Here is a 57,671-nt window from a genome sequence, read left to right on the forward strand (position 1 = left end):
CTCAGTGGCTTTGGCTTTATAACAACGAACGGCCTAACACGGCCATCGGAGGCATTCCGCCCAAACAATTAACGCAAGCGGTTCATTAATTCTACGAATAACTGCTGCTTAAAATGGGGGGATTACAATAAATTAGAGAACTGCCTCTAACTCATTTAGAAGAAACGAGCCAAAGTCATCAGCTACTTTCTCAATTATGTCGCCAGAAGGTGAAATCAATACAACCGGGTTTTCATTCTCTCCATTGGTTTCATCCATTTTTAACGCAATATAATTACCATCGCCAGTTGAAGAAACTAACATCAAATTGCTTGGTAATCCTGACTTCCTTTCGTCTAAAGTTAGCCAAATTGCATCAGGTACTGATGATTCCTCAAAGTTCTCATTGATAAGCCCATAAAATTCGAGACCTTCTACATCACCACACCCAAGAGTTAACAGAAACTCTTTGTATGTTGGGGGGAACCCAAAACCTAGAGCTTTTTCAGCTTTGGATATTAATGAAGCTGATTTCTCACCATCAAAATCACCACCTAACTCTTCTATCAAATCAAATGCTTTATGTAATTTAGTTAAACTCACGTTTGCAACCCCTTAAAAATCATTGGCTCTATTCTTCCAGTAATCAGTGCGCCATTTGTTAAATTCGCTTCGATTTATCCCTGAAGGGATACTGGATGGAGTGATGTGAATCGTTTTGTGATTACCCTTGTGAAACGATTGAGTCATCTCAGCAATGGCCCCTTGCTGCCTTTGAGTCATGTGATGCAAGTTCATCGATTTACCGTCAGGACCAATTGGAGCTAAACCTTTCTGCATACGCTGAAGATTGCTTCTACCTCTTGAGTCTACACGTTTGGGGTCGATTAAATCGCTTCTTTGATAAACCTTATTACCTTGGAATGTAGTAGAGCTAGTCCAGAATTCTCTGGCTGCGTCATCACCTTTACGCATAGAGGCAATGCCATCGATGGCAGCATCCGCACCACTAACACCCTTTCGAGCCTCACTAACAAACGGTATTAGTCCAGCCCAGCGCCAAATTCCAGAAACTTCTTCATCTGTAAAGAAGTCCTCACCGGTCGCAGCTGTGTATATATCGGCAGCTATGCCAGCAGGTGTGAATCCAACTCCGATGGAAGCAGCATCATCAACACCAAAACCTGAACTGTCTTGATTGGCACCAACCTCCCCAGGCGCACCCAGTTCCTCAGCCTCAACATCGCTATCAGAGCCATCGCTCGATGGCGCGCTGCCATTACTCGCAGCTGCGCCGCTAAAGTCGTTTTTGGTTGGCGTACCGCCGTTGAGAACTGTGGCGCATGCAGCCATGCTCTCAATACAATCAATGGAGCCTTGTACAAGCGCATACCCACTCGGGTCGGTGCCCGCCAGCGGGTTATTCATAATGTACGAGTACGGGTTCAGCGACTGGCTATTGCCGGGAGCCTGAACAAACGGGTCGATGCTTAAAAAGCGGCCAAGGTTGTAATCGTACACCCGACCGTTCATATGAATCAATTGCGCTTGGTCAATGTGTTCATGGTCGGTGAAGCCGCGTAGCGTGAACGGTGTGCCGCCAGCCACATCAAACAACGTTGCGGCGCTGCTTGGCAGCATGGTGCCGTAGCGCGGTTTGCCGAATGGGTCGTAGCTGCGGTGCTCAAGAATGTTGTTGTTGTGGTCGGTGAGTGTGACCACCGAGCCTAGACGGTCGCGCAGTGTGTAGGTGATTTCATGGCTGGCAAGCGACAAACCCGCATACTTCGTGCGTTTGACGATGGCGACATCGTCAATGAAGGTGCGGGTGATGGTGGTGTCATCGACCTGCTCAACCTCCACCGAATCATCAATGTAATACACCGTGCGGTTGCCGCTTACCGTCTTTTTAAAGCGCTGCCAGTTGGCGTCGTAGGCAAAGTTAACTGTGCTGCCGCCGGCGGTGATTTGTGTCGGCTTGTTCAGTGCATTGTAGCTTATCGTCTTGCCAGCTCCGCTGATAAGATTACCGTTATTGTCGTAACTAAAGCTGGTGCTGCCACCGCCCACCAAGGTCGCACTTAACACCGCGTTAGGTCCCGCGTTGCCAGTGTTACTTTTACCGCTCGAGCCATAGGTCATACTGCTCGCGTAGTCACTTTTTTGCGTTAAGTTCCCTGTCGCATCGTAACTGTAACTAATACTGCCACCTGAGCTTAAGCTACTACCCGTAAGACGATGCAAATCGTCGTAACTGTACGACTCTGTCACGCTCATCGCACCGTTGTTGCTTTCCATCGTCTGGCTGTCGAGGTTACCAAAGCGACCGTAATAGTACGCCAGATAATGCAGCTCATTGCCCACCGCGCTCGCCGCGCTCACCTGCTTCAACTGTCCCGAAACTTGGTCGTAGGTTCGGCTCTCAAACAAGGTGCCGTTGTTTTTCTCGGCATAGGTAATATTTTGCAATGCATCCGACAGTACATTTTCCTGGTAGACAAACCCAGAGCCGGCGTTTTTCACCTTAAGTATATTGCCGTAAGGGTCATACTCATACGCCACCTTAATGCCGCTAGCATGCTCTATGGCCTTCACGCGACCGTAATTGCTGTCGAACTCGGTGCGTGATGTGTAGGTTGTGCCAGCAATCGTCGTCTCTTTTTGCACCATACGGCTCAAGCTGTCGTAATAAAATGCAGCTTGTTGCCCGCCGCCACTGTGGCTGCTCGGCAAGCCAATGCCGCCGCTACGCGTGTCGTAGGTATACGACGCCTGCACAGCACCACTAACCTTACGGGTCACAACTCGCCCTAGTCCATCATAAATTGTCTGGGTCACGACACCCTCAGCATCGGTTTCAAACTCAACCTCACCAAAGGTATTGTAGCTAAACATCCGAGTGTCCATGTTCGGGTCGCGCACTTCGGTTTTATGGCCGAAGCCATTGTAAATAGCATAAATTGACGCGTTTTTGGCATCTTGTAAGGTAATTGGGTTACCTGCACTGTCGTACGCATAACGCGTCGTTCCATTGCGCGCATCAACGGTTTGGACGAGCTTTCCATCACCCCCATAGGTACGGCTCATGTAAAGCGTCGTGCCGTCCGTCGCCTCAATCGAGGTTTGGTGACCATTATACGTATAACGGGTTGTGATCCAGCCGTTTTCCCCACGGTCGGTTTCCTTAAGCGTCACTCGCCCCAAAGCGTCAAACGCCAAAAAGCTGGTGCCATCGCTGCTATTAGTACTGTAGGAAGGCAACGATTCAAAGGTCTTATCACCTCGAGCATTGTAATCTATACGCGTATAAACCGTCGTTCCACCGAAGCCAGTGACCGACGTCATACGCTCCCTGTTTAGCAAGTCAAAAAAGACTTTTTGCAAGGGACTGCCTTCTTGCTGGGTGAATTGATAATAGCTCGCCGCCGAGCTCTCACAGCCATAGCAACGAATTAAACCCGTTTCAATGGGTGCACCACCAGGTACTGTTTGCCCAGTTTTGCGGCCAAACGGATCGTAGGTATAGTTTATCGTTATACCATTAGCATCGGTTTCACTTAAGGGTTTGCCGTGAGCTGCAGATACAACCTGCGATTGTTGATGCCCCTTATCATTCGTCGCACTGCTCACAAAATAACCGTCTGAACTATAGCTAAAACTATTCACTCGGGTTAAATCACTGGTGCTGCCACTACCGGTTTCCTGCGTGCTTGTCGGTAGCCCATACTGATTGAAAACATGGCTTACTTGATGAGATATGGAGGTACCACTCGCTGTGGTTGTTACGCTCGTCGGCTTACGATGAGTTGTACCACCATTCCCATAACCATAACTCACTGTAGTCGTTTGCACTGTATCAGCTTCAGGTAAGACGGGTGCAGAGCTTGCCGCGCGCCATAAGGTCTCGGTGCTTTTCGTGCGGGCACTTAATTTGTGTGGCCACCAGCTGCTGCTCGTGGTGTAGCTGCTATCAAACGTCGACGTGATCGTCGTTTTCACTTCATGGAATCCGTTGTCGGTTATCACCGTCATTTCCGCGACGTTACCGTAGGCATCGACGTCCGCATCTGCGACAGTCGTTACTTTTTCATTCAGTACGGTTCCACGATTATTCAGTGCATACTCACGCTCTTGTTGAACCGTGGGATACACCCAAACGCTGCCACCTGCCGTTGTTATCGTGTTGTCATAGCTGTATGTTTTTTCACTTAAAGGTTGCGTGCACAGGTCATTATCACTGATCAAACACGTGTATAGCGACTCAACTTTGCCGGTCAGTGGAAAGATCTGATGGAAGTCAGTGACCGCACGGCGCCCGGTCGCTTTCGTATCGACAATTATCTGACGAAAACCTTGGAACCCTCTGCCCGCTGCGTTGTAGACCGCCTCACGATAGTTGTACTCGGTCTCATTTAGGCCACCGACACCATTTGACTCTAGAGTGTCGCTGACAACATACATCGACGAGGTGAAGTAAAAGTGCTCTTGTGCTTCGTCATTGGTGACGTAACGTTCATCGTTTATCCCGAATCCCGGAACTTGATAAAAAGCGCCGCCCGCACGATTTCCAAGGGGGCGTGACAGGGGGTGGTAAGCCCATTCATAGGTGTGTCCAAGACCATTGACCACTTGCGTATTCGTATCGACAAGTTTTCCGCTATTGACACCGATGGTGGCGTCGTTCAATTGCTCATAATACCCCTCTGCAACCGAAGGGCTCGCGTCTGTATGGCTCACATTTAAGGTAGCCATGTAATAAGGTGTACCGGCGACAGTTATGTGCTCGCCTTGCGAGGCGCCTTGTGCATAGCTGGCCATCACCGAGTATGAAAAATCATCGAAACCGTCGTTATTAACGTCCTTGATCGCCAGCCCCGAGGTATAATTGCCGTTGATATCCACAAACGACACCATTGGCGCACTAACAACGTCGGACAGCACTCGGCCTACAGCCAAACCTGAGGGCGCTTGTGCAACATCGATCACACTCCAGTTAAAACGCCGGATATCGTAGCGCCCGAAGTCAATATCGATCTCTGAGCCTGGGTGGCTATAAAGCTCAGCCTTGCGCTCATGCATATCGTCATTGCAGACCATGAGTCCATAGGGCTCAAAACTCCCACTGGAGTTGGGATTGCCAGTAAACTCGACACATACGTCGTCGCTACTGTCCGTCGCGACGAGGAGTTCAGCCGCTCCATCACTGTCGATATCAGCAACACGAAGTCCTCGCCCCCAAAGCGGCTGCACACGAAGATAATAGTTCCCTGCTAAGTCGACTGCGATGTGTTCATGGATCCCCAACGCAGTTCCTAAAAGGCGTTCACTGTCAAAGGTTCTATCACCTCTGTTTTCACGCACCGCCCAGTCAAAGCCGCCCGCAACCTTCACCGGTCGTATAAAGTCATCGAGACCATCACCGTTGACATCCGCAAACGTGTGCTCGTTATAGAAAGTGTTTGTCGGAAGTCCCAGTTGCGATGCGTCCAAAGGACTTGAAACTTGATATGCCCCTGCGCTGGTGACGGTGCCAAAGGCAACCTCGAGAACCTGACTTGAAACGCCGTTTTGCCACGTTAACAGAATGTCCTGCACACCATCACCATCGATATCAGTGAAGCGCGGTTTTTGGCGCTGCGTGCCATTAAAATAAAACGTATCAAGCGTAGTGATAGCGTAGGGTCCGGTAAACTCAGGGGCGCCATTGATAACACCCATGTTTTGAAAGTAATAGAGTACATCATCGCTATCCACATAGGCGATATCTTGGTGCCCGTCACCCGTGATGTCTACTATTTGCATGGTTTGACCGACATACGCAGGTGCATCAACGAACGACTGCGGAACCATTAAGTTTGTACTGATGAGAGGAAGTTGTTGCAAGTTGTCGTCAAACTGATAAAGCGAGACGTTGCGATTGCTATCTACAATGAAAAAGTCAGTGATCCCATCGCGGTTCAAGTCACCACTATCATAATGATAAATACCGTTACCGATCGCCGTGCCATCATCGAGGCCATCGTAGGCAAGAGAATAATCACCGGTAACCGGATCTTGATAATACACTTGGACATTAAAGCCGATGAGCTGGTCATTGCTGTCAAATTGTGCGTGCATGTAAATTGCTTCAGGCACGCCGTCACCATTAAGATCCTTTTGCTTAACCCTATCGAGCCCAGCGGTCACTCCGGACGGTGTCAGCGCTCGATTCGCTGCGCTACTGGAATCCGAGGCCTGCCAGTTCATTGCTGGGGCATGCGTGTAGAGCTGTGTCGCAGGAAGACAATAACCACCAGCACACTCTGTTACCGAACGCAAAAGCGAGCGCTGGGTGAAAGCACTACTTTCATAGGTAAGCGTATACTCACGAACGGGGGCTTGGTTTACTTCCGTCGCAACCGCGCGTAGTCGGTGAGTACTCACACGAAGACCGCCACCTTGCCAGCGGCGAGACGTGTCAGGTCGGGGTTCGTAAAGGAAAGTGACTTTGCGCGTTCCAGGTGTCGCATTAAACCCCGTGTAAAGTATTTCACTGAGTAAATGTTCACCTTCTACGGGTTCTGTATAGTAGTAATCGATCGTATTCCCCGAGGCGTCCTGCTCTCTTGCGAGCGACCAACTCGCAGTGACAGTGCTTCCGATAACACTTCGGCGTGAGTCAGTTGTGGTACCAAAGTAGCCAATCCGATTGTTCGGGTAGCGTACAGTAAAGGAAGATGAACCATTTAAACTTCCCGACTGAATGACAAGCAAAAATTGATCTTGCTCCGTTCGATAGGTGGCGCCAGACTGGCCATAACTACCGCTAACAACCATCAAGCGATTGCCGTTCAAGCAGAGCTTGTCGGTCGCCTTTAAAGTCGGTGCTAGACGATTGCCATCTTGCGCTGGCGTTGCCGCACAGCGCTGAATACTGCCACCGGCAGTAATGTTCCAACCGACACCTGCGACCCCGTTTCCGGCTCGAGATGAATAACTCAGGGCTACAGACGGTGTCATTCCATTGCGACCCGGCGGCACCGCAATCGGCAGTCGGTAAGTTGCAGCACCTCCCGAAACCCCTGGCTCTGCTTGAACAGCGCCAACTTCTGGATCGTGAGAGAGACTGAAGAGTGCCCCTGAGAGATCATCTGAAACCGTGCCACCTGCTTGCGCCCATGGGGCGGGCAACTGCACATTTACAGTATTTGAAAGGGTCGCTGAAGCACTACACTTAGCTGAACCATCGGGTAACACATTGCAGGCGACGACTTTATGGGTCCAGTTGCCGCTTTGATCAACTGTAGCATTGCCCGAGGTTCCTGTTGCATTCGACCACGCACTCCAGTTACCTGATTCATGGCGACTCGCAAACTGATAACGGTCAACATAGGACGAGGTACTTGCATCCCAACTGATAGCATAAGTCGCTAGCGAAGTTTCAACCGGTGCCGTAACCTGACTTGGGGCTGCTGGCGTTGGATGGGCGACAGTTACAGTACTGGACGATGCGTACGGACTACACCCAGAAGCATTACAAGCGCGCACCCGATAACTCCAACTACCATCGAGACGCCCAGAAAATGCTTTCGAGGTCGCGGTAGATACCGACACCCATGAACTAAAGTTCGAGCTTTCGGCGTACTCATACCGTGTTACTTGACCTACCGACCCTGACCAACTGAGCGTGTAGCTACCATTTGCGCTAGATGAGGGAATCGAAACATTCGTTGGCGCTGAAGGCTTTTTAAGCACGGTGATTTTAGGGGAAATGACCTTATAATCACTGCATAGCGAACTACCACACGCACGAACACGGTAGTCCCACTCACCATCTGCGCGACTTGCGCGTGACTTTGATAATGCGCTACCTGAATAAACGGACACCCAATTTTGGTAGCTACTCGCTCCATAGGGCTTAAATCGTTCTTGTAGTTCATACGTAACTGACGACGTCGCTGAAGCGCCCCACGAAATGGTAAAAGCTCCGTCGGTATCGGTTGAGGTCGGTCCGGAAATGGAGCTAGGCATGCTCACAACAAGATTGACCGTGACCGTATTACTTGCGCTACTTGTGGAGCCACAAAGCGGTACACCTAAGCTTTGATTACACCCTCTCACCGTATAATAGTAGGAGCCGTTTGATTTATCAGAGAAACTGTGACTTGTTGCTGTAGGAGATAAATTAAATGTTTGTGTCAGGCTGCCATTTTTGTATTCGTTGAGTTGATAGCCCCACGAATTAAAGCCACTTGTTTCCATATTTGAAGCAGCCGACCATGACACGGTGAAATTACCGTCATTGCTTGTTGTCGGAGAAGCTGATATCGAGCTAACTGGACCTGGTCTCGCCACCTCATCCTCACACCCAAAACTAGATGTTTGCATTGACTCAGTGGTCGACATGGCCATCGGCTCAAAACACCCTTGCGCAGCGACCGAGTCTGATGTCAGAACTGAAAATAACAACAATAACGCAACGGCGAGTAGACGTCCCTGTACCAAAATCATATTACATTCCTGCTAATTTTTTATTCAAAATAATGTAATACGATAAACATATCAACAAATTTGTTAATTATCTTTATGATTATTGAGCTATAGCTTCGTCTATCTTTTTAATGAAAATCACGCGAACGCTTACCTTCCATTTCAAGTTGCGCCAGCAATGGCGCTCCGTCTTCTAAACGGCCGGCAATCACATGAATCACCTCGCCATGAATTTCAACTGTACCAACGACCTTTAAGAGTTTGGCGGTGAGGTACTCTTGTCGCTGGGCGCGGGCCGTGGCTTGCCACACCACCACGTTCACCATGCCGGTTTCATCTTCTAAGGTAATAAAGGTAACGCCGCCCGCCGTGCCGGGGCGTTGCCGACAAGTGACCAAACCGGCTACTTGCACGATTTGCTGATGCCGACAGCTGACAAGTTCGGCAGCTGTGCGCACGCCGCGTAAGAGCTTTTTTTCACGCAATAAAGCGAGTGGATGACGTCGAATGGATGCGCCGAGCACGCGGTAGTCGGCGGCAAGGTCTTTGACTTCCGATGGCGGTGCCAGTGTTATTGAGGCTTGTGGTGTTGTCGCTATGCTGTTCTCGACAGTCGCAAATAAGGGCAACTGCTCCGCTTGCTCTGCCAGTGTTTGCCACTGACTTTGATAGCGGTGTCCCGTGATTTTCTTCAATGCATCAGCGGCGGCGAGCCGCTGCAAGAGTGCCGGGCTGGCACCCGCCTGCCGCAACGCACTTAACGAAGCAAAGCCGTTTGCAGGGCGTTGCGCCAGCAGTACCTGCACTTGCTTTTCAACTAACCCACGCACTAAACACAGCCCTAGCCGCAAAGCCATACCATTCTGCATGGGTACGAGTTGGTGCTGCCACGCACTGGTTTGTATATCAACGGGTAAAATGGCGATGTCATGACGCCGCGCATCTTGAATCAGCTGATCGGCAGAATAAAAGCCCATCGGCAGGCTATTCAACAACCCGCAGTAAAAGGCGGCAGGGTAATGGTACTTAAACCACGCCGAAGCATAAGCTAAGTTGGCAAAACTGGCCGAATGCGACTCAGGAAAGCCGTACTCACCAAAACCACAAATTTGTTGGTAAATACGCTGGGCAAAATCAAGTCGATAGCCGCGCTCTTGCATACCGGCAATAAGCCGCTGCTCAAATTGCTGTAATTCGCCCGTGCTACGCCAGTTGGCCATGGCGCGTCGTAGCTGGTCGGCTTCACCACCGCTAAAGCCAGCAGCGACCATCGCCAGTTTAATCACTTGCTCCTGAAATATCGGTACACCCAAAGTTCGTTCGGTGACTTGCCGCACCTCTTCACTGGGGTAGGTCACCGCTTCTTCACCGGCACGGCGACGCAAATAAGGATGCACCATATCCCCCTGAATCGGGCCGGGGCGCACAATGGCTATTTGCACCACTAAGTCATAAAAGGTAGCGGGGCGCAGTCGTGGCAGCATGTTCATTTGTGCCCGCGATTCAATTTGGAACACGCCTACCGAGTCGGCCCGTTGCAGCATTTGGTAAACCTTCGGATCTTCGGTCGGAATCGTCGCTAAATCGAGAGGCCGCTGGTAATGCTCAGCGACGAGTTGCAACATCCGGCGCAAGGCCGACAGCATTCCCAGCGCCAGCACATCCACTTTGATCAGCTTTAAGGTTTCCAGATCGTCTTTGTCCCATTGAATAACCGTACGATCGGCCATGCTGGCATGCTCAATAGGTACTAGGTCTGCCAACGGCCCGGCAGCAATAACGAAGCCGCCAACGTGTTGTGATAAGTGGCGGGGAAACCCTCTTAACTCTTCGGTCAGTTGTAACAACCACCGCCCGCGCTCCGTTTCTGGCAAGCCTTTTTGCAAGAGCGCCAACTGCGCGTGCCAAGGCGTGTCTTGATCACGCCGATCGATTTGGCGCAAATAGTGGCCGAGTTCTTGCTCATTAAAACCGAGCGCTTTGCCCACGTCACGAAACGCACTGCGTAAGCGATAGCGAATCACCGTAGCCGCCAACGCCGCACGGTCACGACCGTACTTCTTATAGATGTACTGGATAACTTCTTCGCGGCGTTGATGCTCAAAGTCCACATCTATATCAGGTGGTTCATCACGTTCTTTTGAAATAAAGCGCTCAAACAACACATCGATTTGATCAGGATTGACCGCGGTGATTTGCAGGCAGTAACACACCACTGAATTTGCGGCTGAACCACGCCCTTGATACAAGATCCCGCACTGTTGGGCAAACTGCACAATGTCGTGAATGGTTAAAAAGAAATATTCGTACTTTAATTCGGCAATAAGGCTGAGCTCTTTTTCCAGTTTCGCTTGCACGTCACTGCGTAACCCTTCAGGAAATCGTTGTTTCGCACCTGCATAAGCGAGTTGGCGAAGGTGTTCCGTTGCACTAAGACCTTCGGGCACGAGCTCAGCAGGGTACTCGTAGCTAAGTTCGCTGAGCTTGAAGTCACACTGCGCGACAATCCCGTCTGCCGCATGTAACCATTGCGACGGGTAGCAACGCTGTAGTTGCGCCGCCGAACGTAAATAATGCTCAGCATTGGGCCGTAATTGCGCTTTCACTTCGGTGATGGTTTGCCGATGACGGATCGCGGTCATCACATCATGTAGTTTTTGTCGCTCGGCCTGTGGATAAAGCACTTCATCCACAGCAACAACGGGGAGCTGACTAATACGCTGATAATGTTGGTACGTGCGGACTTCAATTCTATCATTGGCATGATAATGGCGGGCATAGGCTAACCATAAGCGCTCAGGAAAGGCTTGTCGCAACCGCGTTACTTGCTCGCTAAAGCGCTTTTCTTGTGGCCGCCATAGCAGCAAACAGTCATCGAGGCCCTGTAAAAAGTCATCAATACAAACTTGATAGCTGCCTTTAGCGCAGCGGCTACGGCCTAAACTAATTAAGCGACAAAGCTGTCCATAACCACGTCGATTGCGTGCAAGCACAATTAAAGTGCCGACTTCTGGCACAACAAAGAAGCTTCCTATCAGTAACGTTAAGTCAGCGGTGACTGCTTTCATTGCCACAAACGCACGCACCACGCCTGCCACTGAGCACTCATCCGTTATGGCTATTGCCCGGTAGTCGAGCTGCACTGCGCGTTCAATGTACTCGTGGGGGTGTGCGGCACCATATAAAAAGCTGTAATTGGTGACACAGTTCAGTGCACTTGGTCGCCACGATACGCTGCGGTTAACTGTACCAGCCATGCAAATACCACTGTTCGTTGCTTGCGCTCTGCTCGTTCACACAAGCGCGGTAAATCCAGCCTTGGCGCTGCCAGCGATCAAGCGCAATAAAATAGTCACGCACCATGCTTTGGCCATCCCACCAACCACTTTGTAAGCGTTCGGGCCCCCATTGCAGTTGCCAGTCGCTGACATTAATCGGTTCGGCTTCGGGCAATAGCCAGAGCGGCCGCGGCAGGTTTGCGCCCGTTGCTGTTGGTTGTTCATCGACGGCACTCGCTTGCCAGTATTGTGCCCGTTCGGGGCGCCAGTCCTGCGCCAGTTGTGCCTGCTGCACGGCTTGTTCACCTAAACGCGCCTGCAACTTGCCCACTAATGCTTGTAGCTGTCGTTGTTCGTTGCGCTGCGCATGCGCATCTTGCTGCGCTGGCAACCAACTGCCGTGTTGCGCTTCACGGGCGCTAAAGTCTTCGGCTCGTAGGCTTAACTCTAAAGCAGGAGTTTTAAGCTGCTGGCGTTCCAGCTGCAGCTGCACCAATTGCAGCATGTCACGTTGTCGCCACAGGGGCAGGGCGAACGCCACTCGCACAAAGGTTTGCCGCTTATCACGGTGGTGGGCAATCAGCGCCAGCTCGGTCACACTTAATTGTCGTACCTGTAAAAAGGCCTCGAGCTGTTGTAGCAAGCGCCGCAAAGGGAAGAGCAACTGTTGCCAAGAGGCGACTTCGGTCAGTAAGTCTAAGCGTTCACGAAAGCGCAAAGGCGGGCGGTACCATTGTTGTGGTGGCAACAGTTCTCCTTTGAGTTGCGCCATATAACTCAGCATGCTGCGGCCAAAGCGCGCACCTAATTCAGCAACAGGTAATGCGAGTAGCGGCCCGAGTTGTTCAATACCGACATCTTGCAACTGCTGTTGCTGGTGTGGCGGTAAGAGACTTTGCGTGATGGGCACCTGACCAAGTGCCTGCTGCAAGGCAGCTTTCTCGGTGCTCAGCACATTTTTACCCGACTGCGCCAAAATACGTGCAACCAACGGGCTATAACCCGCTGCTACAACATACTGCACAGAGATACCACGCAAGCGCCGTTGCAATTGCCGCTGCACCCCAGCATAGCCCCCATACATACGTTGCAGATCATGCACGGCGAGCAGCAAACCTTGTGGCGGATACAGCGCAATCTGTGCAATATCCTGATGCAACCACTGGGCTAGCCGCCGTAACACCTGCGTTTCACGCGCTTCGTTATAGTCGCGCTGCTGCAAGTCAGGGAGCAAAGTACTCGCTGTTACCTCGGCCATGCCCAAACGCACCCCACCAGCGACTGCCGCACGATTCGCTTGCACCACCTGGCGCCGGTGTTGACCGTCGCTGGTACAAAGCACCTGTGGTTGTTGCTGCTGCGCTTTGCTCTGCAGACTCAACTGCTCGTCGAGCAACAGTTGCGGCACATGCAAATACCACCAAAGCTTGGTCTGACTCATGCTGACAACCGGCGGCGCTCTGGTAGGTGGCGTTCAATATTGCAGGGAAAGGCGGGCAATGGCCAACCGGCACGGCGCTTCAATACAGCGACTTGCAACTGCTCAGCCGCCCAGCTGAGCTGCAAACGATTCACATAAGCACGAGCTTCGGTGGTTTGTTGCCAAGGCGTGATCACAAAGGCAAGCTGCTGATGCTTAGCTGCGCTTTGCTGCAAGCGTCGCACGGCACTGGCGTCAATACTGTCAAACCATGCCACCACAACGCCTAGCGCCTTACTTTGCAAAGCTTGCTCGAAGGCCCACAACGCTTGTTTTTGATCCTTTTCTTGCAACCATAACGGTGCTTGCTTGAGGTGTTGATAATGCAAACCTGGCCAGTACGGTTGGCAAGGGGGATTCAGCCACAAGCAGGGTTTCGTTTGCTCCAGCAGCACCGGCAGCAACAATGCCAATTCGCCTTGAAAATGATGCTGCACCTGGACTTCGTGCACAGCTCCGCGCAACCAGCCCCCACCTAGGCGCCGATCCAACTCTGCCCAACCACTGCTCACTAACTGATCTGGTGCTAATTGCTCTGCAGCCTCGCGGCCCTGCCAGACCCATCCTTTGTGCACCAACTCTTGTAAAGGGTGTGCCATAACAACCTCGCAAATACTGTATAAATATACAGTATAATGTAGCTGTTTTTTTCGACACTGGCAAGTTTGCCGCTACACATTCAGCACTGAATTAAAGTTGAGCTTTGCCCTTTAATTTCCGTATGATGAAATGATACTTAACTGGTCGGGATCTCTTATGCTCACGCTGTTGTTAGCACCTTTTCGGGTCATCATTAACTTCACTTTCGGTGCGCTCGCCACCGCGATTATTGGTCTGTTGGTGATTTTAGTCGGCCTACCAAAATTATTACTCCCTATTCCAGTGGTGCAACGCGGGCTTTCGACCTTTGCCAACGGGCTTTTTCGCCTGTGGGGCTACGCGATGTCGCTGATGTTCCGGCTGACGCAACCGATGCACTGGCATATTCACGGCGATGCCCAGCTGCACCGCGACCGCTGGTACATGATCTTGTGCAACCATTTGAGCTGGGTCGATATTCTAGTCCTCATGCACTTGGCCTCGCGCAACATGCCGATGCCGCGCTTTTTCTTAAAACAGCAACTGTTTTGGGTACCGATTATTGGCCTCGGCTGTTGGACGCTGGATATGCCTTTTATGAAGCGTTACAGCCGCGAGCAAATTGCTCGCAAGCCGCACCTAAAAGGACGTGATATTGCCACCACGCAAAAGAAGTGCGCCAAGTTTCGGCATATTCCCACCACAGTGATCAACTTCTGCGAAGGCACACGTTTTACGCCGGAAAAGCACCAACGTAAAAACAGCCCGTTTAAGCACCTGTTACCACCTAAAGCTGGCGGTACCGCTTTCACTTTGCAAACCATGGGCGAGCAGTTCGACGCTATTTTGGATATTACGATTGTGTACCCATCGAACAAACGTCCAGCCGTGTGGCTCCTGTTAAGCGGGCAACTCAGAGATATTTACGTGAATGTCGAAACCATTCCAATGCAGCCTGAGCTGATTGGCGATTACTTTAATGACGAGGAATTTAAAGCACGCTTCCAGCGCTGGTTAAACCAACGCTGGCAGCATAAAGATGAGGTGATTGAGAAACTTATTTCTCGAGCAGATAACCCGCCGCAGCAATAAAGTCGTCGGCGAAGTTTTGGCTTTCGCTGAAGCCTTGCGGGATCAACTTGTACTTACCGTTGATGATGAAGGTCGGCGTTGAGTTCACACCGTAGTTTGACGCTTCACGGTCCATTTTGTTGGCCATGCCGCGTACGCCAAAGCTATTGATCATCTTATCAAAGTCAGCTTTATCAACGCCGTTGGTTGCAAAGATAGCTTCAAAGTCTTCTTTGCTGCCAATCATGTTGCCTTGCGCAAAGTTGCGCTGGAAAATCGCTGCTGCGATTTCTTTTTCTTTGCCCAGTCGCTGTGCCAATGCCCACGCTTGGTTCATCATCATACCTTGGCCTTTGTAGTTGATGAACGATACATGCGACTTTTCAAATGCCTCTGGGTACTTCTCGTCCATGGCTTGGGCAATCGGCTCAAAACGGTAGCAAGCACCGCAGAAGAACGAGAAATACTCGGTAATGGTCGGCTTTTCAGTGCCCTGTTCAGCGATCACTTCGTAGTGCACGCCTTCTTCAAACTGCTGCGCTGCGGCTGGGAACATCATCAAAGCCAAAACGGCAAACAACAACTTCTTCATTGGTTGATTTCCTGTATTTATTTACTCAAAAATTAAAATTTGGACGTAATTCCAGTGGCGCTTCTTGCAATGCAGCAAACTGTTCTTTGAGCGCTAACACTTGTTGCTCCCAGTAACGTTGCTCCGCAAACCACGGAAATGCACGTTGAAACGCTGCGTCTTCCCAACGCCGCGCCAGCCACGCCATGTAGTGTATGATGCGAAAACCGCGCAAGAGTTCAATCAATTGCGTTTCTCGCTCATCAAAATCACAAAATTCTTCGTAACCGCTGACTAAAGCGTCAAGTTGCTGCCAGCGTTGCTGCCGATCATCTCCGGCGAGCATCATCCATAAATCTTGGACCGCTGGCCCGGTCATCGCGTCATCAAAATCAACAAAGGTCAGCAGGTCATCACGCAACAGCATATTGCCAATATGGCAGTCGCCATGCAAACGTTGTTGGTCAAAACCACTGAAATCGACGTGCATGAGCTGCTCGCTTAAAGGCTCGGCAATGGCCCAAAAGGCACTCTGCAAGTTCTCAGGGATAAGCGAGGTCTCTTTTAAGGTGACCAACGAAGCGCTGACATGATCGTCAGCGGTCAGATGCTTTCGATGTTTAAATTCACCTTGTCGGGCCACCGCATGCAAGCGCCCGATTTGCCGACCAATACGCTCAAGCTGATCGACATCTCCCGGTTCGACAGCGCGACCACCAACACTTGGGAAGACACTAAAACGGTAACCTTCGAAATGGTGCAAAGTGGCACCATCCAGTATCAATGGCGCTACTGCGGGCACATCTTCTTCGAGCAGCTCGGCGGTAAATGCATGCTCTTCAAGGATCTGTTCATTGCTCCAGCGCGCCGGTCGATAAAACTTAGCAACGTAACGCTTTTGGTCATCAGCTACGAATTGGTAAACGCGGTTTTCGTAGCTGTTCAACGCCAACAGACCTGACATTGGATCAACACCGACACTAGCAAGCGCATTGGCAATTAAATCTGGCGTTAGCCCCGAAAAGCTAAAGTCACTGGCAGCATCCATGTGCTGAACGTCCTCACTATTACTCATAGAGGAAACTCGTTTCGTGTTGCTCTGTGACTTCGCCATCAGTGCTCGTGACGACAAAGCGAATATCATGCACCCGCTGCGTCACATCGTCAGGGTGTACCGCCAAAGTAACCGGCACCGTGGCGATGCTACCACCGTCAATGGTTACCGTAGTATTGCCGCTCAGCTGGGTGCGGTCGAAACCATCAACCTCGATGGTGAAGGTCTGCGGTAGCTGCGATTTATTTAAGACTTTCAAGGTGTAAACGTTTTGCACCCAACCGTCCATGCTAATGCTATACAGTTGATTGCGGTCACGCAGCACATCCACTTCGAGTGGCTTGCGCGTTGAGATATCCCAAATCAATAGCGCCGTCATGGCAATCATCACCACAAAGTAACCCACGGCTTTGAAGCGTGTTTTACGGGTACGCCCACCTTTCAGGTTGCGTTCGGTAGTAAAACGGATCAGCCCACGCGGGTAGTTCATTTTGTCCATCACGTCATTACACGCGTCGACGCAGGCGCCACAGTTGATGCACTCATACTGTAGGCCGTTGCGAATATCGATACCGGTCGGGCAGACCTGCACGCACATATAACAGTCAATGCAATCACCTAACCCCTCTGCCTTATGGTCGGCCTTGCGTGAACGCGGACCACGCGGCTCCCCGCGGTTCGGATCGTACGAAACGGTCACGGTATCTTTGTCGAACATCGCCGACTGAAAACGTGCATAAGGACACATGTGGGTACACATGATTTCCCGCATCCAGCCCGCATTGCCATAGGTACAGAAGGTAAAAAACAGTACCGAGAATATCGCCCAAAAGCCGACATCAAAGGTCCAAAAGTTCGTGAATAAGTTGCTAACGTCGGTGAAATAGCCAACAAATGTCATAGAAGTAAGTAGGGCGACCAAGAGCCATGCTGCGTGCTTACCCGTTTTGCGCCAGGCCTTATCGAAATCCCAAGGGCGACGGTCTAAAGCGATTTGCTTATTGCGTGGACCTTCGAACTTTTTCTCAATCCACATAAAGATGAACGTCCAGGTGGTTTGCGGACACATAAACCCACACCAGACGCGGCCATACAGTGTTGTCACGAAGAACAGTGCGAACGCAGCAACAATAGAGATCCAAGCTAAAATAGTGAGGTCTTGTGGCCACAGCGTCATACCGAAGATGCGGAAGCGTTGGTTGGCGATATCTAACAGCACCGCCTGATCACCGTTCCATTGCAGCCAGGGAATAGCAGCAAAAACAAAGAGTAAGAGAAAGCCGAAGATGCGACGGAAATACTCAAGCTTACCCTTCACATCACGCACATAAATACGGCTACGAGGCGAGTAGTCGTTATTTTTCTTGTTTGGATCGGGGCGTTGGATCTTAACTTTATCCGCCGCCATGACTTTAACTTTCTGCTCCATAACCGTACACCGCCCTCAGCTATTTCCACAAGATATAAGGAGATTATACGCTTATTTTTTGACGAATATCAGTGCGCCAGATCAATCAAAGCGTCCAAACTTCTTGCCAAATCTAATTTTTTGTAGCTAGAACTTTGGGGGATCTCCCTCATAGAAACTCAGCAGTATTCATTCGAAGATTGTTCTGTACAAAAATCAGCAATACAGGACAACCGGACAATGAAAAAATTTACTCTTTCAACAATAGCAGCCCTAACCTTAGCCGCAGCACCTGGCCAGGCTATGGCTGAAGCTGTCATCGGTGAACAACTACAAGCAAAACTACCAACTTTGGCAGTTACCGACACCGTGATGGCTGTCGTTACCTATGATCAGATGGAACCCGTCACCGAGTCACAGATCCAGCAATTACTTAATCTTGGACTTACCGAAGGTGTGCAATTCTCTACACTACCCATTATCGGTGTCGTCGCCACGCCACAACAAATTGCGACATTAGCGCAACAAGACGGTGTTCGCTCTATTTGGTTAAACCGTGAGCTTGAATACTACAACGCTGATGCGCGCAAGATTACCGGCGTTGAGCAACTGCAAAGTAATGAGTTTGTGCAGCGGAACGGCACCTCTTTTACCGGTAAAGGCGTGACTATTATGGTCAATGACTCTGGTATTGATGCAAGCCACCAAGATTTGTTCTTTGGTGATACGGTGGTCGAAAATGTGCAAGCCGTAACACATGCCCAAGCTATTGGTTTGGTCGCTCCCACTGACGGTTTCGTCTTAGAAGGTCAGATCAATACCGACCTCAACGTTGGTCACGGAACCCACGTTGCCGGCACCATCGCAGGTTCAGGCGTGATGTCTGACGGTAAGTATATGGGTGCGGCGCCGGATGCTGAGCTTGTTGGTTATGGCTCTGGTGCGGGCCTGTCAATTCTCGATGCAGTAGGCGGCTATGACTACGCCTTAAGCAACGTGTATGCCTTTAACTCTCCGATTCGCATTATGAGTAACTCTTGGGGTTCAAGCGGTAAATTTAGCCCTGACAGCCCCGTAAGCATCGCATCATACAAAGCATACAAACTTGGTATTTTGTCTGTCTTTGCGGCAGGTAACTCGGGTCCAGGTGAAGATAGCCACAATCCTTACGCCCAAATTCCATGGGGCATGTCTGTCGGCGCGGGCGATAAATTTGGTCAACTCGCCGGTTTTTCATCGCGCGGCCTGAAAAGTGAAAGCGGTACATTCACCATGCCAGATGGCAGCCAGTGGACGTACAACAACGAGGTGACCATCGTTGCTCCTGGCGTTGACATCATCTCAACCCGCGCCAGCACCAACCTCGTTTCTAACGGCGGTGATGCTGACTTAGATGCCATCGAAACCGAGTATGTGCCTTTCTATACGATGATTTCAGGCACCTCTATGGCAACGCCTCACGTTTCGGGCATCATTGCGCTAATGATGGAAGCCAATCCAACGTTATCATTGTTAGAAATCAAGCGCCTACTCCAAGAAACGGCCACCAACATGCCCGGCTATGAAAAATGGGAAGTCGGCGCCGGCTATGTCAATGCGAAAGCGGCTGTCTCAGCAGCTCTTAACTATGACATGGACTATGCGCAAACCGTAAATAACTTGAACAGCTTCAATGCCAATGCCTTGATCACCCCAAGTGACCGCGTAGAAAACTTTGAAGTGCTGTACGCTCCTGTTGGTGAACCTGAAACCTTCAGTTTTGAAGTTGGAGAAGATGTTGCTTGGGTAAAAGCTAGCGCTGAAACGCTAGCCAACACCACAAAACTTGTTTTAGTGGCCCCAGATGGCACCGAGTACTTTGGTAACTTAACCCTACCCGTATTGGAAACCGGCATGCGTGTTTCTGCGCCTGGTCAAGCCGGGACATGGCAAGTCTACGTTTATGGTCTAACATCACTTTCAGGTGTCGACCCCGATCCATTAGATGTGACCAATGGCCCAGGTGTGCCCGAAGTCATCAGCGGCACCGTAAGCTTTGAACTAAGTGGTGGTTACGAAGGCGTGGATGATATCGAAGGTCACCCGCAGCAGAATGCCATCGAGTTCGCGGTCGCGGAACGCCTGATGGATGGTTATCGCAACGGTAAGTTCCGTCCAGATCAAGCGTTGAAGCGTGAGGACTTAGCTAAGTATTTGGTTATGGGTGGCGCGATTCGCCAGTATCGTGACCTGCTTAACGAAGCACAACCAAACTTAAACGATGTAAACGCATCCTCTATCGCGTTCGCCGAAGCGGTTTCAGTCAGTGGCGCAGCATTAAAAGACAGTAACCAAGTGCAAGCACCTGTCATGTTGACCAATAATGGCAGCTTCAACCCGCGAGGTGGTGTGGAAAAATTGGATTTGGCTTACTCGCTAGTACAAACGCTCGGTCTCGAAGCACAAGCTCAAGCCTTTGACAGCAACTCAGATATTACCTTTGACTATCGCGGAGAAACCCTGGTGCTGGCTGATCAACACTTGATTCCAGCTCACTTGAAGGGTTATGTACAAACTGCGCTCGACTACTCACTACTCAATGTCAACTTTGCCGTAAATCAAGGCCCGTTCGATCTTGAACCGCAGTTAGAAGTTCGCTTTGCACCGACGACTGAAATCAGTCGCGCTGGCTTCGCAGTCACTATAGGACGGTTGTTCAGCAACTACTATGGAATGTAGTCAGGACAGGATGTCCACTTACTGAGGGGCTCACTTGAGCCCCTTCTTTTCTATTTAAAGTGGTGACATTTTGACCGGAAAAGAGTATGGTCAAAGAGCGAATGTAACAAAATGTTACGCACACGAGGGGTTTTGTATGCTACCAACAAATTACAGTAAAACGTTCGTTGGCTTTTGTACGGCGCTACTGTTTATGTGTGCCTCCATGAATAGTCGTGCGGAAGTTTTAGAATTAACGATCCAACCGCAGAGCAATAAAGTCGAAACCTCGGTACAGTTGACCGAGCTCATTGGCTTTGACTTAACGATTAAGTTTGAAAATGCTGTAGGCCTTACGGCACAAAACTTTACCGTTAATGCACAGCTAATTGATGTCAACGATCTCTCGATCTTGAATCGCTTGCCAGACTCTCTGCTAACCGGTATTCCCACTGCGTTTCCAGTATTAATCTCTGTCGAGCCCGATCCAACTAAGGGCTTTTCTTTTAGCGGTGCCTACGAGATTGAACTTTATACCAAGTCTTTGCACTACACCGCGGGTTCTCCTCTAAGGATGTTCCACGCCCATGGCAACGGTGATTTTGAAGATATTACCACCATGACGGGTTCTGGAAGTTATCGCGTCCGCACCAATGGTGGTCAGTTCTCTGACTTCATAATTGTCGCTGACTTGCGTGACGTAAATACTGTGATCGCGACCAAAGTCGCACGCCTAGCAAACTACGTAAACACTATTTCTAGCTCGCTTACCTTAGTAGCAAGCCAACCGCTAAACGATGCACTATCTAACATTCAAACGGCAATCTCGAATGGCTATTATCAACAAGCATTACAGGCCACCAATGCCCTTATTCAATTGATGCATGCCGACGACGGTTCATTGTATCCAGATGTGTGGCGTTCGACCGGTGATCTTGAGAACATCCGTGGTCGGATTCTAAGTATGGCGAATACCCTTCGCTATAGCTTACGAATCAGGTAAACGCTGATGCCTGCTATTTTTGATTGTGTCTTCCAAAACAGATTTGCGCCTCGAATTTCATTATTCGAGGCCAAATCTTACGTGGTAGGCCGAGCGACAACCTGCGATATCGTTATCGACCACCCAACAGTATCGCGGCGACATTGCTTGATCAGCTTTCAAGATGGCCAGTGGTGCATCCACGACCTGAATAGTACCAACGGCTTGACCTACCTCGATAATCGGCAGCAAAAGCTTCACTTGGAACAGCGCTTAGTTTTTCAAGTAGGCTCAGTAACCTGTGTGCTGCAAGCGAAGACTGCACAAGAGTTGACTGTTAACCTCAACCGACGCCTTTGGAGTCAACGCCAACTGCGATCGTTGCAGGGCAAGTGGCGCACGACAAACGATATAAATGCCTTACTCCCTGCGTTGCAATTTAACCTAGCGCAAATACTTGGCAGTGATCGCTGCGCAGTGATTTTACTCAATGACCGACGCGAGCTCGCACTCGCAACTGACTTTCCGGGCTGGCTAAATCCGACTGACTTCGATGGCACATCGACACTCATAAATGCCGCTATAGAGCACAAGCGCCCTTATGTTGTGAATAATGCCCAACTTCATCAAACCCTCAAAGATCGAAACAGTGTGCAAAAGGCGCAAATCAAAGCAGCATTCGCCTATCCTATTGAACTCGACGGCGAGGTCATTGCGGTAATTTACGCTGATAGCCTCGAAAGCCAACATTATTTCACTGATTACGATATTGATTTAATAGATAATTTTTCAGGGATGTTAGCGCTTCAATTGCAGCTCAAAACACTGGATCATCACTTGGATGAACTCTCTGCCGCTGCTGCTGAACTCGCCAGTTAAATCATTATTGATTCGACACTTTCATTAACTGTGTTAAGTTGAAGAAGTAGTGCTTCAACTCTAACCAGTGACTTTTGATGACTGAAGTAAACGATTCATCGACACAGCCTTGGCAGGCAGAGCAAACGCGCCGCAGCGATTTTCAGATCTTAGCTGCAGGCACCATGCTTGCCGACCGTTTTCGCATTGTCCGCTTATTAGGACACGGAGGGCAAGCGCGCGTTTACGAGGTTTATGACACAGTTCTCGCCGAATCATGCGCGCTTAAACTGTTAGTCGCTAATGAACATCTATCAAATGATGCCATCGAGCGCCTGCGCAATGAAGTCCTTTTGACCCGCCAAATTAATCACCCTAACGTCGTTCGTGTACACGAGTTTTACGTTACAGACGAGTACGTGTTTTTTACGATGTCATTGATCGAGGGTACACCGCTCGCCGAGGTTGTAGATAACAAAGTTAGCGCGGAACAGTCTATTCGCTGGTTTCAACAACTCGTTAGCGCTCTGCAAGCATGCCATCAAGTAGGTATCATCCATGGTGATATAAAGCCGGCAAATTGCATTATTAATGAAACTGGCGACTTAATCATCGTCGATTTCGGCATCGGCTCGCAAGGTGGCAATTCGCCAACGACACATTTTAGCGCAGGCTACACTGCGCCTGAGCTTGCACGTTCTCACCGCGCAACCCATGCCAGCGACCGCTATGCCTTAGGTAAACTCTTGGGCTTACTACTTGAAAGCACTGAAGCCAAGTCGTGGAGTGCCGTTGCCATCAAAGAAGGCAAATTAAAGCAGCTGGCGCAAAACTTACAGGCTGACGAGCCCGAGCAACGGCCTTCACTAGCTTATTGTGTTGCAACCTTCACGACAACGTCCAAAAAGCACCTATTACCGTTGAGTCTTATTGCTGTGCTGGTGGTCACCCTTGTGGTGATATGGTTTACCTGGCCAACACCAACAGAGCAAAACCAATCCTTCGAACAGGTTCAGACCTTAGCTATTAGCAGTGACGTCGACACCGTCGCCATTGCACAGCTGACCCATCTACTCTTGCAAGCAGAGCCCAAGCTTTACTCGGTGGAGCCGCGTTCGGTGAATCAATTAACCCAACAACTCGGTATTCGAGTTTTGGACTCCAGTCGAGATCGAGCTCGCATCGCCGAGCTCACCGATGCCCAATTTATTCTCGTTCTAGACCAACAAGTCCTTGCTGATCAACCTCATTTGCTGGTGTTACTTCTGCGTTTTCCAGGTGACGAAGTCCTCGTTAACGAATCTATTCCACTTACCTCCGGTAGCGCAGCGCAACTGGCGCAGCAGGTAGCCGAACAAGTAGGAACACAGTTGATAAGGGGGCGTACCACAGCAGATCTCCGACTGAATGACACGGTAGCGGACTTCCTCGCGCAACTACAAGGTGCGCGACAACAGCTTGATGTACAAACAGAGCAAGCGCTGTTGAGAGAAATGATTGATGCACCGAAAGTGGGCGAGTTTTGGCGGCAACAGGCCCGCGCTCAGCTGGCAATGTTAGACGAAAATTACAGTTTGGCTGCGCAAGTCCTGGATCGGCTCATTATCGATTACCCGCAGCGGGCGGATGTCCTCGAACAAAGAGCCCAGGCAGCTGTCGCACTCGGTGATTTAAAGCAAGCAAGAGACTTTTATCAGCAAGCGCTGAGTCTTGATGCAATGCAGCCAATGTGGTGGTTTGAGTTGGCTAAGTTGAAGATTATCCAAGGCGAAATGAAAGAGGCTATTGCGCAGGAGCTAACCCAAGCATTAATTGGCTTCAGACAACAAGAAAATAGTGAAGGCCAGGGGCTGGTGCTCAATGCCTTCGGTGTCGCCTATTTGCGTATGGCGGAAATTGAACAAGCTCGCGAATATTTTGAGATGGCGTTGCCTTTTCGAACCGCAGAATCGCAACCGGTAGAGCGTATTACCACCTTGAGCAACATCGCTACGACTGCAGCAATTTTGGGTGATTACGCAGCCGCCGAGCAAGCGTTGCGTGAGGCTCGCGACTTGGGGCTCGAAACAGGTGATGACCTAGCTGTCGCCCATATCGAGAATGAACGTGGTCTGTTGTTCGAGGAACAAGGGCTCTATCAGCAAGCATTGAAGCACTATAAACGTGCACTCGACCTACGTCTGCGAGCTGGCGATGACTACGCTCGTAGCCAAAGCATAAATAACGTGGCATTTATCAACTTTCTCTTAGGTGACTTCAGCCTTGCCGAAGTTTATTGGCGACAAGCTCTCGAAATTGCGCGTTCTATTGACGAAACGGCAACTCTTCATAGTATCCAGATCAGCCTCGCTCAATTGCTCATCATGCAGGGTCAGTACAAGCAAGCTGAACGTTTACTGGCGGAACTAATAAATACTGCTGATAAAAGTCGTGACGCCGAGTCCAACACGCAGCTCCAGGTGAGTCGATTAAACTTTGCGCAAGGCCGCATGGCAGCCGCAGCTGTTGCAGCTGAGGCATCAGTCAACTTGGCACAACAAATAAATGACCCAAGAGGCCTTACCGAAAGCTTATTATGGAAAGCCGAGCTCGAATTGCACCTTGGACAACAGCCGCAGTTAAGTGAAACGTTGCTCGCTTTGTCGCAATTACAAGAAAACTTTAATCATGAACAGCAACTCGCCTTTGACTGGCTCCAGCTCACAAGCGGCAAGCTCGAGAGCACTGCTACAGTTTTTGCTGAGCGAGTCCTGAACTCTACGCTCTCACGCCTGTTAGAAGTGAAGCTTCTTTCTGAGCTTGTCTATTCATTCGATTTTTCAGATGAACACGAAATCTGGCGTCGCCTCGATGTTATTTTAAATGAAACGCTATACGAATCGTATATGCTCACGCTGGCGGCACGTGGCGACAGCAACTCACAGCAAGTTTTGCTCAATAAGATAAGAAGTTTTCCGGACTATTGGCGCAATTTTGAGCTACTTCGAGTAATATCTATTACTTCTACGGAAGCTTTGGCGCAGGACGCACTCAAACAATTATTAGAAAATATGAATGACAGCCAACGACAAGCTTACAAAGAAGCCATTAACGTCCAATGAATTGCTTGCTGCGATAGATGATCTGCGGCAACAGCAAGGTTTGCTACAGCGGCGCCTTGATGCGGAACAAGAACAACTGCAACAGCTAGCTAAACGCTTATGGTTGCAGCAAGAGCACGAGCGTGCGCGCTTGGCGAGAGATCTCCATGATGACCTCGGGCAACAATTGACAGGCATCGCTACTCAGTTAGCGCAATTCACCGATGATGAACGCCTGAGCGCAATCTACCAACACGTAAAGACCGCGATTGAAAGTACACGTACACTATCGCGTTTATTACACCCCACTTTGGTCCAAGACTTGGGATTAAAGGCCGGCATTCAGTGGCTCGGGCGACAGCTTCTGGCGCCCGCTGGTGTCAGCTTAAAGCTCGATTTTACTCTCAATGGAGAGTTAGAGAGCGACGTCGAATTGTTCTTCTTTCGTATTTTGCAAGCAGCCATGGTGAACACCGTGAGGTACGCAAAAGCATCCCAATTTGACGTTTTTTTGAGTCAATCAGAAGGCGGCTTATTTCTACTCTTACGTGATGATGGGCAAGGCTTTGACAGTAAAACAACGACGTATGGTGTTGGCTTACAAAGTATTCATGATCGAACCCAGGCCTTCGATGCCATGTTTAAATTAATCACGGCACCTGGTAAAGGTTGTGAGATGCAGATTCATTTGCCCTATCAAAAATCAGGCACAGAGGTGGCTCGGTGATTCGCTTAATCCTCGCTGATGATCATGTCATGGTGCGACAAGCCATTGCGACAACACTAGCAGCGACTGGGAAGTTCGATATTCTCGCCGAGTGTGATGATGGCGTGGCGCTGGTAAATGCAGTATTGCGCCAGGAGGCCGACGTCATACTTATGGATATCTCCATGCCCAAAATGAATGGTTTTGTGGCCTTAGAGAAAATCCTTCATCATCGTCCGCACAGCAAAGTTATTGCCTTAAGTATGCACAATGAACCAGAGTACATCGATGCGATTCATCATGCTGGGGCAGTTGGTTATGTATTCAAAGATGCGCCAACGGAAACCCTGCTCAAAGCTGTCGATGCTGTACTCAGGGGTAAAACTTTTTTTCCCGCAACCGAACACCCCGAAGGTTCCGAACTCGTGCACCCGCTAGCAAATTTGACTCGGCGCGAACGCGAAGTCTTTTTTCTTGTCGTGGCCGGAAGATCAAATAAGGAAATCGCTCAACTGCTAACAATGTCAGCGAAGACCGCCGAAAATCACCGCGGTAAACTCTTCAAAAAGTTAAACGTGAAGACGACGGTCGAACTGATTCATTTTGCTGCCAAACATGGCTTGCTTGAGTCTTAAGTCAGGTTCGCCATTACCGAATGCAGTAGTACATTAGTGCCCGCCTCAATATCATGCCAATGCGACCATTCATCGGGTGCATGGCTGACACCACCCACAGACGGAATAAAGATTAATCCCGCGTCGGTTATTTCGGAAAGAAACTGCGTGTCGTGGCCGGCTCCGCTTGGCATCCGCTGATAACTATAACCAAGCGCTTTGACTTGTTCTTCAATCACCTTGGTGAGTTTCTTCGAACAGGGTTTCGGCGCCAGCCAACTGGCCTGCTCGTACTCGAACATCAAGCGATGCTTGCGAGCGATAGCTGACAGAGCTTTGCGACAGGCATTCGCAACCTCTTTCATAACGTCCTCGTCCATATCCCGACCGACAATGGTGAAAATCGCTTCACCTGGCACGGTATGAGGATTTCCGGGTTTAAGCTCAACTTTACCTACTGTGATGCGCGTTTTATCGGTGCCATTCTCGGCAATGATGCGCTCAATCTCATGGGCGAAGTCGGCGAGCCCCATGAAGGCATCGCTGCGCATGTCCATGGGTGCGGTTCCAGCATGGTCGGCTTTACCCTTCAAATGCACAATCCATTTGAAAACGCCGGATATTCCTTCGACCACACCAATTTGTAAGTTTTCTTGGAATAATACCGGGCCTTGTTCAATGTGCAGTTCAAGATACGCCTTAAGTTGCTCCGGTCGCCATGCGGCATCAAGCGCATCCATTGCGTTCAGCCCCTGAGCTGCCATTGCGTCTTTTAAGTAAACGCCGTCGGCATCATGCGCCGACATCAGCCAATCAGGATTAAGCTTGCCTGAGATCGCTTGCGCGCCAAGCATACCGCCGAATCGCCCTTCTTCTTCAGCGGTGGCTACACCCCAAACCGGTGTTTCGGTGACCACTTGATTTTCATCCAGGGTTTGCATCACTTCTAAAGCTGCTAAAACGCCGAGCGAGCCATCGAAAATACCGCCCGCTGGCACCGAGTCGATATGTGAGCCCATCAGCACGGCAGGTTTAGTTAATTCTCCGCGACCAAAGAACACGTTACCCGCACCATCCATGTAGGTGTCATAGCCCGCATCTTTCGCTTTTTCCTGCAACCATTTACGGCTTTCCATATCGGCATCACTGTAGCCGGGCCGGTAGATGCCGCGGTCGTCTTCGTTGTAGCCAATTTTAGAGAGTTCGATGAGGTTAGCTTTCAGGCGTTCGCAGTTAACTTGCATGGGACTCCTTGTAACTGGATGTTTGATGTTCGCTGTTCGTTATTCGATAAGGAAAGCTTAGTTACTGAGGGTAGATTGGGCAAGGTGGATGCGGAAGCGTTGGATGGTCGAGGAGTGACGGTTATCGGCGATTTCGGAGTGGAGTTTGCCGCCGTTGGCGATGATCATGGCCGCTGATGCTGGATTGGTTTTCTCGCAGTGAATATGAACCTCGTGGATGCCTCTTTGCTGAGCTTGCTCGAGAGTCAATTTTAGCAAGAGCGTGCCGAGGCCTTGCCCGCGGTATGAAGGGCGAATGCCAAGACCGATATGTCCACCAGCATGCTCGATTTGTGGCGTGAGGTAATGACGCAGGTTGCTGACGCCAATGAGTTCATCTTGGTCAATTAGCCAATAAGTCGTGCTTGCGGCATAGCCTTCAGGCAAGTTCTGTCCCTGACGGAATGCCTCGATACGCGCCAGCATCGCATTGAAGTCGTGGTGATCAAAATCCAACGGAAACGGATAGCGTTCTTCGTCACCTAGTTCCGTGATGTAGGCGCAATAGCTGGCTTCGTACTTCGCTGACGGTAGTATTAATTTCATGGTATGGATGAACATGGACGAAAGGGAGAGTTTAACCCGTAGTACAACTACGGGCTACTCGTGTTTGGTTTTTATCAAACAGCGAACAGCAAATAGCAAACAACGAAGCAAAAAAAAGCCCGGCGCGAAGGCCGGGCGAAAGGGTTATAACAACCAGATCTCAGGGAAGTCGATGGGTAATCTAACCTACGACTATGACAAACATGTGACGTTTGCCGAATATTTTTAAGCGATTCGGCGCGCTGTTGCTGCAGCATTCATTACTGCTGCCATTTTGATCGAGTTTTGAATCACTTGCGCAGAGATGTCGTGCTTCAACAAGACACCCACGTGTGAATCAATACACATACCACAGCCGTTTAGTGCAGAAACGGCGAGTGAGTACAACTCGAAATCTGCTTTATCAACACCAGGGTTCGCCATACCATTCATGCGCAGGCCTGCTGGCATTTTGCTGAACTGCTTATCGCTGCTCAGGTGCAAAAAGCGATAATAAACGTTGTTCATCGCCATCAACGTGGCTGCAAGTTTTGCAGCGCCAACAACGTTGTCTTCAATTTTGCCTTCAGCTTCGGCTTCTACTGCGGCCGTCAAATCGGTGTCACCGATAGAGTACGCCAACGAAAGGGCGGTGCCATAAAATTGGGTCGGGGTCATGCCAGAGGTATCGACATTGCCGAAGATGCTCGACAAGTTCAATTTGGTGTCTTTACCGTGGTCGCCCAAGCCTTGTTTGTAATCTGCAATGCTCATAAATTCCTCCGTAAAAAAAGTGCCGCCGAAGCGGCACTCAAAGGGACATCATCAAATGTGGGGGTAATGATGTCGCTTACAGGGTGTCGCCACCAACTGCGCGGTTACATGGGCACAGTTCGTCAGTCTGCAAACCGTCCAAGATGCGTAGGATTTCCGCTGGGTTACGACCGACGTTCAAGTTGTTCACTGAAACGTGCTGGATTACACCATGCGGGTCGACTACGAAGGTAGCGCGCAGTGCTACGTTCTCTTCTTTGTCACGTACGCCGAGACCATCTACGAGTGAACCGTTGTCAGCGAATGAGTACTGGTTCAAGCTCTTAAGGTCTGGGTGCTCACGACGCCATGCCAGTTTCACGAATTCGTTGTCGGTGCTACCGCCCATCACAACTGCGTCACGGTCAGCAAACTCTTCGTTCAATTTTGCAAACTCAACGATTTCGGTTGGGCATACGAAAGTGAAATCTTTTGGATAGAAGAAAATGATTTTCCACTTGCCTGAGAAGCTTTCGTTAGTGATGGTTTCGAATGCGCTCTCGCCATTTTCTTCTGGCATGTTGAAGCCTGGTTTTGCAGCTACAACTGAAAATTCTGGTAATTTATCGCCTACGGTCAACATATAGGTGTGCTCCTTGTTTAAGCATTAAAAAGAATAAATCGGGTGGCGTTTCGTGTTACGCCATCTCGGTACGGGGAGAATGATAGGGGTTGGAGTGGATTTGTTAAAACGAATAAAACGGATTATAGTAATCGGAAAATATGATTGAACCTTTCAATTAGGTTTTCACCATCGTGGGGGAGTCGATGAGTAAGTTACCGAGCCTTAAAAACCTGAGCTACCTCTTGGCGCTACACCAGCACCAGAACTTTAATCGGGCAGCACAAGCTTGCCATGTCAGTCAGTCAACTTTGAGCAGCGGCATACAGAACCTCGAAGAGCAGCTTGGCTGTCAGTTAATCGAACGCGACCATAAGTCTTTTCTGTTTACCGGAATGGGCGAGGAAGTCGTACAACAAGCACGTAAGATTATTACCGAAACCGAAGAACTCCTGCACTTTGCCCAAAGCCAAGGCAAGACGATGGAAGGCCCGCTGCGCCTTGGCTGTATTCCAACTATTGCTCCGTTTTTATTGGGCGACTTGAGTAAGTTCGTGCATCAGCATCATCCGCAGTTGCACCTCAACATTCGCGAAGACACAACTGCCAATCTGTTGCAGCTGTTACGCAATGGTGAGCTTGATGTGCTGATCTTGGCGTTACCAATGGACATTCAAGGCAATCAAAGCTATTTGCTCGGCCGGGATCCCTTTAAATTAGTCATGCACAAGTCACTTGCCGACAACCTTAAAGAGCCGGTGGCTTATGACCTACTACCTGATGAATCGATTTTCTTGCTCGAGAAAGAGCACTGCCTGACCGGCCATGCGGTGGCGGCATGCGAACTCGCGGATTCGAGTAAAATCAATCCGTTTACCGCCACCAGCCTCCACAGCTTGGTGCAGATGGCCGACGCGGGCTTGGGCGCGACCTTTATTCCGCAAATGGCCATCGATAGAGGCATCTTAAATGGTACGGACTTGGTCGCCCTACAACCAAAGGGACAGCAAGCGGCACGTGACATTGGCTTGATTTACCGCTCTACAACGAATCGTCGCCAAACGTTCCGGAAACTGGCAGAGATCATTGCCGACCTGTTACCTGAACGCACTTTACAGTGATTCGGTCGCAACACGTCGGAAAAAAGCAATCCAAATCACAACTTTGGCTATAGTAATGAATACGCTACAGAACCTAAGGAGCACATAATGTTGCACAACATGTTCAAACCAGCCGCACTGGCACTTGCTACTGCGAGCCTCGTATTCGCCGGCAACGCCATTGCAGAAACTGCACAAACCGAACGCCATAACGTTGAGGCCACCACAATTGCTGAGGGCTTGAGCTTCCCATGGGGGATTGCCTTTTTACCCAATGGTGATGCCCTGATTACTGAGAAGTCTGGCACCTTGCGCCGCGTTGGAATGAATGGCGTGATCGGCGAAGCGATCACGAATGTTCCTGATGTCGTTTATAAAAGCCAGGGCGGCTTGCTCGACGTTGCTATCGATCCAAATTTTGCTGACAACAACTGGGTTTACTTGAGTTATTCCGAAGCCGACCCTGCTGGCGGCGAAGGCAATAGCACGGCAGTTGCGCGTGGCAAACTTATTGGCAATAACTTGCAAGAAGTTGAAGTGATCTTCCGCGGAGCACCGAAATATAAAAGTGGCGCCCACTTTGGCTCACGTCTTGTATTCTCACCTGAGGGCTATTTGTTCGTTACCCTAGGCGACCGTTATTCAGCGATGGATGACGCGCAAACACTGGATAACCATCACGGCAAAGTAGTGCGAATTTGGCCTGATGGCTCAGTACCCGAAGATAACCCGTTTGCCGGTAAAGAAGATGCGTTGCCAGAAATTTGGTCGTACGGTCACCGTAATGTGCAAGGCGCTGCGATTCACCCAGACAGCGGTGCTCTGTGGACGGTAGAACACGGTCCTAAAGGTGGTGATGAAATCAATATTCCGAAGGCTGGCGCCAATTATGGTTGGCCAATAGCAACCTACGGTGTCGACTACGATAACAGCATCATTAGTGAAAAAACCCATGTCGAGGGCACCGTGCAACCGCATTATTACTGGGTGCCGTCCATCGCAACTTCTAACATGATTTTCTACACCGGCGATGAGTTCCCCGCATGGCAAGGTGATGTGCTCGTCGCTGCGCTCAAGACTATGAAAGTGGCGCGCCTTGATCTCGAGGGCGACCGTGTAATGCATGAAGAAGACTTGTTTGTAGACTTGGTCAACCAACGCATCCGCGATATTGAACAAGGTCCTGACGGCGCGATTTACCTCGTCACCGACGATCGCAACGGTAAACTGATCCGCATTAGTAACGCTGACGAGTAATTTATGCTGAAACCATCGAAGTTAGCGCTGGCTGTCGCCAGCGCTAGTATGGCTTTTATTCCCGTAAGCTTTGCCCAAACAACAGCTGATGAGCCTATTGAACGGATTGAAATTACCGCGAAACAACGTTCGACCACGCAAACAACGCCTGCTGCGGTGACTAACCTCGCCACCGAAGCGCAACTCCCCGGGCTACGCATTGACGCCGCTGAGCTGCTCGGTGGAATTGCGGGTGTACAAAGCGACTCCCGTGCCAACTATGCCCAAGACACACGTATTACCTTGCGTGGCTTTGGTGCGCGTTCAGCCTTTGGCGTCCGCGGCGTGCTCTTACAGCTCGACGGTGTGCCATTGAGTATGCCCGATGGGCAAGCCCAAACCTCAAGTATTTTGTTAGATGAGCCCGACAATGTGCAGGTGATTCGCGGTCCCTTGGCAGCGCTGTACGGCAATGCCGCTGGGGGCGTGATTGATTGGCGCAGTGCCGCGCCGCGGGCTACCGCAACACAAGTTAATCTGATGGCTGGCGCCAACAGCACCCAACGCGTGTTTGCTCAGCATGACTGGGTTGACGGCGACCGCGCCTTGCGCGTTGCAGCCGCCACGTTTAATACCGATGGCCCGCGTCCGCACAACAGTGCCGAGCGCCACCAAGTAGCGCTGCGCTGGTACCAACAGCTGAATGCTAGCACCCGCATGGTCTTGAGACTCGACAATAACAATGCGCCGTTGCTGCAAGACCCAAGTTCATTGACGCCTGAAGCATGGCGCAACGACCCAACCCAAACCGTTGAGCGCGCTTTTACTTTTAACACCCGCAAATACATTCATCATCGACAAGCTTCGCTCAGTATCGAACACGACACTGCTGAGCGATCCGCTTCAGCGACATTATGGCGCGGCTGGCGTGATGTTGAGCAGTACCTGCCGTTTCCGGGCGGAGACCTCAGCGGCGATGGCGCGGTGATTGACTTACGCCGTGACTTTATCGGTATGAATGCGAGTTACCAATGGCGTCCGTTAGATCTTCCTGACTGGCAATTTAGCTCAGGTCTGCAAATCGCCGAGCAAAACGACCGCCGCTTTGGCTATGTCAATGACTTTGGTGAACGTGGCGAAGTTCGCCGCAATGATGATGGCGTGGTCCGCACAAAATCAGCTTATGTTCTAGCTGAGTGGCAGCTTGCCCCCGCTTGGCAGGCTCTAGGTGGTCTGCGTTACAACGCCACTGAGTTTGCCGTCGACGATTATTTCGTGATTCCTGAGAATCCTGATGACAGCGGTGCTGCGGAGACTGATGAAACCAGTTGGATGCTCGGCCTTAACTACCTGATAAGTGAATCTCTATCGTTTTATGTCAGTCGCGGCGCAGGCTTTGAAACCCCTACGTTGACCGAGTTGGCGTACCGTAATGACGGCACTGGGCTCAACACGGCTTTAGGTCCAGCCAATAATCTGCAATGGGAAGCAGGCCTGAAGTGGCAAACCTCGACCACCCAAGCACGCTTCACTTGGTTTGATATTCAAACGCGCAATGAAATCGTTGTCGACCAGAATAATGATGGCCGCACCACCTATATCAACGCCGAAAATACCTCCCGCGAAGGGGTTGAGTTCGAATTCCAAGCGCAACTTGCCGAGCAGTGGTCAACCCGCGCTAGCGCTACCTATTTGGATGCTACCTACAGCAATGGCGCGCGCTTGCCAGGCGTCGCTCGTCAGCAAGCCTATTGGCAATTGGCGTGGCAACCCAGTGATCGGCAGCGCCTACAGTTGGTCAGTGAGTACCGCGGTGAAGTTGCCGCAAACGACACCAACGATGTGTTCGCGCCCAGCCATACCTTATGGCACATGGCATATCAGCACAGCTGGCGCTTTGACAATATCGAGTTAGCGCCGTGGTTAAAGGTACATAACTTAGCTGACCGCGATTATGTTGGCTCAGTGGTGGTCAATCAGGGCAGTGGCCGTGCGTTTGAACCCGGTATTGGCCGCGAGTTACAACTCGGGGTGCAATTTAATTATCTTTGGTAGCTTAAAAAGTAAGCATCGTGTAAGCCCCTTGCGAGAGGGGCATTCACAATGTTAGGGTCCGCGGGGTAGGTAGCTAAGCTGGTAGAGCTTAGCTATAAAATTCGCCTCGATGAGGAGACCTTTATGAAAAAGCTACTGGTAATGACCACGATAAGTGCAACAATCGCCATCAGTGCTGCAACAGCAGCTCCGGTTATGCAACAAAAAGCAGCGCAGGGCGCAGCAATGCAACAACAACAGCAAGTTGAGATCACTGATGCATTGTTAGAGAAGTTTCTTGTCGCTATGAACGATGTGCAGCAGGTCAGCCAAAAATACGGTCAGCAATTTCAAAATGCTGAAGACCAGCAGAAAAAGCGCGAGATTCAGCAAAAAGCGCAAGAAGAAATGCTCGCTGCCGTCAATGACGCAGGTTTGTCACCAGACGAGTACAACGCTGTGATTCAGCGTGTGCAGCAAGATCCTGAATTGCAGAAACGTCTGCAGGAAATGACATCTGAATAAAACTTTCAGGTTTCGCCCAACACTTGCACAAAAAAGCCAGCCGCGAAGGGCTGGCTTTTATGCATCTAGAGAAGCTTAGCTCTGCAAGCGATTAATCAGTTCGCGTGCTACTGCTTCCGAGCTAGCTGGGTTCTGTCCAGTAATCAAGTTACCGTCGACAACCGCCAACGACGCCCAGTCTTCGGTTTTCTGGTAATTCGCGCCCAACTCTTTTAGCTTGTCTTCCAACAAGAAAGGCACGACTTCGGTCAGGCCGACACCAGCTTCTTCGCTATTGGTGAAACCACTAACTTTCTTACCTTTGACCAAGGTTTCGCCTTGTTGGTCTTTAGCATTCACTAAAACCGCTGGGGCGTGACACACAGCAGCGACGGGTTTGCCCTGGCGCCAAAACTTCTCGATTAGCTGCAGTGACACTTCGTTGTTCACCAAGTCCCATAACGGACCGTGCCCGCCTGGATAGAAAATCGCATCATAGTCATCAGCATCGACTTCGTTTAACTTCAACGTTGTCGCTAATTGTTCCAGGGCCGCTTCGTCTTCAAACAGCCGCACTGTTGCCGGCGTTTGGGCATCCTCTTGCTGGCTGTTCGGATCGATCGGTGGCTGACCTCCCAACGGAGACGCTAAAGCGATCTCTGCGCCGGCGTCCTTAAATAAATAATAAGGGGCCGCAAACTCCTCTGCCCAGAAGCCGGTTTTGTGCCCGCTATCACCAAGTTTGTCGTGCGAGGTCAGGACCATCAAAATTTTCATGGGCTTACTCCTGTATTTTTGCGAGTGTATCTTGTTAAATGGGGTTTCTTCTTACGATTTCAAGCAAGGAACTGATCACATGAGCATTGCCTGGGTAGCCCCTGAACCGAGTTACCGCTCTTACTTACAAGTACGTTCGTTGTTGTCGATGCTTATTTTAGCTGGCATGGTTGCTGGTGCCTATTTTACCGGGATCTATCCGCAAGAGGCCTTTCCGCTCTGGTGGGCAGGGGTGATTTGGGCCTTGCTGACGTTATTCTTTAGCTTGTTTTTTGCGTCACGACGTTTTTTATTTACCGCTTACGCGCGCAGTCCAGAGGGCATGCACTTAAAGCGTGGCGCCTTGTTTCGTAAAATTCGCGCCGTGCCGCTCAACCGCATTCAGCACGTTGAGTTCAAACAGTCTTTCCTAGAGCGTCTTTTTGGCATCGCACGGCTCGCCATGTACACCGCCGGCAGTGGCGGCGCCGACCTGACCATTCCGGGACTCGAGCCCGAGCTTGCGCTGCAACTTAAAACCGAATTATTAACCACCATCGCGAATGAACCCGAGCTGGATGATAATGCCAATGAGTGAGCTTACTTGGCAACGCACGCCACTGATCACCATCGCGTTCTTTTTATTTCGGCAACTGAAGCAATTTGTCACCAACATCTCGAATCTCATTCCGGTGCTGGCGGCAGTTTTCGTTGCTGGTAAAAATGCGGTTTGGCTGCCCTTCGCTTTGGCTGGGGGCTATCTTGTCTTTACAATTATTAACGCCGTGTTGCAGCAACGCTTTTTCCTTTATGCCATAGCCGAGGACGCGGTGCATATTCGCTCAGGTTTGTTTAACCGCCAGCACCTGACGCTCAAGTACGAGCGCATTCAACAAGCGGAGATTCATGAAGCTTGGTATTTCCGTCCCTTTAAGTTAACGATCTTGAGTGTTGATAGCGCCGGTTCCGCGGGCAAAGAAGTGATGATTCCAGGCTTAACGATGCCGTTAGCACAAGAGTTACGGCAACGCATGCTGGCTGTCCATGAAGGCGTGCCAGCGTCCTCGGCAACGCCGACCGACGCTGAACAACATCAGCCGACGACTTTTGAGCAACGCTTTCCCGTAAGTGAAATCGTTCGCGCCGGGATTATCGATAACAAGCTGTTCGTGCTACTGGCCGTGCTTATTTACCCCATGAGCCAACTGGATTTGCTTGAAGACTATGTGGTGCCGTGGGTGCAAGCAAACGTGTCCTGGTTAAGTGAAGGTAATGCGTGGCTGTTGGTCAGCGGCGCTGTTATTGCCGGTCTAGCATTGCTATTTTTACTCGCCATCGTGGTCAGTCTTATCACCTATCACGATTTGCATTTAACAATTCAAGGTGAGCGTTTTCAGGCGAAATCAGGCGCTTTGTCGATTCGGACCTTAAGTTTTCGTTACCCCAAATTGCAGGCTGTTTATGTACGTCGTAACTTGCGTGCTCGCCTCCTGCAACGCAGCGTTGTCCGCGTGAGCCAATTACAACCGCGGCAAGCGCAAGCGGGCGGGCAGAGCGGCCAGCAGTTTATTTTGCCGGTGGTCGATGCGCGTTTTTTCGCGCGCTTTCGCCAAGAACTGCGCTTACCGGACCAAGAGCTCGTCAATTGGCAGCGTCTTTCAAACCTTGCCTTGCTTGGTCCCAGCATGTGGTTGGCGGTACTCGCGCCTGTGGCGGCAGGGGTTCTGTTTTTCGCCGCCGAAAGTGGTGTCATTGGGCTGCTACTTAGCGCGCTTGGTTGGCTATTGCTGCAGATCCTAGTGGTTCTGCGGTGGCGCAACTACGGTTACAGTTTTGTCAGCAGCACCACGCAACCTGCCGAGCAATGGTTCGTGGTACGCCGTGGTGTTTTTAGCCGCAATGAAAACTGGTACCCGCGCCACAAGGTACAGCAAATCGATGTTGAACAAGGCCCTTGGCTGCGTTTACTCGGCTTCGCACACTTAGTTTTACATACCGCAGCTGGCTCCGAGTCGATTGAGTTTTTGCCTTATGCGGAGGCGGTAAAATTACAGCAGGAATGGACGCAGGAAATCGCCCAAAATCATCGCCGCTGGATGTAATTGACATAGTTTGTAACGCTTCACACTCGCCAAACGGCTCTTTTTTTGCCACTCTTGATGGCGGTGAATGTTTAGCAACAGATCCACAACGAGGAAAGCCATCATGTACAGTGATGATGATTTACGTTCCGCTGTCACTGCGGGCGTGATTAGTGACAAGGACGCCAACGCATTACGTGACTACGTTGAGCGCCAACGTGCCACACAATTCCAGGACGAAGAGCACTTCCGCTTGGTTAGCGGCTTCAACGATATTTTCGTCGTTATTGCTGCAGTTTTAGCTCTCGCGGCCCTCTGGAGTTTGGGGAACCTCATCGCGCCATGGTTAGGTGGTGGGGCTGTCGCCGTCGCAAGTTGGTTGTTGGCTGAATACTTTACCCGCAAACGCCGCATGGCATTGCCTTCCATCGTCTTATTATTTGCCTGCTTAGGTGGTGTGTTTGGCGGGGTCTTCATGAGCCTTCTCGCCATTTGGCCGGAATCGCCACTCGCTCCTTTGCTCGCCTTTCTACCCACAACTCTCGTAGCGTGTGCGCACTGGTTCCGCTTCCGAGTGCCGATCACGCTCGCTGCCGGCGCCGCTACCACGGTCGGCCTCATCGTGTCGCTACTCGCTTGGGCGTTTGCCTTCTCTGACGGGCTACTCAAAATGACGCTGTTTATTGCGGGGGTTGTCGTGTTCGCCATCGCACTTTATTGGGATCGCAGTGACCTAGAGCGCCAAACTCGCCGTTCAGATGTGGCGTTTTGGTTACACCTACTGGCTGCACCACTGTTGGTTCATCCGATTTTCGTTACGCTTGCGGATAGCAATATGGAAGTAGGGCTTGTCCAAGCCTTGGTTACGATTTTGGTCTACTTAGTATTAGCAGGCGTGTCACTGGTTATTGACCGGCGGGCGTTAATGGTCTCAGCTTTGTCTTATGTGATCTACGTATTCAGCGCTTTGCTTAATAGTTACGGGCTGGTCTCGGTGAGTACGGCATTAATCGGTTTGGTCGTGGGCAGCGGATTATTACTCCTTGCGGTGTTCTGGCACCCATTACGGAGCTGGTTGCTGGCGACCTTACCCCAACGTTTAGCTGCAGGCGTGCCGGCAACACGTTAAGTTTCATCCGCCGCCACATGCAGTGACGTTGTAAAGCGTTCGGCCCAGTAGTTAATCGGCTGCGGGCGCCCATACAAAAACCCTTGGAATTTACGGCAGCCAAGTTCACGCAATGCGTGCTCTTGGGCTGCTGTTTCAACACCTTCAGCGACGACTTCGAGCCCGAGGTTCTCACCTAAACCAACGATGGTTTCAACGATCACGGCATCATTGACGTCGGTTAATACATCACCGACAAACGACTGGTCTATTTTTAACTGATAAATAGGTAGACGCTTCAAATACGCCAATGAAGCATAACCGGTGCCGAAATCATCAAGCGAAAACCGCACGCCCAATTGACTCAGCTTAGACATCCGCTCAATAGTCACATCGACATTTTCAATAAGCATATTTTCAGTGATCTCGAGCTCTAAACGGCCGGGTAGAACTGCATAGCGCTGCAAACAGGAAGCCACATAGTCAACAAACGACGGCTGTCTGAACTGTCGTGGACTAATATTAATAGCGACTTGAAGCTCCCTAAGCTGAGAATCGGTCGACCACTGTTGCAATAACGCGCAGGCTTGTTCAATCACCCAATTCCCTAGCGGCACGATCAAGCCGCTGCTCTCCGCTACCGGAATGAACTCGTTCGGTGGAACCTGCCCGAACTCGTCGTCTTGCCAGCGCAATAACAACTCACCGCCGGTCACCTTGCTCGCATGATCGACTTGCGGCTGCAGATAGAGCTCTAGCTGCCGTTCGTCAATCGCACGACGTAATGCGGCTTCAAGATGCAAGCGTCGATTGATGGAGAGCTGCATTTCTGGGTTGAACATTCGTATTGCGCCACTGCCAGCGCGCTTCGCCTCGCTCAGCGCTAAGTCGGCATTTTTGATTGTATCGGCCGCTCCCTTGTCACTGTCCGAGAACATACTAATACCAATACAGGCTGCCGTTGTGTGGTGGCGAACACCTAGATCAATCGGCTCGCGGATGAGTTCAACTAGCTGATTTGCCAAGCGCCTTGCTGCAAGTACCGCTTCGTTGCGATCAGGGCCGAGATCTTCTAACACCACCACAAAGTCGTCTGAACCGAGCCGAGCAGCAAAATCTGTCTCGGCGATGTGGCGCTGCAAACGCTCCGCCACCGTGCGTAACAATCGGTCCCCAGTAGGATGGCCCAAACTATCATTCACTAGGGTAAAGTCGATGAGATCAACCGCCAATACTGCGCCTTCAAACCCAGTGCGGCGATAGCTTGCGAGAGCATGGTCGAGCTGTTGAATAAGCAACTTGCGATTCGCTAAGCCGGTGATAGCATCGTAATACGCAAGTTGATTCAATTGCTCTTGAATGCGCATGTGCTCGGTAATGTCTGTCGATATACCGCATAGCGCGTAAGTTTGATCATTGGCATCGCGCAAAGGAATTTTCACCGAGAGAAATTGCCGTGTTTGCCCTTCGCGAGTGGTATTTTGCTCCTCGTCGACAACCCTCTCGCCGTGTTCGATAACACGTAAGTCATTATCGCGAAGGTACTCTGCGGTCACTTCGTCAAACAGATCAAAGTCGGACTTGCCGATAATGGAGTCTTCACTTTCACCCAGCAATTCGCAAACACGCTTATTGGCATAGCGGTATTTGAGTTGGGTGTCTTTAATAAAAATATAAGCCTCGACGGAGTTCAGAATGATGTTCGATCGCTGCTCGGTCTCCAATAGTGCCCGTGATTTGCGTAACACTTGCTGGCGTAATATGGCCACAATTAATATTGCCAAGGCTAATAAGGCGACCAAACTCGGGAGCAACCACGGCGGTAATTTGTTTTGCTCAGCAGGAGCAAAAGCGCCCCAATCCTGCATTATCTGCATGTAAGGCGATTGCGATTCGGCACGCCACGTAGCAAGCCAACGGTCAATACTTGTCAATATCTCGTTTAATTCAGGTCGTGGCGCGGCCGCAAAGAATAAGCGACTCGGTTGAAACATCACTGGCGTGACTTTCATGCCCAGCTCGCGCGCCCGTTGATCGCCATAGAGATGATTCACCGCAACTAAATCGACGCGATCGGCAAGGAGCTCAGCAAAGCCCTCGTCGAAAGAGCCGACCGGCACAAACTGCACACTGATACCGAAATTCCTTACCAAGTTGGCTAAGTACTCGCTTTGCACCGAGTCGCGTAACACCGCAACACGCATGCCGTCGAGCTCGATTAAGCTGGTTACGGCACGACTTGATGTGGCATACAGCTGCGACCAACTATGAAGGACGGGGATCTCATGAAAAGAAAAGGTGTCGCCTCTATTCTCAGTGAGCGCAACATCAGGCATCAAATGAATCTCACCCGCCGCCAGCATCTGTAGACACGCCGACCAGGAGCATTGGACAACTTCGATTTCCCAATTCTCTTGCTCCGCAATTTCCAGAAGAATTTCGCCGAAAATACCGGAAATATCGTCATTTTCGTCGATTGTTACTTTTGGTGGATTCTCATAGACACCTACGCGCAAGACCTCCGGTGCTGCTTGCACAGACAGAGGAAAAAGCGCAACGTTGCATAATAGGAGTAGCGCAAGATAGAAGCGAACTGCTGATGGCATTAAAAATCCGTTTCTTTAAAGAAGCTGACTTTATCTATAGCAAAGAAAAACGTATTCTGCCCACTTATTCGCTAACTGACATGAGCTTTTAATGTCGCATAACACCATCGCGCTAAACAAAGAAAAACAACCGCTCGATCACCTCGAAAGCCTATGGCTGTTCGGGTATGGTTCACTGATTTACAAAGCTGACTTTCCTTACTTGCAACGCCACCCCGCGGTGATACAAGGTTGGCAACGACGTTTTTGGCAGGGGTCGCACGATCACCGCGGTACGCCAGAGGCTCCAGGACGCGTGGCTACGCTTATCGAAGTTCCCGGCGCACGATGTGCGGGGATGGCTTACGAGGTGACACCCGACGTTTTTGAACATCTCGATCACCGTGAAAAGAACGGTTATTTGCGCTTTTTTACCGAGTTTGCATGGTTAGATAAGCCACAAACCGTGGAAGGTGTGGTGTATGTGGCGGGCCCAGACAATGAGGCTTATCTTGGCCCAGCAAGCGAGGCGGAAATTGCTGAGCACATTGCGCGTTCGCGCGGCCCCAGCGGTCCGAATAGCGAATATTTACTTAAGCTCGCTGAGTCGTTACGGGAGCTAGGCGAACACGACGCGCACGTATTCGCCATTGAAGCTGAGTTAAAAAAGCTACTAACTTAAGCTTTTTTTACGAACTCAGTTTTGAGTTTCATCGGCCCGATACCATCGATTTTACAGTCGATATCGTGATCGCCTTCTTCGGTCAAGCGGATGTTTTTCACCTTAGTGCCGACCTTAACCACCAGTGATGAGCCTTTGACCTTTAAGTCTTTGATCACGGTAACCGTATCGCCGTCTACCAGCTCGTTGCCATTGGCATCGCGGAACACCTTACCAGTGTCAGCTTGCGGCTCAGCGGTCGACCATTCATGCGCACACTCGGGGCATATCAGCATTACGCCATCTTCATATGTATAGGGAGAGTCGCATTTTGGGCAGGCGGGCAATTGGCTCACTTCGGTTTCCTTGTCGGTTTGCTAGAAATATAGATAATGATTTCGCCTTCGATGACCACGGTGCCATCTGCGCGATACCCCATCACCTGCACAGCAAGATCACCTTCTTGCCAAGCATCTGCAGGGGTTTCTGCGGTGATGCGAATGTCACTATCAGCTTTGGCGGTATAGTTTACTGTCATTCCTTTCGGGATCCAACGCAAATGCTTGGGAATGCTCGCCTCAGCGAGTGCGCCCATGGCCATTTCGAGCCCATTACAAAGCGCTATCGCATGCACGGTACCAATGTGGTTTTCGACTTGCTTACGCTTCTTGAATGTCAATTCACAGTAGTTCGGTCGCAATTCCGTGACCAACGGCTTTATGCTGCGAAAATACGGCGCTTTTCGCGCAAACATTGCACTGAAGATCTGCCGCCCAAAGGGATAGCTTAAACACTTGTGGTAGAGCCTTAATAGATAATTATCACTCATGCGATGCCACTAAATATTTAACAGTAAGAAGCCAATACCGACACGATTCTGGCGATGATTGTAGTCAATCAAGGTTTCGCCATAACCCGAGAAAAACTGAATATAAAAGCGCAGACCATCCGGCTTATTGCTGTTCACTGGGTGGGTGAAATCAAACTGCCATGAGCCACGATCCCACGAAAGCTCGCGAGTGATACGGGTGACACTGTAAGTACTGAGGTCATTACGCCACGAAAAACGATTCTCAAAGTTACCGCGATAGCGAATCAAGTCTGGGTTATCGTCATCGTCACCGGTCTCGTTGACGCGCTGTTTATAGGTCGTTTCCCAAACCACATCTCCCCATTGCACCGCACCACCGAAGTGAAAGTAATTCCAGCTCCGCGAGTCAGGCTTGGTCTGACCGTTCGATTCATGTGCAAAGCCAACTTTTGCGAACCTTACTTTGGCTGGACCCGGAATGAAATCCAGCTCATCAGTCCATGGGACGATATAAAAAACATCTGGGTTGTAGTTGGTGCTACGAAACGGTGATGACTCGTCACCATTCCACGCTTGCCAGAGAGACGTTTGCGTATAAGACACCCAAAGATCTGCGTTAGGGAGCAATAAATCTTCAAACAACTTGGTCCGCAATGAAATCTGCAGCTTCACTTCATTCGGTTTGTAGCTATTGAGGGTATCGGTTGAGGGCCCACGAGAGGGCGATTCCGGCTGCGTGTTGATATCCGAGCTGTGATGGATCGGTAAAATAAAGTTGGGCTCATAGGTCCGCAATTGGAACACGCCACGTTTGTGTTCCTCCTCGAGCTCCCACATGCGACTGACGAGATCCGCAGTATCAAACTCTTCCCAGTTTACCTCTGTATCCGTGGTATCACGCGATGTGTCTTGGGCATTCACCGAAGCAACGCATGAACCAAAACACACCAACAATGTACTCAACCAAAACCGCATGGCCGTATTCCTTTTTTAAAATAATTAACCGGTAACTCGATAGCGTTCGATCAGCTCAGCACCACATAATTTTGACGGGGTATAATAGCCGCCCTCTGGCGTATGCTCGAGTAACCAAAGCGCCACATCCACAGCACCGTGACTGGTAAGTTTATAGCCGTTCATTACTTTTTCTTGCTTGGTAATGACTTTGCCCTCGGCATTTTTGGCCTCACCCCAAACGTAGGTGTGGGCTTCTTCAAGTTGTTTCTCACTTGGACCTGCTGGCTGCTGTTCGATTTTCTTCTCAAGCCAATTTTTCATCCACTCAAAGCGCAACAACCAGCGGAAGTAATTCATGCGCTTAAGCTTTTTAACTAAGTTTGGCGAGGCTGGAATGTACACCTCAATCGAGCCGATCCCAGTGGTATGGTACGCAGTCGAAACATCCCCCCAGGGAATCGTCATGGCGAATTTCTCACCGTTGCCAAAATCGATTTTGCGGGTTTTGTAGGCGAGGGGAACGGTTTCAATCTTGCCATTCCGGCGCACTGCGCCACCTTCACCCAAGCGACGAACGCTAGTTTTCGCGGTACCACGGCTCATCCGCGAGGCAGAATCGAAGCCGAGTGTTAGCTCAGTAGCGTCAGGCATTTCAGCCTTCAGTTGCGCAGCAACGCAATCGGTAGGAATGACGTCAAAACCAACGCCTGGGCACAGAACAATACCAGCCCGCTGCGCTTCCTCATGTTTACTGTGCGCCAGCTCAAACACCGCAAGTTCACCAGTAATATCGAGGTAATGTGTGCGGGTGGCAATACAGGCGTCCATCATCGGCGCTGCAGTGACCTCAAAGGGTCCGGCGCAATGCACTACCACTTGTTGTTCGGCTAACGCTTGGCGGAGCGCAACAGGGTCTTCGAGGTTGACAACTTGATAAGGAAGCTCCAACTTGTCGGCGATCGCTTTTAACTTCTTCTCATTACGCCCAGCAAGTAATGGCTTTTGTCCTCGCTCTTTGGCGTAAGCCGCAACTAACTCGCCAGTGTAACCATAAGCTCCGTATATCATCCACGACATGCTGTTCTCCTCGTTATCATTCATTGTGACTACTTCTCGTTACGTACTTTGTTAACGTACGATTCGGCGTTTTTTTGCCGTGCCGCTTTCGCCACTTCTTTTGGCACAATCGTTTGCCCAATCGGCAACAGCGCAATCATCGCCAGCTTCAAATGCTGAATTCCAAACGGAATACCAATGATAATAATAAACATCCCGAGCGCTGCAACAAGATGGCCTAACGCCAGCCACCAGCCAAAGAAGATCAGCCAGAGAATGTTGCCAATAGAGCCAAAGATACTCGTGCCGATATCGGCTTTTTGCGTTAGTTCACGCCGACTCATCGCCTCGTAGCCAAAGGGTAAAAAGGCAAAGCGACCCATCACAAAACAAGCCTTACCCCAAGGGATACCGATGATCGAGATAAATGCGATCAGGCCAGCAAGCCACCAACCCAGCCCCATGATGAAGCCACCAAAAATCAACCAAAGTATATTACCGAGAAGCGCCATGGATTACCCCGCTATTTTAAATTCTTTTACCTAACAACTGTCGCACAGTACGAGCTTAACGCAAATTCGAGGTAAATAATCTCGCAAAATTGTAAATACGAGCTACATTTAATAACGGAAGTTAACTAAAAACAGGGGGTTATTAGATGAAAAGCATGAATCGCTTAGCTTTGTTGGCATTGTTTTCCAGTTTGACCTTGGCAGCTTGTAGCCAAGCCGAGCAAGAGTCTACCGAAGACAAAGCCGAGCAAGCCATGGAGCAAACAGAAGCTGCGGCTGAAAACGTTGCAGACGAAACTGAAGAAGCGGCTGAAGAGGGCGCTGATGCTGCAGGTGATGCTTGGGATGAGACCAAAGATGCCGCTGGCGATGCTTGGGATGAAACCAAGGATGCTGCTGGTGACGCATGGGATGACACCAAGGCAGCTGCAGGTGAAGCAGGTGACTTTCTTAGCGATGCAGCGATTACTGGTCGAGTGAAAGCAGCATTGGTCGAAGCGAGCCAAATCGACGCAATGAATATCAACGTCGAAACCATCAATGGTAACGTTGTATTAAGTGGTGTCGTTGCGAGTGCTGATATTGCCGATCTTGCCGAGCAAATCGCCGAAGGCATTGAAGGTGTAGAATCGGTCGAAAACGATATCGAAGTGCAAAACTAAGACTTCGCATCGTAAAAACGACGTTCAATACTGAACTAAAGAGTCCGTATTCAGGTATCCTGAATATGGACTTTTTTATGGAGGTACGTGAATGAGTAACAACAGCTATCAACCCCCCAAAGTTTGGCAATGGGATCAAGAAAGCGGTGGTAAGTTTGCCAAGATCAACCGCCCTACCGCCGGCGCTACTCACCAACGCGAACTGCCAGTGGGTAAGCACCCGCTACAACTCTATTCACTTGCGACACCGAACGGTGTGAAGGTCACTATTCTGCTCGAAGAGCTCCTCGAAGCGGGTATTAAAGAGGCCGAGTATGACGCTTTTCTCATTGATATCAGCGAAGGTGACCAGTTCGGCAGCGGTTTTGTCGAAATTAATCCGAACTCGAAGATTCCTGCTTTGCTTGACCGCAGCACACAACCCCCAACACGGGTGTTTGAGTCGGGTTCGATACTGCTTTACTTAGCGGAAAAGTTTGCTGCGTTTCTACCAACAAGCCCGACCGAGCGCACCGAAACACTCAACTGGTTGTTCTGGCAAATGGGGGCTGCGCCATTCTTGGGTGGCGGCTTTGGTCATTTCTACGCCTATGCGCCAGAGAAATATGAATACCCCATCAACCGTTACACGATGGAAGTTAAACGGCAGTTTGATGTGCTGAATCAACAGCTTGCCAAGCACCGGTATATCGCGGGTGAGACGTATACGATTGCTGATATGGCAATTTGGCCGTGGTACGCTGCTGTCGTCAACAACGAAGCTTACGACGCGGCTGAATTTTTGCAGGTCAACGACTACGAACATGTCGTCCGCTGGGTGAACGAAGTTGGCGCGCGCCCTGCAGTTAAACGCGGCCGAATGGTCAATCGAGCGTGGGGAGATGAACAGGAGCAAGTTCGAGAACGCCATAGCGCTTCCGACTTTGCTGGTAAAAACTGTTAAATTTGGATTGGTATCGGAGTCATCAAAATTATGAGCAACCTTTGGGATGAGCGTTATCGCAGTGAGGACTATGTTTACGGCACAGCCCCGAACGACTTCTTGTTGGAGCACGCCGCAGATCTGCTCGCGCCACTCGAAGAAGCTCATATTTTATGTGTTGCCGACGGCGAAGGCCGCAACTCAGTCTATCTTGCCGAATTAGGCGCCAATGTCTGCGCGATGGATATTTCTTCAGTAGGCTTAGCGAAAGCGAACAAACTCGCCGAACAACGCGGTGTCAGTATCCAAACCGAAGTTGTTGATCTTACCCAAGCAGAACTGCCACAAAACCACTACGACGGTATCGTTGCTATTTTTTGTCACTTACCAGGGCAAGGCCGTGCGCACCTCTATGAGCAAATCATTGCAAGCCTGAAGCCAGGTGGCTTTTTCCTGCTCGAAGGGTACACAGTTGCTCAGTTAGGTCGCGGCACCGGAGGGCCTGATAACGCCGATTTGATGGTCTCCAAAGCTGAGCTAGAGCGGATCTTCAAGGGGTTTGATTTACAAATTAGTCAAGAACTTGAACGTGACATCCATGAAGGCGACCGCCATAACGGCCCCGGCGCCGTCTGCCAGTTTATTGCTCGCAAGCCCGTGCAGCGTCAACAGAGCTATCAGTTCAGTGCCAACCGTGACAAGGCCTCCCACCGCATGCGTTATGTGGAAGGTTCTGCGGCGACCGACGGTGAGTGCACCTTATGCAAAGGCCCACTGACGAGCGACGATTAAAGGTAAGAATTAAAAGTCTTGGCTAAACTTAAATGCTAATCTCAACGTAGAGAGTAAACTTTTGAATCTGCGGAGAAAGTCATTGTTATCTCAAGCCATACTTATTTTGCTACCTCTCATCCCGGTGCAACAAGAACAACCCGACGAAATTATTGAGGTTCGTGGTGAGCAGCGCGCGATTGTGCTGCCCAGTGAGCAAGAGGTGGAAGGTGTTTTTGGGGCGAGCGAGCAGTTGCAAGACATCCCGCGGGCCGCCACGGTCATTACCGAGTCATTGTTACGCGAGGCGAACATCGATGACTTACACGACGTCGCTAAGTTTGCCCCCAATAGCCATGCCGCTGCAGGGTTTGGTAATCCTTCGTTGCCAAGTATGCGCGGTCAACTAGGCGAGCTCTTTACCGGCGGCATGCGCCGCCAAGCAGGCAACAATGGGTTAGGGATCCCGCTTTCGCTAAACGCCTATGAGGGTATTTTGGTGGTCAAAGGTGCGCCACCAGTGATGCTTGGCACTACGCAGCGAGTCGGTGGCTTCGTTAATTTACTTCCTAAACGGGCGCGCACCGATGAATCACGAACCGAGCTACGCGCGCGTTTCGGCGAATGGGATCAACAGCGCTGGCTTGCCGATCACAATGCGGTTATCGAGCAAGGTCGCCAAGCCTTTCGTGCCAGTGTTGAGGTGATTGATGAGGGCAGTTTTTATGACTATACCCACCTACGCAGTGACGACCTGTTACTCGCCTACGAATGGACTCCCACAAATGACACGCGCTGGTCTTTGAGTTTTGAATACTATGACGTTGACTGGACCGACAATGCCGGAATCAACCGGCCGACCCAAGCCTTAATCGACAGTAATCTTTACATCACGGGGCAAGGGCAACAGCCGAATGGCTCCTATGTGCCAGGCGCGGGTGCAGTGATCAGTCCTACTGGACAAGTTGAAATCGCTCGTAGCACTGTCTTAACCGACCCCTTGGACACCAACAACGCCGAGACTTACTTACTACATTCCGTACTTGAGCAGCAACTCAACAGGGACTGGCTACTAGTGAATCGTAGCTACTACCAATATCTTGAGCGCGAAGGTATCAACCAAAACAGTTTCGTTGAGATCGTCGATGGTGCGCACACCCTAGAGCACCGTGTTGAGTTTCACTACTTAGACAACACTGTATTTGGAGCAAATGTTCGCTATAACGACGTATTAGGCTACAGCCAGTTTACCACTGAAGCAGATAACCCGATTGATTTAGCCGGCAGCCTCGAGCAACGTCGCATTCCTCTTACGCCTGCACAGCAAGCGCGTTTGGTGGAATTGCGCCCAGGCTTGTTTGTTTCGCCTGGCGCCCAGTATGACCTCGATGGTGATGGTGTTGGCGACTTCAATCTTTCCGATACCACCGATTCCACCAGCTATCAGTGGGGACTCTTTGCTCAACAGCAATGGGCAATGACCGAGAAGCTACGCTTTACGCTTGGTCTGCGTGCTGATTACTACGATGTTGAAGCGCGCGACCCGCTGGCCCCCGCAGGAGCGACCGCTAAGCAAGACTCCCATAGCGATTGGCTCACTGCAGCGAGCTTTGCCGCGCAGTATAACTGGACTCCAGATCTTATGGTTTATGCCACTGCCTACGACAGTGACTCCACGTCAAACTCCATGGCGGGTGGCAATGTCTTAAATGCGGCAGGGCAGATCGATTCGCAAAAATTCGCCACGGAAAATCGTTTATATGAAGTAGGCATGAAATATGCACCAAGTGGCGCGCGCTGGTACGCTGATGCCGTGTGGTTTGACCAAACCCGCAGCTTGCGTAATCGCGATGGCTCTAACAGTGGTATTGCAACTGAAGGCGTGGAGCTACAATGGCATTACCGTCATGAGCAAGGCTATTGGTTAACCCTTGCCGCTAGCTATATCGATGCCCATTGGGACAATTCAGCTTCGTTTCAGGGTACCGGCCAAATCGCCGATGCGTTCGATAATTCGCGCCCCGACATCATCAATGGAACCGGTATCGGTTCACCGAATTTCACTGCGTTTCCTGCTTCAAACCAGCAGTTGCAAGGAGTACCTGAGGTGCAAGCCAATGCGGTCGCGGGTTGGCAAGTAACCGAAGCGTGGTCTGTGGGTGGTGACCTAAGCTACACTAAATCGTATCCGCTCGACTTTTTACAGACAGTGATGATCCGTGATCAGCACCAGCTGAATTTACACACACAGTACCGCTTCACACCAGAGTTCAGTGCGCGTTTGGATATTAACAATGTCACCGATCAAGAAAATTGGGCGCCGGTCTTTGAAGGCGGCTACTTTGGTGCAACTTTAGCGTTTCCGTCGTTGCCACGTCATGCGCAGTTAACACTCAGCTACCGCTTTTAATAGGAGCTTAAATGTCCGTAAAAAAACTGCTCTTTATTGGGATCATCGCAGCGTTCATCGCCAGCGTTTTCATTTTTGATTTAACCCAGTATCTCAATCTTGAGCTGTTGAAGCAGCAGCGCGAGCAGCTCACCCAATTGTTTACCGAGCGACCGTTGTTGATGTTTGGTGGCTACTTCGCTTTGTATGTGCTGTGTACGGCATTATCGATACCTGGCGCGACGGTTCTGACCCTCGGTGCAGGTGCTATTTTTGGCTTAGGATGGGGCCTCTTACTAGCGTCATTTGCCAGCTCTCTGGGTGCCTTACTGGCCTTTTTAAGTGCGCGCTGGTTGCTGCATGATTGGGTCCAAGAACGTTTTGGTCAGCGCCTGAAAACCATTAACGAAGGTGTGCAACGCGACGGTGCGTTTTACCTACTGAGTCTGCGTTTGGTACCGCTATTTCCGTTTTTCGTGATTAACCTAGTGATGGGCTTGACTAAGATTAAAGCATGGACCTACTACTGGGTCAGCCAACTTGGTATGTTTCTCGCCACTGCGGTATATGTCAATGCGGGGACGCAGCTAGCCCAGGTGGAGCGTCTCGGTGACGTAGTGTCGGCCGATCTATTGGGCGCTTTGGTATTGCTGGGCATCGTACCCATTGTCGCTAAACTTATATTAGGCTTTTTGAAGAAACGTCGCGCCTATCGTGGCCACGCTAAGCCATCGAGCTTCGACAATAACCTCATTGTAATTGGGGCAGGCTCGGCCGGGTTGGTGAGTGCTTACATCGCCGCAGCAGTTAAAGCAAAGGTCACGCTCATCGAAAAGAATGAAATGGGCGGTGACTGCTTGAATACCGGATGCGTGCCTTCAAAAGCTTTACTGCATGTTGCGAAATCGATTCGTCAAACACGTGCGGCCCAACAGCTGGGTGTAGACGCCAAGATCGAGAGCATCGATTTTGCCCGCGTAATGGACTCAGTTCAGCAGGTTATTGAACGCATCGCGCCCCATGATTCAGTAGAACGTTACACTGAGCTTGGTGTCGATGTGGTGAAAGGTGAAGCAACCATTACTTCACCGTGGCACGTTAAAGTTCGTACCGCAGAGGGCGAACAAACGCTGTCCACTCGTAGCATTATCATTGCGACGGGCGCGCGTCCTTTGGTGCCCTTATTCACTGGACTTGAGCAAATCGATTACCTTACATCTGACAACTTATGGCGCTTGCGTACCTTGCCGAAAAACTTATTGGTACTAGGTGGTGGGCCGATTGGCTGTGAGTTAGCGCAAGCGTTTCAACTGTTAGGCAGTCAGGTCACCATTGTCGAAATGGGACCACGCGTACTCAGCAATGAGGACACCGATGCTAGCGCCTTGTTACAGCACCAACTGCGTGAAGATGGCGTCGATTTGCGCCTTAACCACAAAGCTGAGCGCTTTGAAGTCGACGCTGAGGGGCAAACAAAACTGATCGCTGAGCATGAGAACGAAACCGTCGAACTTACCTTTGACCGTGTTTTAATCGCGTTAGGCCGACAAGCGAATATTTCGGGATTTGGCCTTGAAGAACTTGGCGTGGAAACAGATCGTACCTTGCAGGTGAACGGTCTAATGCAAACGAATTTTCCGAACATCTATGCTTGTGGCGATGTCGCTGGCCCATATCAGTTCACCCATGTGGCTTCGCATCAGGCCTGGTATGCCGCGGTGAATGCCTTGTTCGACCCATTCAAGACCTTCCGTGCTGATTACTCGGTGATTCCTTGGGTGACCTACACAACACCTGAAATCGCCAATGTAGGTCTCACAGAACAAGCAGCCGAACAACAAAGTATCGCGTTTGAGGCAGTGGAATACGATATTAGTGACATGGATCGCGCCATCGCCGATCAGCAAGCTTACGGGCGCATCAAAGTGCTCACCGAACCAGGTAAAGATAAAATCCTCGGCGTTAATATTGTTGGTGCTCAGGCGGGCGAATTACTCGCTGAATATGTTTTGGCCATGAAGCATGGCATTGGTTTGAATAAAATTCTCGGAACTATCCATAGCTATCCAACCATGTCAGAAGCCAATAAATATGTGGCTGGACAATGGAAACAGGCACATAAACCCGACAAGCTGCTGACTTGGGTCGCAAAATTCCATCGCTGGCGCCGCGGTTGAGCATGTCACTGAGTCATTTATTGCAGCGCATTCGCGCGTGTAAGGAATGTGAGCCTGATTTGCCTTGTGGCGCTCGGCCAGTGGTGCAAGCTGCGGTTAGCGCACCGATCCTTATTGCGGGCCAGGCACCTGGGCGACGAGTGCATGCCTCAGGGCTGCCCTTTGATGACCCCAGCGGTGAACGCCTGCGCACCTGGTTAGGTGTTGATCGCCAAACCTTTTATGACGAGCGCTGTTTTGCCATTGCACCGATGGGCTTTTGTTATCCTGGTACAGGGAAAAGCGGTGATCTGCCGCCGCGCCCAGAATGCGCGCCACTTTGGCGCCAGCAACTGCTAAACGAGCTGCCTCGGGTGCAACTTACCTTGGCCATCGGTAAATACGCCATTGATTGGCATCTCGCCAAGCTTGGCGGCGGACAACGCTACAAAACGCTCACAGAAACTGTACAGCATTGGCAGAAGTACTGGCCGCACGTGTTGCCGATGCCGCATCCAAGCCCGCGTAATAATCTTTGGTTGAAGCGCAATCCTTGGTTCGAGCGTGACCTCGTACCCATGCTGCAAGCTAGGATAAAGTTACTACTCACCGATTAGCCAAAATCATAACTCGCGTCAGCAATATCGCCGCGCCATACCCACTCCCACTTATCGGCAACCTGCCAGCCAACTTCACCGAAAAATGGAATACGCAGGCCCTGCACTTCGCGATAATCGGCGAACCTTCCACGCCATGGGCAAGCGCGGAACTGCTTACCAAAGCGGCCAAAGCGGGCAGGCGTATAGATCTCTTGCACCGCGCCGTTAGGTGCAAAAGTAAACTCCAGCTCGACCTGCACACTGTGATCTTCCAGACTTGCTATGGCCCGTTGCTCGTCTAAGGTACGCCATTGCACACCAGCTGCTGGCAATAAGTTGGTTGGACACCACACCCCCTCTGCGAGGTAACGATGAAGTTCCGCCTCGTTTAGTTCGGGTTTGTCTCTTTCAGCAGCAAGCGTCAACCAAGAGAAGAGTCGGATACTTCCCGCGCCAATACCTTTAGCGTAGCTATCGGTGACGTGTAAATTCAAAGGACCTAACCACGCGACCTGCGCCTGCCACTCGAAACTGCCCTTATGAAAGAGTTGTTGCGCAGTAAAGTAACGCCATTTCTCACTTTTTAGATCGGTACGTAAAGTTCCCGTTTGCCGCAGCCTCGCTTCGTTAATGACTGGCCATTGAGCTGGCAATGCATAGTCGAAATAGCGTTGGACGAGAGCTGGGAGTTCATGTGTCATGGCTAGGCTTTCCTGTTAAAATAAGCCGCATCATTTAACTTTAGCATTTATTTGGAAATGACCATGAGCAGTTGCTGTGGCGTCGACAGTCAAGCGCAAATTGATAGCGCCCAACGAAAACTTCTTTGGACCGTATTGATTCTGAACGGGGTGATGTTTTTCGTAGAATTTATTGCCGGCTGGGTGGGTCAATCAAGCGGCCTAATTGCTGACTCACTCGATATGTTAGCAGACGCTTTGGTTTATTCCGCGAGTCTCTATGCTGTCGGTAAAACCTTAAAGCACAAAGCGAATGCTGCGTTATTGAATGGTAGCCTGCAGTTGATTTTGGCCTCGTTAGTCGTGCTTGATGTTATCAAGCGCTTTCTCTTTGGTAGCGAACCAAGTGCTGACATTATGCTTTCGGTCGCCGTGTTGGCGCTCGTCGTTAACGTGATTTGCTTCGCAATGCTTTATCGTTTTCGTAATGGCGATATCAATATTCGCGCCAGCTGGATTTGCTCACGCAATGACATGCTCTTGAATACCGGTGTGATTTTTTCCGCGCTGCTCGTCAGCTCACAGAATGCTGCATGGCCAGACTTACTGATAGCTCTCGTGATTGCCGCTATCGTCATAACTTCGGCAATCGGTATCGTGCGCAATGCGCTTCAAGTACGCCGCGGTGAGGCTGATAAAATTGAGGATTGCTGCGGTTAATCCGCAGCAGTATCAACACCGCACTTCGGCACGGTTTGCAAAGCGTGTTCCCACGCTGCTTGCGCATCAAAATCAGCTACTAAGCCACCTTTGTCTTCAGGCATTGCACTAAAAGCTTCCATACCGTGCTGAATCATATAGTCAGGGTGGTATTGCGGCGCACCCAACGTTGTCAGCTGCTGACAAAGCTCTGGCACCTCTAAGCGTGCTGCAATCGCATCCTGTAAAGCGACCAAGTCAGCTTGTTCTGCCTGCGCAAAAGCGTTCATACGTGTCACCATGAGTGCTTGATGGGCCGTCTGGTCACTGACGCGCAGTGTATCGTAATACCCATGCGTCATGGCCGCGGTGTAAAGATCTGCAGCCTGAGCATAGCGTTCTTGCTCGATACATTGTGCTACGCCGGTGATCAAATCGACCGGGTTATGCTGTGCGGTAATATCGCTTAGCGGAACACACGCGAGTGGTTGGGGGCTTTCTAAATTGCGCTCCGATTCAAGATTCAAGATTGCGCCTTGCCCTTGCTTAGCTGGCTCATTTGCCAGCACCGCCCAAACCGCCGCCACAACAAGTGCGACTAAAATAGCTAATTTGATTTTCATCACTTCACCATTACTTTGCCGCCCACAATTTTATAAGCAGGCGTACCACGAATCATTGTTTCACGAGCAAACTCTTGCCCGCAGCCAGGACAAATGCCGACCTCAGAGGTATGGTTTTCTACAATCCGTTCAACAAAACACTTCACCAGCGCACCTTTGCCACCTTTGCGATACTTATACAAAGGCGCTCGGCACTTACTGCAGTTGATTTGCACCGTACGGAGTGGTTGTTTCTTGCGAGGTTTAGCCATGCCGAATCATGTTAATGACTGGCATGGCAAATGCAATCGAAATTCAGAGAGTGGTTTAAGCTTTCTTTAAAGCTCGAACAATGATGAGAAGTACGATAGCGCCTATCGTCGCAACAACAATGCTGCCAATCAATCCGCCATCACTCGAGAGGCCAAGCAAGCCAAACAAAAAACCGCCTAGCATAGCGCCGATAATACCGATAACGATGTTGCCCAAAATACCAAAACCACCGCCTTTCACTAGCGTTCCAGCTAACCAACCGGCGATAAGACCCACCAATAAAAACCATAAAAAGCTCATTGGGAATTCCTTCTTTTGCTATAGGTAAGTGAGATAAATCACTCTTAAACATAGCAAAGAAGCTGTATTTTGGTAGGTTTTCACCTCGTCTTAACGTTTCCCGGTGACGACCTTGCTGATCATTGGTTAATTACTACCTTGCGAAAGCTGTAGAAGTTTATCTGCTATTTTTTGCGTTGATTCTTTCAACTCTTCGAGCTCCTGCTCATCATCGGTAAACTCTTGGAGCATTATTGCTTGCCCGTGGCGCATGGTTAAGAAGTGTGCAACCTCAGCCCGTGCCACTTCGCTGTTTACCTCAGTGCTTTCAGCAAGTTGGGCCTCTAGTTCATCGAGATTCTCGACGGTTCCTCGAACCATACCAGACGCCATCGCCTTATTCATGGGCTCGATTTCTAGATCAACAGTGGCACCACCTTTATCATCGAGCAAGTAGTCGTGCATCGCCAAATTACCAAATGCCAAAGCTTTATTATAAAGCTCTTCATGCACCTCCGGCCCCAAGCTGGCATGCTGATACCATTTGTCGAGTACGGTCGAATTATTTTCCATAGCCATGACAGTGCGCCATGTTTCGCTACCATTAATGTCTGCACCAAGGCTCAATAGCTTATCAAAATGTTCAACTGTAAAGCTGTTTCGCGCATTGGCAATGACAAACATGGAACCTGTTAAAGGTCCCATACGCGGTGCTGAGACGACCACCTGGTTCGGTGCGATATCTCCACGCTCCATCAAGGCTAGCATGAAGTCAGGTCGTATACCGATAAGCTCCGGATCTTCCGCAAAAATCGTTTGAATATCCTCAACAGCAACGTTGGGATAGCGCAGCAATGCCTGTTCCAAAGCGCTCGGTTCAGTTAAACGTTGCGCATCAGTTTTGTTCGCCGCTTCCGCTTGCACTTGCTCTTTTATCTGCACGTTAACATCTTGCTTGTCATCGGCAACGGCCTTCGCAAGCACCTCTTTTTCTGCTGTCGCAAGCTCACCTGATGGTGTTTCCATGGTAAACAGCCAAGCACCAATAACGGCCGCTAGCGCTAGTACAACTCCTAAAAATAAACGCATGTTAATCCTTGTTCAGTAATGGTCAAACTTAATCTTTTTGAGTTCTTCGCTGAGCTGCGCTGCAACCTGCCGAAGCTCGGCACGCTCACTTTCGCTGTCACTCATAGCTTGCAAGATTTGCGCCTGGCTGCGCCAGCGTTGGAGTCGATTAATGAGGTCTCGCCTGAGTCGCGGCTTTTTAGCGTCGCTGGTTTCAGCGAGTTGGTGCTTAAGTTGTGCGTATCCGTTTAAAGCGCTCTTCACCTCACTTATTAACTGAGCGATGTACTTTTCCTCTTCCTCGTTAAGTACCAACGGCACATCGACCTGATTCTTCAGAACGTCATAGAGTGCGGTATTACCGAAAGCGAGCGCATCGAAAGATAACTCCTTATGCAGTTCGGGCCCAATCGCAGCGTGGGTATACCACTTTTCTAGGACATAACTATTGGTTTGTTGTCTAGCCATGACGAGCCGCCAAAGTTTCTGACTATTGACGTCAGCGCCGAGCTCTATGAGCTTGTTGAATTGTTCGAGCGTCAAATCGTTGTGTGCACCCCCTACAGCAGAGTGCGCAACCGTATAAGAGCCCCAAAATTGGAAGTCTTCGATCAGTTCATCTGCCGCCATGTCGCCTCGTTCGATCAGCGCAATAATAAAGTCGACTCTTATCTCTTTTAGTTCAGGGTTATTTTTGAATAGGTTCCCGAGCTCATGCGCTGCAACGTGCGGATGACGTTGTAAAGCTTGCTCGAGCACTGAAGTATCATGCGCTTCGCTATTTTTTTCTTGCGTCTCTGGCCTTGCTTTTGTGGGTATAACCTCGTCAAGCTCTTGCGCTTTCTTTGAGATATGCGCAGACGCGGAAGAAGTCGGCGCGTTCAACGGCGAACTCTGCGTGAGCAACCAAATAGCAATTACAGTCGTGAGTGCCAGAGTATAGCCGAGGACGAATCGCATGGTACTTTTACCTAAAGCTCTTCTAATGACTTTTTCAATTTTACCCCATCGACAACCATGTACCATTTGCCGTTTTCAAGGTAGGGCGGCTGACTCACTTCAAAGGTGGTTGCGAACAGACCAATACCGACCTCAAAGTTATTGCCCTTAAAGCCCTTCATGGGTCCGTTAATACTCACTTTGCCGCCATCTTTTAAACGC

The 57,671-nt window shown here is 50.4% G+C and carries 48 protein-coding genes (1 of these 48 running past the window's edge); 22 read left to right on the forward strand and 26 right to left on the reverse strand.

The annotated features are described in order from the left end of the window. Positions 1-132 precede the first annotated feature (132 nt). From CWE21_RS12490 to CWE21_RS12510, 5 genes are all read right to left on the reverse strand, one after another. Positions 133-582 (reverse strand): SMI1/KNR4 family protein, encoded by a 450-nt coding sequence (locus CWE21_RS12490; RefSeq protein WP_126834776.1) that lies wholly within the window; start codon positions 580-582, stop codon positions 133-135. A 12-nt stretch (positions 583-594) separates the two neighbouring features. Continuing rightward, on the reverse strand, positions 595-8,469 hold the full coding sequence (locus CWE21_RS12495) for an HNH/ENDO VII family nuclease (RefSeq protein ID WP_126834777.1): 7,875 nt from the start codon (positions 8,467-8,469) through the stop codon (positions 595-597). A 107-nt stretch (positions 8,470-8,576) separates the two neighbouring features. After that, complete coding sequence (locus CWE21_RS12500) at positions 8,577-11,705, reverse strand: error-prone DNA polymerase (protein WP_126834778.1); 3,129 nt, start codon at positions 11,703-11,705, stop codon at positions 8,577-8,579. Continuing rightward, the gene (locus CWE21_RS12505) at positions 11,689-13,167 is read right to left on the reverse strand and encodes a Y-family DNA polymerase (protein ID WP_126834779.1); all 1,479 of its coding nucleotides are present in this window, start codon (positions 13,165-13,167) and stop codon (positions 11,689-11,691) included. Before CWE21_RS12505 ends, CWE21_RS12500 begins: the two co-directional genes overlap by 17 nt. After that, positions 13,164-13,805 carry an ImuA family protein gene (locus CWE21_RS12510; RefSeq protein WP_126834780.1) on the reverse strand — a complete coding sequence of 214 codons (642 nt, stop codon included), beginning with the start codon at positions 13,803-13,805 and terminating at the stop codon, positions 13,164-13,166. The genes CWE21_RS12505 and CWE21_RS12510 overlap by 4 nt, the downstream gene beginning before the upstream one ends. Before the next feature lie 157 nt (positions 13,806-13,962). Here CWE21_RS12510 and CWE21_RS12515 point away from each other — a divergent pair, with 157 nt between their 5' ends. Continuing rightward, a complete protein-coding gene (locus CWE21_RS12515; protein WP_126834781.1) occupies positions 13,963-14,877 on the forward strand; it encodes an acyltransferase in 915 nt (304 codons plus the stop codon). On the opposite strand, the gene CWE21_RS12520 is transcribed toward CWE21_RS12515, so the two are convergent. Genes CWE21_RS12520 through ccoG form a run of 3 tightly spaced genes read right to left on the reverse strand, consistent with a single transcriptional unit; the run spans position 14,843 to position 17,910 of the window. Next, entirely contained in the window at positions 14,843-15,448 is a 606-nt protein-coding gene (locus CWE21_RS12520) for a thiol:disulfide interchange protein DsbA/DsbL (RefSeq protein WP_126834782.1), read from the reverse strand. The two genes, CWE21_RS12515 and CWE21_RS12520, sit on opposite strands and share 35 nt — an antisense overlap. 25 nt (positions 15,449-15,473) lie before the next feature. Further along, positions 15,474-16,502 (reverse strand): serine/threonine protein kinase, encoded by a 1,029-nt coding sequence (locus CWE21_RS12525; protein ID WP_241970301.1) that lies wholly within the window; start codon positions 16,500-16,502, stop codon positions 15,474-15,476. Then, complete coding sequence (gene ccoG, locus CWE21_RS12530; protein WP_126834783.1) at positions 16,495-17,910, reverse strand: cytochrome c oxidase accessory protein CcoG; 1,416 nt, start codon at positions 17,908-17,910, stop codon at positions 16,495-16,497. Before ccoG ends, CWE21_RS12525 begins: the two co-directional genes overlap by 8 nt. A gap of 219 nt (positions 17,911-18,129) precedes the next feature. Here ccoG and CWE21_RS12535 point away from each other — a divergent pair, with 219 nt between their 5' ends. From CWE21_RS12535 to CWE21_RS12560, 6 genes are all read left to right on the forward strand, one after another. Then, positions 18,130-20,607, forward strand: a complete 2,478-nt coding sequence (locus CWE21_RS12535; RefSeq protein ID WP_126834784.1) for a S8 family peptidase — start codon at positions 18,130-18,132, stop codon at positions 20,605-20,607. Positions 20,608-20,743: 136 nt separating this feature from the next. Then, positions 20,744-21,589 (forward strand): DUF6689 family protein, encoded by an 846-nt coding sequence (locus CWE21_RS12540; protein WP_126834785.1) that lies wholly within the window; start codon positions 20,744-20,746, stop codon positions 21,587-21,589. Between the two features lie 6 nt (positions 21,590-21,595). Continuing rightward, entirely contained in the window at positions 21,596-22,447 is an 852-nt protein-coding gene (locus tag CWE21_RS12545) for an FHA domain-containing protein (RefSeq protein WP_126834786.1), read from the forward strand. 77 nt (positions 22,448-22,524) lie between these two features. Then, positions 22,525-25,527: a protein kinase domain-containing protein gene (locus CWE21_RS12550; RefSeq protein ID WP_126834787.1), complete on the forward strand. Its 3,003-nt coding sequence runs from the start codon at positions 22,525-22,527 to the stop codon at positions 25,525-25,527. Further along, the gene (locus CWE21_RS12555; RefSeq protein ID WP_126834788.1) at positions 25,481-26,233 is read left to right on the forward strand and encodes a sensor histidine kinase; all 753 of its coding nucleotides are present in this window, start codon (positions 25,481-25,483) and stop codon (positions 26,231-26,233) included. Before CWE21_RS12550 ends, CWE21_RS12555 begins: the two co-directional genes overlap by 47 nt. Next, entirely contained in the window at positions 26,230-26,847 is a 618-nt protein-coding gene (locus tag CWE21_RS12560) for a response regulator (protein WP_241970302.1), read from the forward strand. Before CWE21_RS12555 ends, CWE21_RS12560 begins: the two co-directional genes overlap by 4 nt. On the opposite strand, the gene CWE21_RS12565 is transcribed toward CWE21_RS12560, so the two are convergent. The 4 genes from CWE21_RS12565 to CWE21_RS12580 all read right to left on the reverse strand — a co-directional run bounded on the left by CWE21_RS12565 (position 26,844) and on the right by CWE21_RS12580 (position 30,030). Further along, positions 26,844-28,070, reverse strand: coding sequence for a Zn-dependent hydrolase (locus CWE21_RS12565; RefSeq protein ID WP_126834789.1), 1,227 nt, complete (start codon positions 28,068-28,070; stop codon positions 26,844-26,846). The two genes, CWE21_RS12560 and CWE21_RS12565, sit on opposite strands and share 4 nt — an antisense overlap. Before the next feature lie 57 nt (positions 28,071-28,127). Beyond that, complete coding sequence (locus tag CWE21_RS12570; protein WP_126834790.1) at positions 28,128-28,655, reverse strand: GNAT family N-acetyltransferase; 528 nt, start codon at positions 28,653-28,655, stop codon at positions 28,128-28,130. Positions 28,656-28,880: 225 nt separating this feature from the next. After that, the gene (locus CWE21_RS12575) at positions 28,881-29,408 is read right to left on the reverse strand and encodes a carboxymuconolactone decarboxylase family protein (protein WP_126834791.1); all 528 of its coding nucleotides are present in this window, start codon (positions 29,406-29,408) and stop codon (positions 28,881-28,883) included. A gap of 76 nt (positions 29,409-29,484) precedes the next feature. Beyond that, a complete protein-coding gene (locus tag CWE21_RS12580) occupies positions 29,485-30,030 on the reverse strand; it encodes a peroxiredoxin (protein WP_126834792.1) in 546 nt (181 codons plus the stop codon). Positions 30,031-30,215: 185 nt separating this feature from the next. Here CWE21_RS12580 and CWE21_RS12585 point away from each other — a divergent pair, with 185 nt between their 5' ends. From CWE21_RS12585 to CWE21_RS12600, 4 genes are all read left to right on the forward strand, one after another. Beyond that, positions 30,216-31,130 (forward strand): hydrogen peroxide-inducible genes activator, encoded by a 915-nt coding sequence (locus CWE21_RS12585; RefSeq protein ID WP_126834793.1) that lies wholly within the window; start codon positions 30,216-30,218, stop codon positions 31,128-31,130. An 87-nt stretch (positions 31,131-31,217) separates the two neighbouring features. Next, entirely contained in the window at positions 31,218-32,366 is a 1,149-nt protein-coding gene (locus CWE21_RS12590; protein ID WP_241970303.1) for a PQQ-dependent sugar dehydrogenase, read from the forward strand. 3 nt (positions 32,367-32,369) lie between these two features. Continuing rightward, positions 32,370-34,400, forward strand: coding sequence for a TonB-dependent receptor family protein (locus tag CWE21_RS12595; protein WP_126834794.1), 2,031 nt, complete (start codon positions 32,370-32,372; stop codon positions 34,398-34,400). 123 nt (positions 34,401-34,523) lie between these two features. Next, the gene (locus tag CWE21_RS12600) at positions 34,524-34,904 is read left to right on the forward strand and encodes a DUF4168 domain-containing protein (RefSeq protein ID WP_126834795.1); all 381 of its coding nucleotides are present in this window, start codon (positions 34,524-34,526) and stop codon (positions 34,902-34,904) included. Between the two features lie 75 nt (positions 34,905-34,979). On the opposite strand, the gene CWE21_RS12605 is transcribed toward CWE21_RS12600, so the two are convergent. Beyond that, a complete protein-coding gene (locus tag CWE21_RS12605) occupies positions 34,980-35,660 on the reverse strand; it encodes a type 1 glutamine amidotransferase domain-containing protein (RefSeq protein ID WP_126834796.1) in 681 nt (226 codons plus the stop codon). 79 nt (positions 35,661-35,739) lie between these two features. Here CWE21_RS12605 and CWE21_RS12610 point away from each other — a divergent pair, with 79 nt between their 5' ends. The 3 genes from CWE21_RS12610 to CWE21_RS12620 all read left to right on the forward strand — a co-directional run bounded on the left by CWE21_RS12610 (position 35,740) and on the right by CWE21_RS12620 (position 38,849). Continuing rightward, complete coding sequence (locus CWE21_RS12610) at positions 35,740-36,237, forward strand: PH domain-containing protein (protein WP_157982775.1); 498 nt, start codon at positions 35,740-35,742, stop codon at positions 36,235-36,237. Beyond that, a complete protein-coding gene (locus CWE21_RS12615; RefSeq protein ID WP_198675130.1) occupies positions 36,230-37,741 on the forward strand; it encodes a PH domain-containing protein in 1,512 nt (503 codons plus the stop codon). The genes CWE21_RS12610 and CWE21_RS12615 overlap by 8 nt, the downstream gene beginning before the upstream one ends. Before the next feature lie 103 nt (positions 37,742-37,844). Next, positions 37,845-38,849, forward strand: a complete 1,005-nt coding sequence (locus CWE21_RS12620; protein ID WP_126834799.1) for a hypothetical protein — start codon at positions 37,845-37,847, stop codon at positions 38,847-38,849. On the opposite strand, the gene CWE21_RS12625 is transcribed toward CWE21_RS12620, so the two are convergent. Then, positions 38,846-41,434: an EAL domain-containing protein gene (locus CWE21_RS12625; protein ID WP_126834800.1), complete on the reverse strand. Its 2,589-nt coding sequence runs from the start codon at positions 41,432-41,434 to the stop codon at positions 38,846-38,848. The genes CWE21_RS12620 and CWE21_RS12625 overlap by 4 nt on opposite strands. Before the next feature lie 91 nt (positions 41,435-41,525). Between CWE21_RS12625 and CWE21_RS12630 the strand changes: the two genes are divergently transcribed. Next, positions 41,526-42,095: a gamma-glutamylcyclotransferase gene (locus CWE21_RS12630; RefSeq protein ID WP_126834801.1), complete on the forward strand. Its 570-nt coding sequence runs from the start codon at positions 41,526-41,528 to the stop codon at positions 42,093-42,095. On the opposite strand, the gene CWE21_RS12635 is transcribed toward CWE21_RS12630, so the two are convergent. The 5 genes from CWE21_RS12635 to CWE21_RS12655 are packed head-to-tail and all read right to left on the reverse strand — an operon-like array spanning position 42,092 to position 45,410. Continuing rightward, positions 42,092-42,430, reverse strand: a complete 339-nt coding sequence (locus tag CWE21_RS12635; protein ID WP_126834802.1) for a zinc ribbon domain-containing protein YjdM — start codon at positions 42,428-42,430, stop codon at positions 42,092-42,094. The genes CWE21_RS12630 and CWE21_RS12635 overlap by 4 nt on opposite strands. Continuing rightward, positions 42,427-42,903 carry a hotdog fold domain-containing protein gene (locus CWE21_RS12640; RefSeq protein WP_126834803.1) on the reverse strand — a complete coding sequence of 159 codons (477 nt, stop codon included), beginning with the start codon at positions 42,901-42,903 and terminating at the stop codon, positions 42,427-42,429. Before CWE21_RS12640 ends, CWE21_RS12635 begins: the two co-directional genes overlap by 4 nt. A 9-nt stretch (positions 42,904-42,912) precedes the next feature. After that, on the reverse strand, positions 42,913-43,860 hold the full coding sequence (locus tag CWE21_RS12645; protein WP_126834804.1) for a phospholipase A: 948 nt from the start codon (positions 43,858-43,860) through the stop codon (positions 42,913-42,915). Between the two features lie 24 nt (positions 43,861-43,884). Further along, a complete protein-coding gene (locus CWE21_RS12650) occupies positions 43,885-44,919 on the reverse strand; it encodes a saccharopine dehydrogenase family protein (protein ID WP_126834805.1) in 1,035 nt (344 codons plus the stop codon). Between the two features lie 29 nt (positions 44,920-44,948). Further along, positions 44,949-45,410: a YccF domain-containing protein gene (locus CWE21_RS12655; RefSeq protein ID WP_126834806.1), complete on the reverse strand. Its 462-nt coding sequence runs from the start codon at positions 45,408-45,410 to the stop codon at positions 44,949-44,951. A gap of 146 nt (positions 45,411-45,556) precedes the next feature. Between CWE21_RS12655 and CWE21_RS12660 the strand changes: the two genes are divergently transcribed. The 6 genes from CWE21_RS12660 (at position 45,557) to CWE21_RS12685 (ending at position 52,927) form a co-directional block, all read left to right on the forward strand. Further along, positions 45,557-46,072, forward strand: coding sequence for a BON domain-containing protein (locus tag CWE21_RS12660; protein WP_126834807.1), 516 nt, complete (start codon positions 45,557-45,559; stop codon positions 46,070-46,072). Between the two features lie 91 nt (positions 46,073-46,163). Next, positions 46,164-47,015, forward strand: coding sequence for a glutathione-dependent disulfide-bond oxidoreductase (gene yghU / locus CWE21_RS12665; protein ID WP_126834808.1), 852 nt, complete (start codon positions 46,164-46,166; stop codon positions 47,013-47,015). 30 nt (positions 47,016-47,045) lie between these two features. Next, entirely contained in the window at positions 47,046-47,786 is a 741-nt protein-coding gene (locus tag CWE21_RS12670) for an SAM-dependent methyltransferase (protein WP_126834809.1), read from the forward strand. A gap of 82 nt (positions 47,787-47,868) precedes the next feature. Beyond that, positions 47,869-50,175: a TonB-dependent receptor gene (locus CWE21_RS12675; protein ID WP_126834810.1), complete on the forward strand. Its 2,307-nt coding sequence runs from the start codon at positions 47,869-47,871 to the stop codon at positions 50,173-50,175. Positions 50,176-50,186: 11 nt separating this feature from the next. Beyond that, positions 50,187-52,331, forward strand: a complete 2,145-nt coding sequence (lpdA, locus tag CWE21_RS12680) for a dihydrolipoyl dehydrogenase (RefSeq protein WP_126834811.1) — start codon at positions 50,187-50,189, stop codon at positions 52,329-52,331. A gap of 2 nt (positions 52,332-52,333) precedes the next feature. Next, on the forward strand, positions 52,334-52,927 hold the full coding sequence (locus CWE21_RS12685) for a uracil-DNA glycosylase family protein (RefSeq protein ID WP_126834812.1): 594 nt from the start codon (positions 52,334-52,336) through the stop codon (positions 52,925-52,927). On the opposite strand, the gene CWE21_RS12690 is transcribed toward CWE21_RS12685, so the two are convergent. Further along, complete coding sequence (locus CWE21_RS12690; protein WP_126834813.1) at positions 52,924-53,610, reverse strand: DUF6920 family protein; 687 nt, start codon at positions 53,608-53,610, stop codon at positions 52,924-52,926. The genes CWE21_RS12685 and CWE21_RS12690 overlap by 4 nt on opposite strands. Before the next feature lie 63 nt (positions 53,611-53,673). Between CWE21_RS12690 and CWE21_RS12695 the strand changes: the two genes are divergently transcribed. After that, positions 53,674-54,309 (forward strand): cation efflux transmembrane domain-containing protein, encoded by a 636-nt coding sequence (locus tag CWE21_RS12695; protein WP_126834814.1) that lies wholly within the window; start codon positions 53,674-53,676, stop codon positions 54,307-54,309. Here the strand turns inward: CWE21_RS12695 and CWE21_RS12700 are convergent. From CWE21_RS12700 to CWE21_RS12725, 6 genes are all read right to left on the reverse strand, one after another. Next, positions 54,306-54,911 carry a hypothetical protein gene (locus CWE21_RS12700; protein WP_126834815.1) on the reverse strand — a complete coding sequence of 202 codons (606 nt, stop codon included), beginning with the start codon at positions 54,909-54,911 and terminating at the stop codon, positions 54,306-54,308. The two genes, CWE21_RS12695 and CWE21_RS12700, sit on opposite strands and share 4 nt — an antisense overlap. Next, positions 54,911-55,162: a hypothetical protein gene (locus CWE21_RS12705; RefSeq protein WP_126834816.1), complete on the reverse strand. Its 252-nt coding sequence runs from the start codon at positions 55,160-55,162 to the stop codon at positions 54,911-54,913. The genes CWE21_RS12700 and CWE21_RS12705 overlap by 1 nt, the downstream gene beginning before the upstream one ends. Before the next feature lie 55 nt (positions 55,163-55,217). Further along, on the reverse strand, positions 55,218-55,463 hold the full coding sequence (locus CWE21_RS12710; protein ID WP_126834817.1) for a GlsB/YeaQ/YmgE family stress response membrane protein: 246 nt from the start codon (positions 55,461-55,463) through the stop codon (positions 55,218-55,220). A gap of 126 nt (positions 55,464-55,589) precedes the next feature. Beyond that, entirely contained in the window at positions 55,590-56,531 is a 942-nt protein-coding gene (locus tag CWE21_RS12715; RefSeq protein ID WP_126834818.1) for a hypothetical protein, read from the reverse strand. Between the two features lie 12 nt (positions 56,532-56,543). Continuing rightward, complete coding sequence (locus CWE21_RS12720) at positions 56,544-57,470, reverse strand: hypothetical protein (RefSeq protein WP_126834819.1); 927 nt, start codon at positions 57,468-57,470, stop codon at positions 56,544-56,546. Between the two features lie 11 nt (positions 57,471-57,481). After that, positions 57,482-57,671 carry the 3' portion of a hypothetical protein gene (locus tag CWE21_RS12725; RefSeq protein ID WP_126834820.1) on the reverse strand. The gene runs 152 nt beyond the window's last position, so only the last 190 of its 342 coding nucleotides appear in the window; its start codon lies beyond the right edge, outside the window — the gene reads right to left on this strand; its stop codon occupies positions 57,482-57,484.

The organism is Pseudidiomarina aquimaris, assembly GCF_003987395.1.
Taxonomy (GTDB): Bacteria; Pseudomonadota; Gammaproteobacteria; order Enterobacterales; family Alteromonadaceae; genus Pseudidiomarina; species Pseudidiomarina aquimaris.

Excerpts from the sequence above, each read along its gene's own strand:
- CWE21_RS12495 (WP_126834777.1), bottom strand. The coding sequence starts at position 8,469 with ATGATTTTGGTACAGGGACGTCTACTCGCCGTTGCGTTATTGTTGTTA.
- CWE21_RS12500 (WP_126834778.1), bottom strand. The coding sequence starts at position 11,705 with ATGGCTGGTACAGTTAACCGCAGCGTATCGTGGCGACCAAGTGCACTG.
- CWE21_RS12505 (WP_126834779.1), bottom strand. The coding sequence starts at position 13,167 with ATGAGTCAGACCAAGCTTTGGTGGTATTTGCATGTGCCGCAACTGTTG.
- CWE21_RS12510 (WP_126834780.1), bottom strand. The coding sequence starts at position 13,805 with ATGGCACACCCTTTACAAGAGTTGGTGCACAAAGGATGGGTCTGGCAG.
- CWE21_RS12515 (WP_126834781.1), top strand. The coding sequence starts at position 13,963 with ATGCTCACGCTGTTGTTAGCACCTTTTCGGGTCATCATTAACTTCACT.
- CWE21_RS12520 (WP_126834782.1), bottom strand. The coding sequence starts at position 15,448 with ATGAAGAAGTTGTTGTTTGCCGTTTTGGCTTTGATGATGTTCCCAGCC.
- CWE21_RS12525 (WP_241970301.1), bottom strand. The coding sequence starts at position 16,502 with ATGAGTAATAGTGAGGACGTTCAGCACATGGATGCTGCCAGTGACTTT.
- ccoG (WP_126834783.1), bottom strand. The coding sequence starts at position 17,910 with ATGGAGCAGAAAGTTAAAGTCATGGCGGCGGATAAAGTTAAGATCCAA.
- CWE21_RS12535 (WP_126834784.1), top strand. The coding sequence starts at position 18,130 with ATGAAAAAATTTACTCTTTCAACAATAGCAGCCCTAACCTTAGCCGCA.
- CWE21_RS12540 (WP_126834785.1), top strand. The coding sequence starts at position 20,744 with ATGCTACCAACAAATTACAGTAAAACGTTCGTTGGCTTTTGTACGGCG.
- CWE21_RS12545 (WP_126834786.1), top strand. The coding sequence starts at position 21,596 with ATGCCTGCTATTTTTGATTGTGTCTTCCAAAACAGATTTGCGCCTCGA.
- CWE21_RS12550 (WP_126834787.1), top strand. The coding sequence starts at position 22,525 with ATGACTGAAGTAAACGATTCATCGACACAGCCTTGGCAGGCAGAGCAA.
- CWE21_RS12555 (WP_126834788.1), top strand. The coding sequence starts at position 25,481 with ATGACAGCCAACGACAAGCTTACAAAGAAGCCATTAACGTCCAATGAA.
- CWE21_RS12565 (WP_126834789.1), bottom strand. The coding sequence starts at position 28,070 with ATGCAAGTTAACTGCGAACGCCTGAAAGCTAACCTCATCGAACTCTCT.
- CWE21_RS12570 (WP_126834790.1), bottom strand. The coding sequence starts at position 28,655 with ATGAAATTAATACTACCGTCAGCGAAGTACGAAGCCAGCTATTGCGCC.
- CWE21_RS12575 (WP_126834791.1), bottom strand. The coding sequence starts at position 29,408 with ATGAGCATTGCAGATTACAAACAAGGCTTGGGCGACCACGGTAAAGAC.
- CWE21_RS12580 (WP_126834792.1), bottom strand. The coding sequence starts at position 30,030 with ATGTTGACCGTAGGCGATAAATTACCAGAATTTTCAGTTGTAGCTGCA.
- CWE21_RS12585 (WP_126834793.1), top strand. The coding sequence starts at position 30,216 with ATGAGTAAGTTACCGAGCCTTAAAAACCTGAGCTACCTCTTGGCGCTA.
- CWE21_RS12590 (WP_241970303.1), top strand. The coding sequence starts at position 31,218 with ATGTTGCACAACATGTTCAAACCAGCCGCACTGGCACTTGCTACTGCG.
- CWE21_RS12595 (WP_126834794.1), top strand. The coding sequence starts at position 32,370 with ATGCTGAAACCATCGAAGTTAGCGCTGGCTGTCGCCAGCGCTAGTATG.
- CWE21_RS12600 (WP_126834795.1), top strand. The coding sequence starts at position 34,524 with ATGAAAAAGCTACTGGTAATGACCACGATAAGTGCAACAATCGCCATC.
- CWE21_RS12605 (WP_126834796.1), bottom strand. The coding sequence starts at position 35,660 with ATGAAAATTTTGATGGTCCTGACCTCGCACGACAAACTTGGTGATAGC.
- CWE21_RS12610 (WP_157982775.1), top strand. The coding sequence starts at position 35,740 with ATGAGCATTGCCTGGGTAGCCCCTGAACCGAGTTACCGCTCTTACTTA.
- CWE21_RS12615 (WP_198675130.1), top strand. The coding sequence starts at position 36,230 with ATGAGTGAGCTTACTTGGCAACGCACGCCACTGATCACCATCGCGTTC.
- CWE21_RS12620 (WP_126834799.1), top strand. The coding sequence starts at position 37,845 with ATGTACAGTGATGATGATTTACGTTCCGCTGTCACTGCGGGCGTGATT.
- CWE21_RS12625 (WP_126834800.1), bottom strand. The coding sequence starts at position 41,434 with ATGCCATCAGCAGTTCGCTTCTATCTTGCGCTACTCCTATTATGCAAC.
- CWE21_RS12630 (WP_126834801.1), top strand. The coding sequence starts at position 41,526 with ATGTCGCATAACACCATCGCGCTAAACAAAGAAAAACAACCGCTCGAT.
- CWE21_RS12640 (WP_126834803.1), bottom strand. The coding sequence starts at position 42,903 with ATGAGTGATAATTATCTATTAAGGCTCTACCACAAGTGTTTAAGCTAT.
- CWE21_RS12645 (WP_126834804.1), bottom strand. The coding sequence starts at position 43,860 with ATGCGGTTTTGGTTGAGTACATTGTTGGTGTGTTTTGGTTCATGCGTT.
- CWE21_RS12650 (WP_126834805.1), bottom strand. The coding sequence starts at position 44,919 with ATGTCGTGGATGATATACGGAGCTTATGGTTACACTGGCGAGTTAGTT.
- CWE21_RS12655 (WP_126834806.1), bottom strand. The coding sequence starts at position 45,410 with ATGGCGCTTCTCGGTAATATACTTTGGTTGATTTTTGGTGGCTTCATC.
- CWE21_RS12660 (WP_126834807.1), top strand. The coding sequence starts at position 45,557 with ATGAAAAGCATGAATCGCTTAGCTTTGTTGGCATTGTTTTCCAGTTTG.
- yghU (WP_126834808.1), top strand. The coding sequence starts at position 46,164 with ATGAGTAACAACAGCTATCAACCCCCCAAAGTTTGGCAATGGGATCAA.
- CWE21_RS12670 (WP_126834809.1), top strand. The coding sequence starts at position 47,046 with ATGAGCAACCTTTGGGATGAGCGTTATCGCAGTGAGGACTATGTTTAC.
- lpdA (WP_126834811.1), top strand. The coding sequence starts at position 50,187 with ATGTCCGTAAAAAAACTGCTCTTTATTGGGATCATCGCAGCGTTCATC.
- CWE21_RS12685 (WP_126834812.1), top strand. The coding sequence starts at position 52,334 with ATGTCACTGAGTCATTTATTGCAGCGCATTCGCGCGTGTAAGGAATGT.
- CWE21_RS12690 (WP_126834813.1), bottom strand. The coding sequence starts at position 53,610 with ATGACACATGAACTCCCAGCTCTCGTCCAACGCTATTTCGACTATGCA.
- CWE21_RS12695 (WP_126834814.1), top strand. The coding sequence starts at position 53,674 with ATGAGCAGTTGCTGTGGCGTCGACAGTCAAGCGCAAATTGATAGCGCC.
- CWE21_RS12700 (WP_126834815.1), bottom strand. The coding sequence starts at position 54,911 with ATGAAAATCAAATTAGCTATTTTAGTCGCACTTGTTGTGGCGGCGGTT.
- CWE21_RS12705 (WP_126834816.1), bottom strand. The coding sequence starts at position 55,162 with ATGGCTAAACCTCGCAAGAAACAACCACTCCGTACGGTGCAAATCAAC.
- CWE21_RS12710 (WP_126834817.1), bottom strand. The coding sequence starts at position 55,463 with ATGAGCTTTTTATGGTTTTTATTGGTGGGTCTTATCGCCGGTTGGTTA.
- CWE21_RS12715 (WP_126834818.1), bottom strand. The coding sequence starts at position 56,531 with ATGCGTTTATTTTTAGGAGTTGTACTAGCGCTAGCGGCCGTTATTGGT.
- CWE21_RS12720 (WP_126834819.1), bottom strand. The coding sequence starts at position 57,470 with ATGCGATTCGTCCTCGGCTATACTCTGGCACTCACGACTGTAATTGCT.